Origin of the sequence: Dyadobacter sp. CY323 (assembly GCF_021390245.1) — a bacterium.
Classification (GTDB): Bacteria; Bacteroidota; Bacteroidia; order Cytophagales; family Spirosomataceae; genus Dyadobacter.
The window spans coordinates 1-55,924 of sequence record NZ_JAJUXH010000025.1 but is presented as its reverse complement, the minus strand read 5'-3'; the positions used below and the strand labels follow the sequence as shown (position 1 = coordinate 55,924).

52 protein-coding genes are annotated in these 55,924 nt (G+C 45.2%); 19 read left to right on the top strand and 33 right to left on the bottom strand.

Annotated elements, in window-relative coordinates; translation table 11 throughout:
• Nucleotides 1–74: 74 nt before the first annotated feature.
• Both LZG72_RS25920 and LZG72_RS25915 read right to left on the bottom strand, forming a co-directional pair.
• Nucleotides 75–2,237, bottom strand: a complete 2,163-nt coding sequence (locus LZG72_RS25920; RefSeq protein ID WP_233878056.1) for a molybdopterin cofactor-binding domain-containing protein — start codon at nucleotides 2,235–2,237, stop codon at nucleotides 75–77.
• A 26-nt stretch (nucleotides 2,238–2,263) separates the two neighbouring features.
• A complete protein-coding gene (locus LZG72_RS25915) occupies nucleotides 2,264–2,755 on the bottom strand; it encodes a (2Fe-2S)-binding protein (protein WP_233878055.1) in 492 nt (163 codons plus the stop codon).
• 134 nt (nucleotides 2,756–2,889) lie between these two features.
• Here LZG72_RS25915 and LZG72_RS25910 point away from each other — a divergent pair, with 134 nt between their 5' ends.
• On the top strand, nucleotides 2,890–4,128 hold the full coding sequence (locus tag LZG72_RS25910; RefSeq protein WP_233878054.1) for a DUF819 domain-containing protein: 1,239 nt from the start codon (nucleotides 2,890–2,892) through the stop codon (nucleotides 4,126–4,128).
• 50 nt (nucleotides 4,129–4,178) lie between these two features.
• Here the strand turns inward: LZG72_RS25910 and LZG72_RS25905 are convergent, their stop codons facing one another.
• Nucleotides 4,179–4,940 (bottom strand): MBL fold metallo-hydrolase, encoded by a 762-nt coding sequence (locus LZG72_RS25905; protein ID WP_233878053.1) that lies wholly within the window; start codon nucleotides 4,938–4,940, stop codon nucleotides 4,179–4,181.
• A 6-nt stretch (nucleotides 4,941–4,946) separates the two neighbouring features.
• Nucleotides 4,947–5,324, bottom strand: coding sequence for a response regulator (locus tag LZG72_RS25900; protein WP_149638454.1), 378 nt, complete (start codon nucleotides 5,322–5,324; stop codon nucleotides 4,947–4,949).
• Between the two features lie 182 nt (nucleotides 5,325–5,506).
• Between LZG72_RS25900 and LZG72_RS25895 the strand changes: the two genes are divergently transcribed.
• From LZG72_RS25895 to LZG72_RS25870, 6 genes are all read left to right on the top strand, one after another.
• On the top strand, nucleotides 5,507–6,163 hold the full coding sequence (locus LZG72_RS25895; protein WP_233878052.1) for a DUF1684 domain-containing protein: 657 nt from the start codon (nucleotides 5,507–5,509) through the stop codon (nucleotides 6,161–6,163).
• 133 nt (nucleotides 6,164–6,296) lie between these two features.
• Nucleotides 6,297–8,726, top strand: a complete 2,430-nt coding sequence (pheT, locus tag LZG72_RS25890; protein WP_233878051.1) for a phenylalanine--tRNA ligase subunit beta — start codon at nucleotides 6,297–6,299, stop codon at nucleotides 8,724–8,726.
• Nucleotides 8,727–8,768: 42 nt separating this feature from the next.
• A complete protein-coding gene (locus tag LZG72_RS25885; RefSeq protein WP_233878050.1) occupies nucleotides 8,769–9,113 on the top strand; it encodes a hypothetical protein in 345 nt (114 codons plus the stop codon).
• Nucleotides 9,110–9,421, top strand: a complete 312-nt coding sequence (zapA, locus tag LZG72_RS25880) for a cell division protein ZapA (protein ID WP_233878049.1) — start codon at nucleotides 9,110–9,112, stop codon at nucleotides 9,419–9,421. Before LZG72_RS25885 ends, zapA begins: the two co-directional genes overlap by 4 nt.
• Nucleotides 9,422–9,542: 121 nt before the next feature.
• Nucleotides 9,543–11,114: a ribonuclease Y gene (gene rny, locus LZG72_RS25875; RefSeq protein ID WP_233878048.1), complete on the top strand. Its 1,572-nt coding sequence runs from the start codon at nucleotides 9,543–9,545 to the stop codon at nucleotides 11,112–11,114.
• A gap of 15 nt (nucleotides 11,115–11,129) precedes the next feature.
• The gene (locus tag LZG72_RS25870; protein WP_233878047.1) at nucleotides 11,130–12,665 is read left to right on the top strand and encodes a sigma 54-interacting transcriptional regulator; all 1,536 of its coding nucleotides are present in this window, start codon (nucleotides 11,130–11,132) and stop codon (nucleotides 12,663–12,665) included.
• 73 nt (nucleotides 12,666–12,738) lie between these two features.
• Here LZG72_RS25870 and recA read toward each other — a convergent pair whose 3' ends face one another.
• Nucleotides 12,739–13,806, bottom strand: coding sequence for a recombinase RecA (gene recA, locus LZG72_RS25865; RefSeq protein ID WP_233878046.1), 1,068 nt, complete (start codon nucleotides 13,804–13,806; stop codon nucleotides 12,739–12,741).
• Between the two features lie 214 nt (nucleotides 13,807–14,020).
• Entirely contained in the window at nucleotides 14,021–15,514 is a 1,494-nt protein-coding gene (locus tag LZG72_RS25860; protein WP_233878045.1) for a hypothetical protein, read from the bottom strand.
• A 194-nt stretch (nucleotides 15,515–15,708) separates the two neighbouring features.
• Between LZG72_RS25860 and LZG72_RS25855 the strand changes: the two genes are divergently transcribed.
• Nucleotides 15,709–16,746, top strand: a complete 1,038-nt coding sequence (locus LZG72_RS25855; protein WP_233878044.1) for an aminopeptidase — start codon at nucleotides 15,709–15,711, stop codon at nucleotides 16,744–16,746.
• A gap of 11 nt (nucleotides 16,747–16,757) precedes the next feature.
• A complete protein-coding gene (locus LZG72_RS25850; protein WP_233878043.1) occupies nucleotides 16,758–17,561 on the top strand; it encodes a DUF3108 domain-containing protein in 804 nt (267 codons plus the stop codon).
• On the opposite strand, the gene LZG72_RS25845 is transcribed toward LZG72_RS25850, so the two are convergent.
• Both LZG72_RS25845 and dnaA read right to left on the bottom strand, forming a co-directional pair.
• The gene (locus LZG72_RS25845) at nucleotides 17,548–18,528 is read right to left on the bottom strand and encodes a GNAT family N-acetyltransferase (RefSeq protein ID WP_233878042.1); all 981 of its coding nucleotides are present in this window, start codon (nucleotides 18,526–18,528) and stop codon (nucleotides 17,548–17,550) included. The genes LZG72_RS25850 and LZG72_RS25845 overlap by 14 nt on opposite strands.
• A 50-nt stretch (nucleotides 18,529–18,578) precedes the next feature.
• Nucleotides 18,579–20,006, bottom strand: coding sequence for a chromosomal replication initiator protein DnaA (gene dnaA, locus LZG72_RS25840; protein ID WP_233878041.1), 1,428 nt, complete (start codon nucleotides 20,004–20,006; stop codon nucleotides 18,579–18,581).
• A 256-nt stretch (nucleotides 20,007–20,262) separates the two neighbouring features.
• Here dnaA and LZG72_RS25835 point away from each other — a divergent pair, with 256 nt between their 5' ends.
• Both LZG72_RS25835 and scpA read left to right on the top strand, forming a co-directional pair.
• Nucleotides 20,263–21,459, top strand: a complete 1,197-nt coding sequence (locus tag LZG72_RS25835; RefSeq protein WP_233878040.1) for a methylmalonyl-CoA mutase family protein — start codon at nucleotides 20,263–20,265, stop codon at nucleotides 21,457–21,459.
• On the top strand, nucleotides 21,456–23,591 hold the full coding sequence (scpA, locus tag LZG72_RS25830) for a methylmalonyl-CoA mutase (protein WP_233878039.1): 2,136 nt from the start codon (nucleotides 21,456–21,458) through the stop codon (nucleotides 23,589–23,591). The genes LZG72_RS25835 and scpA overlap by 4 nt, the downstream gene beginning before the upstream one ends.
• Here scpA and LZG72_RS25825 read toward each other — a convergent pair.
• The 15 genes from LZG72_RS25825 to LZG72_RS25755 form a co-directional block, all read right to left on the bottom strand.
• Nucleotides 23,588–24,775: a beta-ketoacyl-[acyl-carrier-protein] synthase family protein gene (locus LZG72_RS25825; RefSeq protein WP_233878038.1), complete on the bottom strand. Its 1,188-nt coding sequence runs from the start codon at nucleotides 24,773–24,775 to the stop codon at nucleotides 23,588–23,590. The genes scpA and LZG72_RS25825 overlap by 4 nt on opposite strands.
• Entirely contained in the window at nucleotides 24,772–25,044 is a 273-nt protein-coding gene (locus tag LZG72_RS25820) for a phosphopantetheine-binding protein (RefSeq protein WP_233878037.1), read from the bottom strand. Before LZG72_RS25820 ends, LZG72_RS25825 begins: the two co-directional genes overlap by 4 nt.
• A 33-nt stretch (nucleotides 25,045–25,077) precedes the next feature.
• The gene (locus LZG72_RS25815) at nucleotides 25,078–26,355 is read right to left on the bottom strand and encodes an ABC transporter permease (RefSeq protein ID WP_233878036.1); all 1,278 of its coding nucleotides are present in this window, start codon (nucleotides 26,353–26,355) and stop codon (nucleotides 25,078–25,080) included.
• 2 nt (nucleotides 26,356–26,357) lie between these two features.
• Nucleotides 26,358–27,107 carry an ABC transporter ATP-binding protein gene (locus tag LZG72_RS25810; protein WP_233878035.1) on the bottom strand — a complete coding sequence of 250 codons (750 nt, stop codon included), beginning with the start codon at nucleotides 27,105–27,107 and terminating at the stop codon, nucleotides 26,358–26,360.
• 15 nt (nucleotides 27,108–27,122) lie between these two features.
• Nucleotides 27,123–28,154, bottom strand: coding sequence for a BtrH N-terminal domain-containing protein (locus LZG72_RS29370; RefSeq protein WP_233878034.1), 1,032 nt, complete (start codon nucleotides 28,152–28,154; stop codon nucleotides 27,123–27,125).
• A 4-nt stretch (nucleotides 28,155–28,158) separates the two neighbouring features.
• Nucleotides 28,159–28,557, bottom strand: a complete 399-nt coding sequence (locus LZG72_RS25800) for a hypothetical protein (RefSeq protein WP_233878033.1) — start codon at nucleotides 28,555–28,557, stop codon at nucleotides 28,159–28,161.
• A 21-nt stretch (nucleotides 28,558–28,578) separates the two neighbouring features.
• A complete protein-coding gene (locus tag LZG72_RS25795) occupies nucleotides 28,579–29,721 on the bottom strand; it encodes a beta-ketoacyl-ACP synthase III (RefSeq protein WP_233878032.1) in 1,143 nt (380 codons plus the stop codon).
• A 2-nt stretch (nucleotides 29,722–29,723) separates the two neighbouring features.
• Nucleotides 29,724–30,632, bottom strand: a complete 909-nt coding sequence (locus tag LZG72_RS25790; protein ID WP_233878031.1) for a hypothetical protein — start codon at nucleotides 30,630–30,632, stop codon at nucleotides 29,724–29,726.
• A 23-nt stretch (nucleotides 30,633–30,655) separates the two neighbouring features.
• Complete coding sequence (locus tag LZG72_RS25785; protein WP_233878030.1) at nucleotides 30,656–31,138, bottom strand: hypothetical protein; 483 nt, start codon at nucleotides 31,136–31,138, stop codon at nucleotides 30,656–30,658.
• A 35-nt stretch (nucleotides 31,139–31,173) separates the two neighbouring features.
• Entirely contained in the window at nucleotides 31,174–32,235 is a 1,062-nt protein-coding gene (locus LZG72_RS25780) for a methyltransferase (protein ID WP_233878029.1), read from the bottom strand.
• A gap of 9 nt (nucleotides 32,236–32,244) precedes the next feature.
• On the bottom strand, nucleotides 32,245–32,970 hold the full coding sequence (locus tag LZG72_RS25775; RefSeq protein ID WP_233878028.1) for a YdcF family protein: 726 nt from the start codon (nucleotides 32,968–32,970) through the stop codon (nucleotides 32,245–32,247).
• 135 nt (nucleotides 32,971–33,105) lie between these two features.
• On the bottom strand, nucleotides 33,106–33,738 hold the full coding sequence (locus tag LZG72_RS25770; protein WP_233878027.1) for a hypothetical protein: 633 nt from the start codon (nucleotides 33,736–33,738) through the stop codon (nucleotides 33,106–33,108).
• Between the two features lie 26 nt (nucleotides 33,739–33,764).
• Nucleotides 33,765–34,379, bottom strand: coding sequence for a hypothetical protein (locus LZG72_RS25765; protein ID WP_233878026.1), 615 nt, complete (start codon nucleotides 34,377–34,379; stop codon nucleotides 33,765–33,767).
• A 34-nt stretch (nucleotides 34,380–34,413) separates the two neighbouring features.
• Nucleotides 34,414–35,679: a phenylacetate--CoA ligase family protein gene (locus LZG72_RS25760; RefSeq protein WP_233878025.1), complete on the bottom strand. Its 1,266-nt coding sequence runs from the start codon at nucleotides 35,677–35,679 to the stop codon at nucleotides 34,414–34,416.
• The gene (locus LZG72_RS25755) at nucleotides 35,676–37,391 is read right to left on the bottom strand and encodes a C45 family peptidase (RefSeq protein WP_233878024.1); all 1,716 of its coding nucleotides are present in this window, start codon (nucleotides 37,389–37,391) and stop codon (nucleotides 35,676–35,678) included. Before LZG72_RS25755 ends, LZG72_RS25760 begins: the two co-directional genes overlap by 4 nt.
• A 55-nt stretch (nucleotides 37,392–37,446) precedes the next feature.
• Here LZG72_RS25755 and LZG72_RS25750 point away from each other — a divergent pair, with 55 nt between their 5' ends.
• Both LZG72_RS25750 and LZG72_RS25745 read left to right on the top strand, forming a co-directional pair.
• The gene (locus tag LZG72_RS25750; protein WP_233878023.1) at nucleotides 37,447–38,073 is read left to right on the top strand and encodes a 4'-phosphopantetheinyl transferase superfamily protein; all 627 of its coding nucleotides are present in this window, start codon (nucleotides 37,447–37,449) and stop codon (nucleotides 38,071–38,073) included.
• 27 nt (nucleotides 38,074–38,100) lie between these two features.
• The gene (locus LZG72_RS25745; RefSeq protein ID WP_233878022.1) at nucleotides 38,101–40,575 is read left to right on the top strand and encodes a PIG-L family deacetylase; all 2,475 of its coding nucleotides are present in this window, start codon (nucleotides 38,101–38,103) and stop codon (nucleotides 40,573–40,575) included.
• 4 nt (nucleotides 40,576–40,579) lie between these two features.
• Here the strand turns inward: LZG72_RS25745 and LZG72_RS25740 are convergent, their stop codons facing one another.
• The 8 genes from LZG72_RS25740 to sufC form a co-directional block, all read right to left on the bottom strand.
• Nucleotides 40,580–41,689 (bottom strand): VWA domain-containing protein, encoded by a 1,110-nt coding sequence (locus LZG72_RS25740; RefSeq protein WP_233878021.1) that lies wholly within the window; start codon nucleotides 41,687–41,689, stop codon nucleotides 40,580–40,582.
• An 85-nt stretch (nucleotides 41,690–41,774) separates the two neighbouring features.
• Complete coding sequence (locus tag LZG72_RS25735) at nucleotides 41,775–42,203, bottom strand: BrxA/BrxB family bacilliredoxin (protein ID WP_233878020.1); 429 nt, start codon at nucleotides 42,201–42,203, stop codon at nucleotides 41,775–41,777.
• A 96-nt stretch (nucleotides 42,204–42,299) separates the two neighbouring features.
• A complete protein-coding gene (locus LZG72_RS25730) occupies nucleotides 42,300–42,611 on the bottom strand; it encodes an SUF system Fe-S cluster assembly protein (protein WP_204660150.1) in 312 nt (103 codons plus the stop codon).
• Between the two features lie 20 nt (nucleotides 42,612–42,631).
• Nucleotides 42,632–43,060: a SufE family protein gene (locus LZG72_RS25725; RefSeq protein ID WP_233878019.1), complete on the bottom strand. Its 429-nt coding sequence runs from the start codon at nucleotides 43,058–43,060 to the stop codon at nucleotides 42,632–42,634.
• Between the two features lie 30 nt (nucleotides 43,061–43,090).
• Nucleotides 43,091–43,471 (bottom strand): DUF5618 family protein, encoded by a 381-nt coding sequence (locus LZG72_RS25720; protein ID WP_233878018.1) that lies wholly within the window; start codon nucleotides 43,469–43,471, stop codon nucleotides 43,091–43,093.
• Between the two features lie 55 nt (nucleotides 43,472–43,526).
• Nucleotides 43,527–44,753: a cysteine desulfurase gene (locus LZG72_RS25715; protein ID WP_233878017.1), complete on the bottom strand. Its 1,227-nt coding sequence runs from the start codon at nucleotides 44,751–44,753 to the stop codon at nucleotides 43,527–43,529.
• 98 nt (nucleotides 44,754–44,851) lie between these two features.
• A complete protein-coding gene (gene sufD, locus LZG72_RS25710) occupies nucleotides 44,852–46,168 on the bottom strand; it encodes a Fe-S cluster assembly protein SufD (protein WP_233878016.1) in 1,317 nt (438 codons plus the stop codon).
• Between the two features lie 17 nt (nucleotides 46,169–46,185).
• Nucleotides 46,186–46,944: a Fe-S cluster assembly ATPase SufC gene (gene sufC, locus LZG72_RS25705; RefSeq protein ID WP_233878015.1), complete on the bottom strand. Its 759-nt coding sequence runs from the start codon at nucleotides 46,942–46,944 to the stop codon at nucleotides 46,186–46,188.
• Nucleotides 46,945–47,201: 257 nt separating this feature from the next.
• Between sufC and LZG72_RS25700 the strand changes: the two genes are divergently transcribed.
• On the top strand, nucleotides 47,202–48,656 hold the full coding sequence (locus tag LZG72_RS25700; RefSeq protein ID WP_233878014.1) for an arginine deiminase family protein: 1,455 nt from the start codon (nucleotides 47,202–47,204) through the stop codon (nucleotides 48,654–48,656).
• A gap of 66 nt (nucleotides 48,657–48,722) precedes the next feature.
• Complete coding sequence (ctlX, locus tag LZG72_RS25695) at nucleotides 48,723–49,676, top strand: citrulline utilization hydrolase CtlX (RefSeq protein WP_233878013.1); 954 nt, start codon at nucleotides 48,723–48,725, stop codon at nucleotides 49,674–49,676.
• Nucleotides 49,677–49,731: 55 nt separating this feature from the next.
• Here the strand turns inward: ctlX and LZG72_RS25690 are convergent, their stop codons facing one another.
• A complete protein-coding gene (locus LZG72_RS25690; RefSeq protein ID WP_233878012.1) occupies nucleotides 49,732–50,190 on the bottom strand; it encodes a hypothetical protein in 459 nt (152 codons plus the stop codon).
• Between the two features lie 231 nt (nucleotides 50,191–50,421).
• Between LZG72_RS25690 and LZG72_RS25685 the strand changes: the two genes are divergently transcribed.
• Nucleotides 50,422–52,509 carry a TonB-dependent receptor gene (locus LZG72_RS25685; RefSeq protein WP_233878011.1) on the top strand — a complete coding sequence of 696 codons (2,088 nt, stop codon included), beginning with the start codon at nucleotides 50,422–50,424 and terminating at the stop codon, nucleotides 52,507–52,509.
• Entirely contained in the window at nucleotides 52,509–53,630 is a 1,122-nt protein-coding gene (hemW, locus tag LZG72_RS25680; RefSeq protein WP_233878010.1) for a radical SAM family heme chaperone HemW, read from the top strand. The genes LZG72_RS25685 and hemW overlap by 1 nt, the downstream gene beginning before the upstream one ends.
• A gap of 173 nt (nucleotides 53,631–53,803) precedes the next feature.
• On the opposite strand, the gene LZG72_RS25675 is transcribed toward hemW, so the two are convergent.
• Nucleotides 53,804–54,223: an OsmC family protein gene (locus LZG72_RS25675; protein WP_233878009.1), complete on the bottom strand. Its 420-nt coding sequence runs from the start codon at nucleotides 54,221–54,223 to the stop codon at nucleotides 53,804–53,806.
• A gap of 257 nt (nucleotides 54,224–54,480) precedes the next feature.
• Here LZG72_RS25675 and LZG72_RS25670 point away from each other — a divergent pair, with 257 nt between their 5' ends.
• Together LZG72_RS25670 and LZG72_RS25665 are read left to right on the top strand one after the other, a co-directional pair.
• A complete protein-coding gene (locus tag LZG72_RS25670; RefSeq protein ID WP_233878008.1) occupies nucleotides 54,481–55,029 on the top strand; it encodes a hypothetical protein in 549 nt (182 codons plus the stop codon).
• 47 nt (nucleotides 55,030–55,076) lie between these two features.
• Complete coding sequence (locus LZG72_RS25665) at nucleotides 55,077–55,697, top strand: DUF1684 domain-containing protein (protein WP_233878007.1); 621 nt, start codon at nucleotides 55,077–55,079, stop codon at nucleotides 55,695–55,697.
• Nucleotides 55,698–55,924: the final 227 nt, after the last annotated feature.

The window sequence follows — 55,924 nt, the reverse complement described above, 5'->3', positions numbered from 1 at the left end:
AACGCCCGGCAATTGATTAGCCGGGCGTTTTTTGTTGGATTGATATTCGCCTACTTGCCTGCTCTCGGGTAATTTTAAGCGATATTAGTGATGTCAAAAGGTAATTTGCGAAGCCTTTTTCCGGTGGCGGCAAAAACCGCATTGCCCAATGCCGGTGCAATGGGCGGGAGTCCGGGCTCTCCTACCCCGCCAGGATTTGCCCCACTATCAATAATGTGAATTTCAATGGCAGGCATCTCGTTGAGCCTTAACACATTATATTGATGAAAATTGCTTTGGTCACAAACGCCGCTAGTAAATGTGATCCCATCCTTGATAGCCGCCGTAATACCCATCACAATATTTCCTTCGGTCTGCGCTTTCACATTATCGGGATTTACATAATACCCACAATCGATGACTGAAACGACTTTATCAATTTTGACACCATTGTCCTTTTTTGAAACGGTCATGCAACACGCTGATATACTGCCAAATGAGCTAAATACAGCGATACCCTTGCCTGTTCCCGCCGGAAGTTTTTCCTCCCACATTGCTTTTTGGGATAATGTTTGCAAAACCTTTCTGAAACGCTCATCAGAAAGCATTTCCATTCGGGCTTTCATCGGGTCTTTTTTGGCAAGATGAGCCAGCTCGTCAACGAAGCATTCCTGGCCCCAACCGAAGTTGGAAGCATAAACCGACCGCCACCAGACAACGGGAATATCGGTCTTAACATGCGTCCAGCTCACTTTTGATGCCCCGCTGAATTGATATTTATTGTTCTCGGTCGCGATCTCCGCGCTCAACCAGGGATCGGACTCGGTTTCCTTCAATCCGCCAAAAACCTGGGCTACAATGGATTCGCCGATCGCATGGTGATGAAATCCGGCAATCTTACCATCTTCCACAAAACCCTGCATATGACTAAGCATTCCAGGCCGGTAAGGTCCCTGTGAAATATCATCCTCGCGCGTCCAGATTACCTTGACAGGTTTGCCAAGTTCTTTACTGATGTGACAAGCTTCGAGAAGAAAATCGTGGTAGGCTTTGCGTCCGAATGCACCTCCAAGTAAGGTAACATTGATTTTTACCTGTTCGGGTTTGATTTTCAAATAGCCGCACACATCTCGCAGTGCCCAGTCCGGCCCCTGGACCGGCGCCCATATTTCCACAGAACCATCCGGTTTTACATGCGCAATGGCATTCTCGGGCTCAATGGGCGCATGGGCCAGAAAAGGGGTTTCATAATTTGCTTCAAGCTTTTCTTTTGCAACGGCGTATTTGGCTGAAAAATCACCTTTTTCTTCGTAGTTAATGCCGTCCTTTTTGGCCGCTTCGTATGTTTTTTCAAAATAGTTAGCCGTACTCACCGATTGATCCAGACCCGCATTGTCCCAGGTCACATTCAGCGCTTTTTTGCCTTTTAATGCGGCCCACCAGTTCGTAGCAATCACCGCCACGGCTTCCGAGGTGCGGTGCGGCATTGGTCTTTGGGTTTTCATCACACTTAAAACACCCTTTACCTTTTTGGCAGCGGCATCATCGATCGATACTACCTTACCATGAAGGGCCGGCGAATGCAGGATGCTTGCATATACCATTCCGGGAATATCAACGTCGATTCCATAAATGGCTTTCCCGTTGACCCGCTCGGGCACGTCTAACCGCTTGTTGTATTTTCCAATGATCTTAAAATCTTTGGCTTCTTTCAACTTTGGCTCTTTTGGGATTTCCAGTTTCGACGCATCGTCGGCAAGTTCACCGTAAGTCAAACTTTTGCCGCTGGCTTTATGGAGAATCCTCCCATCTTCTGCAATGCACTCATCAACAGGCACATTCCACCTTTTCGCAGCAGCGGTCGTAAGCATCTCCCGCGCGGCTGCGCCCGCTCTCCGGATCGGCATCCAAAGTCCTCTCACCGAGCTGCTGCCGCCCGAAGTTTGACTGCCGTATTTCCCCTGACCGTCACTTTGCACGATCAAAACTTTGTCCAGACTTACCTCTAATTCCTCCGCTAATAGTGAGGGAACAGCCTGCGTGGAGCCCTGGCCCATATCCGGTCGCGGGTTTACAAGGGTAATGTTGCCCAGCGTATCGATGATGATGAAAGGATTGATTTCCAGCTTTAAAAACGCCGGTGCTATTTTTTTAAGGGAGGAGTCCTTGGTAAAACCTGAAATGCCGACTGCCAGCCCCAGCGAGGTCAGCGTGGTTGCTTTCAGAAAATCGCGTCGCGAGGATTGTATATTTTCCAATGTCTTTTTTGGCTAGGGTGAGTGAATTACATTTTACCAATTCCGCTTTCAGAGACCTTGATCTCTTCGGCTGCCCGGTGGATCGCTTTGCGGATACGGTCATACGTCCCGCAGCGGCAAAGGTTGCCGCTCATAGCAGCGTCGATATCGGCATCCGTTGGTTTCGGGTTTGTTTTCAGTAAAGAAACCGCAGACATAATCTGTCCCGACTGGCAGTAACCGCATTGTGGAACCTGCTCTTCGATCCAGGCTTTTTGAATGATGTGCATTTTACCATCTCCAATACCCTCGATGGTTGTGATTCTGTCATTTTTCCCAATGGCTGAAACCGGCGTTTGACACGAACGGGTAGGTTCTCCATTCAAATGCACGGTGCAAGCGCCGCACAAAGCCATTCCGCAGCCAAATTTTGTACCTTTTAAGCCGACAAAATCCCGGACAACCCAGAGTAAAGGCATGTCCGGCTCGACATCCACCTTCACCCTTTTTCCATTAACCAATAAATTAAAGTTCGCCATAGTTTATAATGATAGTAGGCCGGCAACCAGTACCGCCCCTGTTTTAAATTCAAAAAGAAACGTTTTTGCCGCTAAATTGAAATTCAAGTTACCTATTTTTACCAGTCTTGACAATACCACTCCAAAATCGACGAATGATAACAAATGATGCTGTTGTCTTAGGGTTATTAATGCTGATCCTGGCGGCTGTTTTTTACACCAGCTCACTTCCCTCAGCTACCTGGAAAAAGTTCTATGCGGTGATCCCTCCTTTGCTGTTATGCTATTTTATTCCTGGTCTGCTTAATTCCTTTGGCATTATCAATGGCATTGATTCCCAGCTTTATCCGGTCGTCTCCAAATACTTCCTTCCTGCCTGCCTTGTGTTTTTCACCATTGGAATGGACTGGAAATCACTGGCTAAACTTGGGCCCAAAGCGCTCATTGCCATGCTGGTAGGTACAGCCGGGATCATGATCGGCGGGCCCGTTGCTTTGTGGATTGTGGGGACCATTAGCCCTCAAACCGTGGCGGGCGAAGGCCCGGACGCAGTCTGGCGCGGGCTGGCAACCATTGCCGGAAGCTGGATTGGCGGCGGGGCAAATCAAACGGCATTAAAGGAGGTTTTTCAGCCCAGCCCGCAGCTGTTTTCTCAAATGGTCGCCGTCGATGTGCTGATCGCCGAGCTCTGGATGGCCGTTTTGATCTACGGGGCCGGCATTGCTTCCCGGATCGATGCGCTTCTCGGTGCAGACAGCCGGCTGGTCGACGAAGTGCAGCAGCATCTGGATTCAGAGCAGCAGGCTCATGCAAAACTGCCTGCCATGCGCGACTACATTTACCTGGCAGCAGCCGGCTTCGGCGCAACCGGCCTGGCCCACGGACTCTCCGATATCATCACACCATATCTGTCAGAAAACTACCCCGGACTCCAGAAATACAGTTTGACTTCCTCCTTCTTTTGGGTGATCAGCATTGCAACCTTAATCGGGATCGGGCTATCTGTTACTCCCGCCCGGAAACTCGAATATCTGGGCGCGTCAAAATTAGGTACCGTATTTCTTTACGTTCTGGTTGCTACCATCGGAATGCAAATGGACCTGGGCGCGGTCGCAGAAAATCCGGGGCTTTTTGCGATCGGATTGATCTGGATCAGCATTCACGGCATTATCCTGGTACTGGTTTGTAAATGGCTGAAAATACCCTTCTTTTTTCTGGCTGTGGGAAGCCAGGCTAATGTGGGCGGGTCGGCATCGGCATCCGTCGTTGCGGCAGCATTTCATCCGTCTCTGGCGCCCGTCGGGGTTTTGTTGGCGATACTTGGTTATGCGATCGGGACTTATGGAGGGTATCTTACCGCGCTTCTGATGCAATGGATTAGCGAAGGCTTGTAAGTCGAATAAGACCTTGTAAATCTGAAAGACTTGCCAGGTCTACCGTCAACCTACAAATCCAAAACCAGCCCGTCATACGCAAGCCTTACGTTCGGCGGCAGTTCCGCTTCCACATCAGCATGCCGGCCAAGCTTGTGACTGATATGGGTCAGGTACGCCTGAGGGACATTGAGTTTGTCGATCAGGTCCAGGGCCTGGGAAAGTGTAAAATGAGAGAGATGCGGCTCTTTTTGAAGCGTGTCCAAAACCAGTACCCTCGACCCTTTTATCTTTTCCTGCTCCTTTTCGGAAATGTAGTTTGCATCGGTGATATAGGTAAAGTCACCAAACCGGAAACCGTAAACGGGAAGTTTGTGGTGCATTACCTCAATGGGGATTACTTTAATTCCTTCAATCTCAAAAGGCTTGTTCTCAATGGGATGGAGCTCGAAGTGCGGAACTCCGGGGTAGCGCTGTTCGGAAAATGCGTAGGAAAATTCGCTTTGGATCTGCTTCAACACTTCCGGACGACCGTAAAGCGGCATATCCTTCTGCTGCCTGTGGTTAAATGCACGAATGTCGTCCAGGCCAGCGGTGTGATCTTTGTGTTGGTGTGTAAAAATAGCCGCGTCAAGTGTCTTCACATTTGCCCTAAGCATTTGCTGCCTGAAATCCGGACCGGTGTCAATCACCAGGGATTTTCCCTGCACCTGAATCCAGATTGAGGCTCTCAATCGTTTGTCACGGAAATCACTGGAACGACAAACGGCACATTCACAGGCAATTACCGGAATTCCCTGTGACGTGCCGGTTCCTAAAAACGTTATCCTCATGGACTATTATTCTGTCAAATGCGCCACCACCTCAACCAGGCGGTCAAAATTCAAGGGCTTCATCAGCGCATCATCGAATCCGGCTTCTTTAAAATCTTCCTCTGAATAATTCTTGGCATTACCCGTAATGGCGACAATCGGCGTTTTAGCTTTTTTCTCGTTGGGCAACTTGCGAATGCTTCTTGCGCACTCCATTCCATCCATCACAGGCATATTGATATCCAGCAAAATGATATCGAAATCTTCTTTTTCAAGGAGTTGCAGTACTTGTTCCCCGTTTTTTACGGAAGTGATTTCATAATGTTGAAATTCCAGAATCTTCCTTGCCAGATTTTGAATTACTGAACTGTCTTCGGCAATGAGTACTCGCTTTGTGTACGACATATGATGGGTCAGGTATTTGTTAAAAATTTGTCAGGTCAATTTAGGATATTTTCACTCAACATCGCTAACCAGCCCGATGCGAAGTTTCAAAATTATCATAAAAAAGCAAATAAACACCCCATACTTTTTCAAAGCTGTCTTTCCGTGTAAGTTTGCAAACTCTTACATTATTGCTCATCTATATGTTTAAAAATAAAGTCATCCGGTATAGTACAATCGCCATGTTCATTGCGATCCTGGCTTATTTTGTCGTTGAAAATTCCTCGCTTATCAGCGGCGATCAGGCTGGCGCCGAGACGATCACAAACCCCGCTAAATACAAAGCAGACATTAAACAGGAACGGGAAGCAAAGGACGAGCAGTTCAAAACCTCCAAAGAGTCCCCCATTGCCGATAAAGAAAGTTTTCACGGCCTGCATTACTTTGAGCCGGACCTTTCATTTCGCGTTAAAGCCAACATCTCGCCTTACACGAATGACGACAAAGAGGTGATTATTAAGTATACAGATGGTACGGACGAGAAATATGAAAAATATGGGTATGCTAATTTTTCAATCGGCGGACAAACACAGAAACTTTTGTTGCTGAAAAATGAAAGTGTGATTTCGGTCTTGTTTAAAGATGCGACCAGCGGAAAGCAAACCTATGGGGGTGGCCGTTACCTGGATTATCCGGTCTCCGAACTTAAAAACAACACGATCGTCCTGGATTTTAACAAGGCTTATAACCCTTATTGTGTGTATCAGGAAAGCTACGCCTGCCCGGTCCCGCCTGCCGAAAACACGCTGACGGTGGCCATTGAGGCTGGCGAGCTACTCGAATCGGCGGTGCACGAGTGATAAAGAATCATTTGGACCAAACAAAAAAGTCCGGCGTATTCACTTTTCAAAAGCGCCGTTCACACTTAAATCATTATTTTTGTAGAAAGTCAGGTTTCCATTTCTGACTTTGAAATTACTTTAAAGCATTCGCATGAAGATCTCCTATAAGTGGCTTAAAGACCTGATCGAACTAAACGAAACGCCGGAAGAAATCGGCAAATTACTCACTGCAACCGGACTTGAAGTCGAAGGAATTGAAGAGATCGAATCCATAAAAGGAGGATTAAAAGGGGTGGTAATCGGCCAGGTGTTAACCTGTGAAAAGCATCCGGAAGCTGATCGCTTGAAAACGACCACAGTCGATGTCGGCGGAGAAAATCCATTATCGATCGTTTGCGGCGCGCCCAATGTGGCTGCCGGCCAAAAAGTCATTGTGGCTACCGTGGGCGCAGTACTTTATCCATTGGGAAGTGAAGAAGCTATCACCATTAAAAAATCGAAAATACGCGGCGCCGTTTCAGAAGGGATGATCTGCGCCGAGGATGAATTAGGCCTGGGAACTTCCCATGCGGGGATTCTGGTACTTAATACAGATCTGGCAAATGGTACGCCAGCGAACGAATACTTTGGAATTGCCTCTGATTACCTCATTGAAATAGGCCTGACACCCAACCGGGCCGACGCCGCATCTCATTTCGGAGTAGCGCGTGACTTAAAGGCGGTTTTAAACCGGGCGATCACCCTGCCATCGGTCGATTCATTTTCAGTAACGGATCAAAGTCTGCCCATTGAAGTGGTGGTGCAAAATCAGGAAGCATGCCCCAGATATACCGGCTTGACGATCTCAGGATTACAGGTGGCCGAATCTCCCGCCTGGCTCAAACAACGTTTGCAGACCATCGGGATCCGCTCCATCAATAACATCGTCGACATTACTAATTATGTATGTCACGAACTCGGCCAGCCGCTGCACGCTTTTGATGCGGAGAAGATTCAAGGCAAAAAAGTCCTTGTTAATACTGTGGCTGCGGGAACTCCGTTTGTAACATTAGACGGCATCGAGCGCAAGATCTCCGGCAGCGATCTGATGATTTGCTGCGAAGGCGAAAATGGCGCGCCCGAGCCTATGTGCATTGCCGGTGTGTTTGGCGGACTTACTTCCGGCGTGAGCAGCGAAACCACTTCCATCTTTCTGGAATCCGCATACTTCTCACCAGTCTGGGTGCGTAAAACGGCCCAACGTTTTAGTTTAAAAACTGATTCGTCATTCCGTTTCGAGCGGGGTACTGATCCTAATATGCCGCTTTTTGCATTGAAACGGGCTGCATTACTCATCACTGAACTTGCCGGAGGAAAAGTCGCATCCGAGATCACCGACATATATCCTGCGCCCGTTGAAGATTTCGAGGTTCAAATGAAGTACCGGAATATCGACCGGCTGATTGGCAAGTCACTCGACAAAGGGTTGATCAAAACGATTTTGGGAAGTCTGGATATCCGAATCGAAAACGAAACAGAAACCACATTTACGGCAATCGTGCCACCTTATCGGGTTGACGTACAACGGGAAGCGGATGTGATCGAGGAAATTCTCCGCATTTACGGTTTCGGGCAGGTAGAATTGTCGGAGGCGATGAGCTCGGATTTCCTTTCGGATTTTCCGGTCAATGATCCGGAAAAGTTAAAACTGCGCATTTCCGAGCTGCTGGTAGCAAACGGGTTCAATGAAATGATCAATAATTCATTGACAAAACCGGAATATCAGGCGTTTCTGGCGGATAGCTTTGCAGGCGCCCCGGTCAAGATACTTAACTATCTGAGCGAAGATCTGTCGGTGATGCGCCAGACATTATTGTTTTCAGGACTTGAAGTGGTCGCTTATAATAGCAACCGCCGCCAACGGGACCTCAAACTTTTTGAATTTGGTAAAACATATTCCCAGCTCAATGAGAAGTATGTTGAAAATGAGCGGCTTTCGCTTTTCTTAACGGGAAATATCCAGCAGGAAAGTTGGTTTGAAAAGTCGCGCGATGTGGTTTTTCATGACCTGGCTGCGTTTGTGAATCAGGTGCTAACGGCATTGAGAGTAAAAGAAGTGGAAAAGCAGGATGCCGACAAAGCGATTTTCAAACAGGGCATTACTTTACTTTTAAACAAAAAACCGGTTGTTTCTTTTGGTCTGCTTAATACGACAGTAGCCAAGAAAATGGACATTAAGGCTCAGGTCTTTTTTGCGGATTTCGACTGGGATTATTTGCTTCGTCAATACAGCTCCATCATTGACTATAATGAAGTACCTAAATTCCCGGAGGTGCGTCGTGACCTGTCGGTGGTTGTGAACAAAAAGATCACTTTTGATGAGCTGCGGCAGATCGCCTACCGGACGGAGCGCCAACTGCTTCGCTCTGTGAATGTTTTCGATGTATATGAAGGTGCAAACCTGGAAGGGAAAAAATCTTATTCGATCAGCTTCATTCTGCAGGACGACCAGCAGACGCTGACTGACAAAGTCATTGACAAGTCGATGCAGAGACTCATCACGGCTTTTGAGAAGGAGTTTGAGGCAGTGATCAGAAAATGAGGTAAATCGCTTTTGCTTTGACGGTAATTTTAAAGTTCAAAAATGGAAAGGAGCATTGAACGTGTTATCGCACATAAGTTAACCGATCTTGAGAAAAAACTCGAGATTCTGGTTAATACCAAAGAGAAATTGAGATGGGAAAATACGGAGCTGCAGCGCGAAAATGCGGAGCTTCGCCTGTCAAATATTAAACTCAAGGAGGAAGCAAAAGAATTGAAGAAAAAAAACACTAGTTTGGAAAAAGACTTTAATAAGTCCAAAAGTTTCGCTAAAATTGTCACTAGTAAACTGACACCAACAAGCGGAATTGCCGAGCTGAAAGAATCAGTTGAAAGATATATCCAAGAGATTGATAAGTGCATTGAGTTGCTTGAAGATACCTTATGACAAAAAATAACATACCTAATCCAGATGTTTCTGTCTTTATAAAACTGCTGGACAGAGGTTTCAAACTGAGCGTTCCGGCGGATCAGGAGAAATTCTACAGAGATGGGTATGAGGTATTCATGCAACGCGTGCAACAGCATAAATTAAGAGGAAAAGTATACGGTGACATCGAAGCGATTGCTCTCACGTCCATTGAATGCCTGGTAGCATTGCAAAGGAATAATGAGCAAACGAACAACCTGGCTACAGCTTTTAAACACAGAATTGAAAAACTGGATGAAACCATAACCGGTGCCATTGAAAGCTGAACAGATACACACCTAACCCTTTTTATTTAACGAATCTCTTCCTATTTCTCTCAATTCCTTCATTTCGGCATTTTGACGCTGGTGTAGTCGGTTAAACCAACTATATATAACCATTAGTAAAATGTCAAATTCTCAGTTTTTCATCATCGTTCTGTCGGATATCATTGCCATAGGCATCGGTATTTTCGCAGGTAAATACATCTTTAAAAGGTCATTTGACCAAAAAGAGAAAGATGCCCAGGAACGGGCCGCCGAGATTTTAAGAAATGCTGAAAGTGCCGCCGAAAACATCAAGAAAGACCGAATCCTCGAAGCCAAAGAAAAGTACCTCCGCCTGAAATCAGAATTCGAAGAAGATGCGAACAAAAAACGCAGCATTCTTCAAACGAATGAACAAAAGCTCAAACAGCGCGAGCAAAGCATGAACCAGACCATTGAGCAAAACAAACGCCGCGAAAATGAACTGGAAACTCTCAAAAATAACTTAAACCAGCAACTTGAAACGGCAACAAAACGCCGGGAGGAAGCTGAAAAATCACTTCAGCAGCAAGTTACCCAGCTGGAAAAAATAGCCAATCTGACTGCCGGGCAAGCCCGCGAACAACTGGTCGACGCATTGAAGGCGGAGGCTGATACCAGGGCCGGATCGTATGTGAAAAGTGCAATGGAAGAAGCGCGGTTGACGGCGACGAAAGAAGCAAAAAAGATCGTGATCGAGACCATTCAGCGTACCGCCGCCGAACATGCCATCGAGAACTGCGTTTCAGTTTTCAACATTGAAAACGACGATATTAAAGGAAAGATAATCGGCCGCGAGGGCCGGAATATCCGTGCGCTGGAAGCTGCAACGGGCGTAGAGATTATTGTGGATGACACTCCTGAGGCGATTGTCATTTCAGGATTTGATCCGGTTCGCAGGGAGATCGCCAGACTTTCGTTACACCGCCTGGTGCAGGATGGAAGGATCCACCCGGCACGCATTGAAGAAGTGGTGGCCAAAACCCGCAAGAATATTGATGATGAAATCGTCGAAATTGGCGAGCGTACCGTCATTGATATGGGAATCCACGGATTACATCCCGAGCTTGTGAAGATGATCGGCCGTATGCGTTTCCGTTCGTCTTACGGCCAAAACCTGTTGCAGCATTCACGTGAAGTAGCGAAGCTTTGCGCGACGATGGCATCGGAACTTGGACTTAATACGAAACTGGCGAAACGTGCCGGGTTACTTCATGATATCGGCAAAGTGTGGCCGGAAGAATCAGACCTTCCGCACGCGATCCTGGGAATGGAGCTTGCCAAGAAATACAAGGAAAATCCGGAAGTATGTAATGCGATCGGTGCCCACCACGATGAAATCGAAATGACGAGCATTCTATCGCCGATCATACAGGTTTGTGATGCGATTTCAGGATCACGTCCGGGAGCACGCCGCGAAATGATGGAATCGTACATTCAGCGTCTGCGCGATCTGGAAAACATGGCGTTGTCATTTGAAGGAGTTGAAAAATGCTACGCGATCCAGGCGGGCCGGGAGCTGCGTGTGATCATCGATGCCGACAATGTTTCGGATGAAAAAGCAGGTATGTTGTCATTTGATATATCCCAAAAAATTGAAAAAGAAATGCAGTACCCGGGCCAGATCAAAATAACGGTGATCCGGGAAATGCGTTCAGTTGCGTACGCGCGTTAATCCAGCACATATTACATGAATTACTCACAGCTTTCCAGTTCAGAATTATTAAGTATTCATACACTCGGCGAACTAAAAAAAGCAGGTTATCAGTCGCGTTCCATTAAACAGGAACTGCGGGACAATCTGATCGCAAAAATCAAGGGTAAACAGAACATTTTTCCGGGAATTTGGGGATATGAGGAAACGGTTATCCCCGATGTCGAGCGTGCGATTTTATCCATGCACAACATCAACTTCCTGGGTCTGCGCGGCCAGGCCAAAACCCGGATTGCACGCATGATGGTGGGATTGCTCGACGAATACATTCCTTACATTAAAAATTCGGAGTTGCATGATGATCCTTTGGAGCCATTGTCCAGATTCTCAAAGGATATTTTGGCGGAACATGGCGACCATACCCAAATCGCCTGGCTCCACCGCGATGAACGTTATACGGAAAAGCTGGCGACACCCGATGTGTCGGTAGCTGACCTGATCGGCGACGTAGACCCCATTAAAGCTGCGACTTTGAAGCTGCCCTATTCGGATGAGCGCGTGATCCACTTTGGGTTAATCCCGCGCTCGCACAGAGGGATTTTTGTCATTAATGAGCTTCCCGACTTACAGGCCCGCATTCAGGTAGCGCTTTTTAATATTTTACAGGAAGGCGATATCCAGATCCGAGGCTTCAAACTGCGTTTGCCGCTTGATATTCAATTTGTATTTACAGCAAATCCGGAGGATTATACCAATCGGGGAAGCATTGTAACGCCACTTAAAGACCGGATCGAAAGTCAGATTGTGACCCATTATCCAAAAACGATCGAGACAGGCAAGAAAATCACAGAACAGGAAGCGGTAGTAAAACCGGAACAAAAAGGTTTGGTGAAACTCAATGAACTTGTTAAAACACTCATCGAGCAGATAGCATTTGAAGCCCGTGAAAGCGAGTATGTGGATAGTAAAAGTGGCGTTTCGGCGCGTTTGACGATTTCTGCCTACGAAAGCCTGTTGAGTACTGCCGAGAGACGTGCGCTCATTAATGGCGAAGAAAATACGTACACGCGCATTTCAGATCTCTACGGCGTTGTTTCTGCGATTTGCGGAAAGGTGGAGCTTGTTTATGAAGGTGAGGTGGAAGGCCCGGTGATCGTTGCCCAGAATCTGATCGGAAAAGCGATACGCACCCAATTTCTGCAGTTCTTCCCGGATCCTGAAAAAAGCAAAAAAAGCAAGATCAATCCATACGCCAAAGTAATTGAATGGTTTGGCGCTGGTAACGAAATGGAAATGCCCGGCGACATGACGGACCGGGAATACATGGCCAGACTTAAGACCATCGATGGTCTGGACGATTTCGTAGATATGCTCAGCGCCTACGCAGATGGTGATGAGAAGTTGTTCATGATGGAATTTGCATTACACGGGATGGCTGAATTTTCGCTGATCGGAAAGCAATCGCTGGATCAGGGAATGAAGTTCCAGGACTTGGTAAGCAGTATGTTTTCCGGCCCGGGCGATGAAGATTATGACTTTGATGAAGACGACGATGATCGCAAACCGTTTTAAGATAAAATTAGATACTAACGAAAAATGCCCTGTTTTTAGCAGGGCATTTTTCGTTAGTATCACTTCAAAAATATCAGAGTGGAGAACCTTCGTCCACCACATTCGGCTCACTGGTATCAATCAATGCGTCTGGCTCGTTGTTGACCTTTCCGCGAACTTTGGCTTCCAGTTCATCCATCAATTCCGGATTATCCTTAATAAGCGCTTTCACCGCGTCCCGGCCTTGTCCGAGCCGGTTGCCATCATAGCTGAACCATGATCCGGATTTTTTAACGATATCCAGTTCCACTGCAAGGTCGATGATCTCCCCGACTTTGGAAATTCCTTCGCCGTACATGATGTCAAACTCGACCACTTTAAATGGCGGCGCGACTTTATTTTTCACTACCTTAACCCGTGTACGGTTACCCAGGATCTGATCTGCACTTTCTTTAATCTGTCCCACACGACGAATATCCAGCCGCACAGAAGCATAATATTTCAATGCATTACCACCGGTCGTCGTTTCCGGATTTCCAAACATCACCCCGATCTTCTCGCGAAGCTGGTTGATGAAAATACAGCAACAGCCCGTTTTATTAATTACACCCGTAAGCTTGCGAAGCGCCTGAGACATCAAACGTGCCTGTAAGCCCATTTTGCTATCTCCCATTTCGCCTTCAAGTTCTGCGCGCGGAACCAATGCAGCCACTGAGTCAATCACAATAATGTCTACTGCGCCACTGCTGATCAGGTGTTCGGCAATTTCAAGTGCCTGCTCACCATTATCAGGTTGCGAAATCAAAAGATTGCTGGTATCGATCCCGAGTTTTTCGGCGTAGGAACGGTCAAATGCGTGTTCTGCGTCGATGAATGCAGCCAGTCCGCCTTTCTTCTGAGCTTCGGCGATGCAATGCATGGATAAAGTCGTTTTACCCGAAGATTCAGGGCCGTAGATCTCAACTACCCTGCCCCGCGGAACTCCACCTACACCCAGGGCGAGATCAAGCCCGAGTGAACCTGTTGAAATGACTGGAATGTCTAAAACCTTACTGTCGCTAAGACGCATCACCGTACCCTTTCCGTAGGCTTTGTCCAGCTTTTCCAGCGTGGTTTGTAATGCTTTTAGTTTGTTGTCTTTATCCGAAGTTGTTTGTGCCATAAAATGGTAGCAGAATTTAGTTTATTTACAAAAAAAGCAGCTTTTGATGCCCAAAAACCGCTCAAAAAAGGGTCTTCACTAATATGTAAAAATACCGATTTATAGTATTAATTGCAACCCGTTTTTTGCTTATAGTTATAATAAAAACGCCATTCCCTTCGGTTTGAAGCTGTTGTAAAAAATCGGGAAAATTTGAATGTCCGAACGGACGCTATCAATTATCAGAAGGTTTTTTTGGTGCCATTTTCAGCTCATAAAAAGAATCTTTTTTCCCCAGGTACTGATCCGCCTCACGCTGCGACCATTTGTCTTTCAACACTTCATAAATATTCGGGTAAGCATCGTAGGGAATCGGATCGAATGCCACTTTATCGGGAAAAATCGCCTTCGTAGCCACATTTACCCTGAAAGCCCTGACAACCCGGCCAATCGCGATGAGCGAGCTGGAAAGCAGGAGCGCGAAAAACGCCAGATGCAGGAACGACTTGCGGATCATTTTCCAGGAACTCTGCCACGAGGCTGTCGCAAATGGATAGAACAAATACATGCCAATGATGAGCAGATACGGCATTAACCCGCGAAACAGAAAATCATTGACTTTTCCCATCCGGTAAATCGGGAAAACCATGAAGAAAAACAGGATCACATACAACGGAAACGGGTCCATGGTAGCGGAAAGCCGGTTACTGAACAAACGATAGCAAACGATAAACAAAACCAGGTTGATCCCGATGTTGATTGCGTATTCGATTCCGCGGTTGGTCATCGTGTCGCCAAACTGCCAGAGAAAACCGGAAATCGGAGCTTCTTCGTGGGACATATAAAAGACCAGGATCGGTACGCAGGCCAGAAATGGAAGTATAACGAGTTTCCCCACCAGGATCCAATCCAGTTGAAAGCGCGCAAAAACCCATTTACGAATAATTACGATCGCCGCCAAAAGCCCGCCTGTAAAGGCAGGAAAAACCGCCCACCAAAAAATAAGTGCTATTGGAAAAACAATGTGTTCGACATTCAGCTTGTTTTTTAAAAGGTAAACAAACATACCGCCCACGATCAACGTCGGGATAACCTGATTAGGTACCCAAAGGAGGTTTTCAAAATTAGACCAGGACTCCACCCCAAAATCGCCCATGACATATATCGTATGGGTAAACTTGTAAAATACCGTTTTGATCACGTGCGGCGCATCCCCGATGGTCGTGGCGAGCAATGCGTAGACGATCTTTTTATTCAAAACAATATATACCCACGCCAAACCCAGAAAAAAACCGATCATCGTCCACAGAAATAGGACGGTCTCATTAATGCTGCCCAGCAGTTTAAAAATCAGCGCAGGCACTACGTAATACCCATAATAATAAGAGATAACCGGACCTGTTTCCGGGATCCGGATGGGCCAGCTGTATTTGAAAAGTTCATAGAACTTGGTGTTATGGCACCAGTAATCAAAAGTTTGATAAGAAAGTCCCGCCACCCCGGACACGAATGTGAGCAGTAATGCCGAACCTGCCAGGATCCATAGATCCTTTCCTGTAAGCACATTTGGCGATTCAAAGTCGCGCGAGCTAATGGCGCTTGCGAATGCCAGAATAAGTACGAGAATTCCGGCGAGTGCGATATACCACTGTGTCCAATAAAAGAAAAACAGAAGATTGGGTAAAAGCAGATAACCAAGCGTGTATAACCGGAGTGATTTAACTTTCATGATAAAGGAAAAGCGTAGCAAACAAATATATCAGGTCGGGGCATATTATTTCAACTTTTAATTGATCCTTTAGTCAGTGGCACTCGCATTCCGACTCTCCATTTAGTCATTAATAAACTAATAACCGGGTACAATAGCGTGTTTTACATACATTTGTCGTGCTTGTATTTTTAAGTTTTCTGATCTGATTTTCTGTGTTTAAAAAAATATTTCTGGCATTTCTGGCGGCGCTGTTGATCCTGGGGTTCTATTATCGCAACGTACTAAGTTATGGTTTTATGCAGGCCAAAGGTCAGATTGGCATCCTGATGAACGTGGAGGAAGTAGAAGATGTATTAAAAAATCCCGCATTCCCCGACTCACTTAAAGCACAAATCAGGCTCATTCAGGAAATCAAGAAGTTCGGAGTGGATTCACTGGGATTGAGTCCGTCGAAAAATTACACTACATTTTACAACCAGCACGGCAAACCGCTGATATGGCTCATTACAGCCTCGGAACGCTACAAAATTGAACCCTACAAATGGCATTTCCCGATCGTCGGCACATTTCCCTACAAAGGCTTTTTTGACTCGACCCGGGCTTACGCGGAGGAAAAAGAATTAATCAAAAGTGGTTTGGATACGGACATCGGGGAAGTTTCTGCGTGGTCGACGCTGGGCTATTTGAAAGACCCGATCCTTTCGAGCATGTTGAAAAGACGCGTAGGAAGCCTGGCCAACCTGATCCTTCACGAACTGACACATGGAACGCTTTTTGTAAAAAATGACCTGGAACTAAATGAGAACCTGGCAAGCTTTGTCGGAGATCAGGGAGCTATCCGGTTTTTGAAGTACAAGTATGGTCTGGACTCCAAGGAATTGCGTACATATGAGTATTCCAAACGATTTAACGACGCTTATTCCGGGCATATGCTGAGGGGAACAGTTAAGCTGGACAGTCTTTATAGAACTTTTGGAAACGATATGTCACCGGATAAACGGAAAGACTCACTAAAAAAAGAGATGATTGCGAAGATACTTGCTGACGCAGATACACTGCTGGCGACGCAACGAACGTTTACAACCAAAAACACCGGGAAAGAAAACGATTTGCCCAACAATGCATACTTCATCAGTTATCTGACCTATAAGTCCAAGCAAAACCAGTTTTTGATCGAATTTGAAAAACGTTTTGGGAAAGATTTCAAAAAATATCTGACTTACTTAAAAGAAAAATACCCCTCTCTGTAATTACTTTAAGCATGAAGAGAACTTACATCATATTAGCCATTTCAGTTTTTGTTTTATTTTTTTCATTCCGGCAGTTCGAGGAGAAATATGAGCAGACCCGGGTTGTTCCAAACAAGAGTTTTGGTACCGGCGAGCGGGTTGAATATCGCGTGCATTATGGTTTTATCAACGCAGCCGAGGCGAAAGTGGAAGTGTCCAAAAATGTCTCTACAATTAACAACCGCCCGTGTTTCAGAGTGAATGTAACCGGGAAAACGGTCGGCGCTTTCGACCTCGTCTCCCGTGTTCGGGACACCTGGCGATCGTATATTGACACCACGGCGATTCTCCCGCATTTATTTGAGCGCCAGATCCAGGAAAACAAATACAGGAAGGAAGAAAAGGTATTTTTTAATCACAATAAAGACCAGGCCATTTCCAGCATAAAAGACGAAACCAAGACTTTCAATGTGCCCAATAATATCCATGACATTATCAGCGGATATTTCTTCCTCCGAACAATCGATTTCGATCGCATCTCGGAAGGTGAGGTGATCGAAGTCCCGACTTTTTTTGACGGTGAGATCTATAAATTGCGGGTACGGTATGTGGGGAAAGATGTGATTAAAACGAAATTTGGAAAGACACGGGTACTCCGGCTGAATCCACTGATACCATCCAATAAGTTTTTTAAAGACGAAGGCGCAATGCGTCTCTGGGTTTCCGACGATTCAAATAAAATTCCATTGAAAGCCGAAGTTGAATTAAAAATCGGCTCGCTGGAAATGGACCTGAAATCGTACCGCGGGTTGCGCAAAGACCTTACCTGGTTTTGAGGTAAAGTCTTCTCCTCAGGTTTTGCACCATTCTAAGTGGAAACCAAAGACGGTTTTGGCGGACCTTTAGGTAGGGTACCGCCGTACTTCCGAAGCTTTCATAGAATGCGGTAACTGAACTGACTTCGGGCGTTTCGAAATCAAAAACCAGCGGTTCCCGCGCATGTAGCCGGAAATAACTGGCCAGCAGAAAAGTCCGTGCATTTCCTTTCCGCCCCATCTCATCCGCTGCATTGAACAAATAGATCACTCGGTCCGCATTGCGTATCAGAAGAATCCCAGCCCGGATTATGCCTTCGTAATGCGCGTACCATACTTCCGCCTTGCCGATCGCCTCCAACCTTTCAAAAACAGCTTCAAGCCGGTTATAAACGCACGGGTTAACACCACCGGGAATCTTACCTGCATGGTTTTGAACGAAAAGGAAGATCAACGGGTGAATATTCCTGCTTTTCATAACTTCCCAGCCATACCGATTGCCTTTCTCGAGATTCTTTTTTCTGTCTGTTGAAAAACCGTTTACAACACATTCGTAACTGGGAAGAAGGTTAAGCCAATGCGTATGGCAGGTAGCGATTTCGATATGCGGGATCAACTCCATGCATTTACTCAGAATCAAATAATTCTCCGGATTGAAATGATACCCGGATATGTATTTAAACTGCGCGGCAAATGCCTGCAAGAAAGGCGACATATCGGATATATGCAGATCAGACTTTGAAAATATGCCCAGATACTGGCAAAAGAGTGGTTGATACGCAACGCGCATCCCCATTTTCAAACGCACCGGAATGGGCATAACAATCTTATAATCGCCCATTTCAGGCCACACGAATGCATTCCAGTCCTCACATACCAGATCCAGGTAGTTGGTGAATGCGTACAAAACAGATTGTTGGGATTCTTCGATGAGGTGGTTCCAGAGACCGTCGTTGATCTGGGAACGGGTGAGAAGCTGCGGCGTCAAATGTGTGAGAGTCAGATAAAAAAATGGTACCTGCTCTATAGACTCGCGATTTACTTAAAGTAACTGCGCAGCTTCTGTAAAGTTTCTTCCACGTCGGGAGTTTCGTCCATTAAAAGGTTGATGCTTTGAATGGAATGGATAACCGTGCTATGGTCGCGGCCACCGAAATGGTAGCCAATGGATTTTAGAGGGAGGTCGGTGTATTCTTTTGCCAAAAACATAGCCAGCTGCCTTGGATACACCACTTCTTTCTTTCGGCTTTTGCTTTTAAGATCAGCGATAGTCACCTGAAAATAATCGGCAATCACTTCCTGGATCGTATCGATGGTAACTTCCTTGCTTTCATTCATCACGATGTTTCGCAATGTATTTTTCGCAAGCTCCACATCAATTTCCCGTCTTGTGAGCGACGCCTGCGCCATCAGGGAAACGATCACGCCTTCCAGTTCACGTACGTTGGAATTCACACTGTGCGCAATGTATTCAATCACATCGTAATCGATAAAAATCCCTTCCGACTGGATTTTCTTTTGGATAATGGCGATACGTGTCTCGAAATCAGGCGCCTGCAGATCGGCGGTAAGCCCCCATTTAAAACGCGATAACAACCGGTCCTGCAAACCCTGCAGTTCGCGCGGAGGACGGTCGCTCGTCATGATGATCTGCTTGCCGAGCTGGTGCAAATGGTTGAATATATGGAAGAACGTATCCTGCGTTTTTTCCTTTCCTGAAAGAAACTGCACGTCGTCAATCGCCAGCACATCCACCTTCATATAAAAATCGGTGAAATCCTGCAGGGTATTGTTTTTAATGGAATTGATAAACTGGTTGGTAAACTTTTCGGACGACACGTAAAGTACCAGCTTGTTATCAAAGTGGTTCATGATGTAGTTTCCGATGGCCTGCACCAAATGCGTTTTGCCAAGCCCTACCCCACCGTACATCATCAACGGATTGAATGAGGTGAGTCCGGGACGCTGGGCCACCGCAAAACCCGCTGAGCGCGCCAGACGGTTACAATCTCCCTCGATGAAATTATCAAATGAATAGTTGGGATTCAGATAGGTATCCAGGTTCATTGAATCCTGGTCTTTGTCGCGATGGTTGGAGCCCAGTCTCGGATCGTTTACAAAATTATCCGGCTTCGAATAATTCGGCGATTTAGGTGTCGAAACATTCATGGTCAGCGGCTGGTGCTTTTCATTGCCCTTATCCACAATAATGGAATATTCCAACATACCATCCCTGCCAATGGCGTAATCGAGTGCTTTCCTTAAAAGATTAACATAATTATCTTCCAGCCATTCGTAGAAAAACTGGCTGGGTACCTGGATAGTGAGAACTTTTCCATAGAGTTTCAAAGGTCTTATTGGCTCAAACCACGTCCTAAAACTCTGATCAGGAATGTGCTGCTGGATCACTCTCAGGCATGCATTCCAGATCTGGTCTACCTCAGTATTTGCGTTTGTTCTATCCAATGTATGACTTACCAAAACTCGCTTCTTATTTTAAGGGACGGCAAAGATATAAAAATACCTGATCTCCCAAGATTGATCCAATGTTCAATTTACCATCAAAGCAATGTTTCTACAAGCCATAAAATAAAATCGGCCGAATTAAACGCAAGATGACCGGGGACAACTGCTCAATGCTTTTTTCACCTATAATTATAACTGCAAATTAGTAGCTTTGCTTTTGTCGGAACGTCTTTCAAACCTCGAAAACAATCCAAAAATGGCCGCCAATTTATTTGCCGAATTTCCTCCAACAACTAAAAATGACTGGGAAAAACAGGCCAGGAAAGAACTGAAAGAAAAGTTTGAAACGGCGCTTCAATGGGATGCGGGACCTGGATTACATTTTGATTCTTATGTAACCGGAAAGGATATTGACCCACAGAAAGTTTTAGCCATTCAGCATTCCCAGAAGAAAGTACCCGGCTGGCTGAACACCCCTCTGATTGCATTTCATGGGCCGGCACAAACCAATTTGGCCATTAAAAATAATCTCGAAAATGGCGCTGATGCTGTTTTAGTTGATCTGGGTGAATTGCCATTTGCAAAATGTGAATTCCCCAAATTGCTTCACGGGGTCCGGCTTAGCGATACGGCTGTTTTTTTTAGAACAAAAGAAAATGCCGCAGAACTGTTCAATCATATTTCCAAACACGCGGGGTATTATATAAAAGGCGGAGTTGTCTTTGATCCCATTGCAAACTGGGCCGAAACCGGTGAGAGATTTGAAAAACCAATCGGGCAAATCGTCACACTTTTGAACCTGACTAAGAATATGCGTGAATTCAGGGTCTGCTCGGTTGAATCGCATTTATATCACGCTAATGGAGCTGATCCTGCGCGCGAGCTTGCCTGTATCCTGGCGGAAACGGTTACTTACATGGATCTTTTGACTGAGGCAGGAATTGCCCCATTATTGGCATTAAACAGGATCTTTTTTTCAGTTGCTATCGGGCCAAAGTACCTTACCGAAATCGCAAAATTGAGAGCGTTGCGATTTCTGCTTCGCAGGATATCGCGTGCCTACCAGCTTCCCGACGAAGTATGTAATCCTTTTTTACAAGCAAAAACGTCCCCCAGCAACACTCCTGACTCTTCTTACGATGAATTAATCCGCGCCTCCTCTTCTGCAATGAGTGCGGTATTGGGCGGATGCAATGCATTGACGGTCTCTTCCATTCATGCAGGTTCCGCTGAATTCGCAGAACGCATTACCCGGAATATATCATCCATTATGCGTTATGAAAGCGGTTTGGAACACGTTGCGGACCCGGCGGCAGGTTCCTATTCACTGGAAAGTATGACATTGAATCTTGTGGAAAAAGCCTGGGAACTGTTTCTTGATATCGAAGAAAAAGGCGGATTCATTTCTTGTGTTGAAAATGGTATCATTCAAGTAAAACCGGAGACACGATGAAACCGGATTTTAAACAGATCAGTATATCGAAAGATAATCCAGGCACCGGGGAGACCCACCTGAAAAGCATTCTAACTGCGGAAGGGATTAAGTTAAAACCGTTTTTTACAAAAAACGATCTGCCCGACGTCCCGGATTCAAACGCAGGCTTGCCACCTTACCTGCGCGGACCGTACGCCAGTATGTACCTCGAACGTCCGTGGACCATCCGCCAATATGCCGGTTTTTCCACTGCCACTGAATCCAATGCATTTTACAAAAGAAATCTTGCAGCCGGGCAAAAGGGACTTTCCGTGGCTTTCGACCTGGCTACACACCGTGGCTACGATTCCGACCATCCGAGGGTAACCGGCGATGTGGGAAAAGCGGGTGTGGCAATCGATTCCGTTGAAGATATGAAGATTCTTTTTGATCAGATCCCGCTTGACCAAATGTCGGTTTCGATGACGATGAATGGCGCAGTGATTCCGATTATGGCCTTTTTTATTGTTGCTGCGGAAGAACAAGGCATTCAGCCGGAGCTTTTGTCGGGTACGATCCAGAATGACATTCTGAAAGAATTCATGGTGCGCAATACTTATATTTATCCGCCTGCGCCATCCATGCGGATTGTAGGCGATATTTTTGCTTACGCATCACGATTTCTACCACGCTTCAATTCGATCAGCATCAGCGGCTACCACATGCATGAAGCCGGTGCGCCGGCCCATATCGAGCTGGCATATACCCTCGCCGACGGTCTCGAATACATCCGGACCGGAATACGCGCCGGTATCGACATTGATGACTTCGCGCCGCGGCTTTCGTTTTTCTGGGGGATTGGGATGAACCATTTTATGGAAATCGCCAAAATGAGGGCCGGGCGGCTGCTTTGGTCAAAAATCGTAAAGCGGTTTGATCCAAAAAATGAGAAGTCGCTCATGCTCCGGACGCATTGCCAAACCAGCGGATACAGCCTCACCGAGCAGGACCCATTTAATAATGTCGCCCGCACGACGATCGAGGCAATGGCGGCGGTAATGGGCCATACTCAATCGCTGCATACGAATTCATTGGACGAAGCCATGGCCTTGCCTACGGACTTTTCTGCACGCATTGCGCGAAATACTCAGCTTTTTATCCAGGGCGAAACTGACTTGTGCAAGGCTGTGGATCCCTGGGGCGGTTCCTACTACGTCGAATTTTTGACAAACGAGTTGGCCCAAAAAGCGTGGCAGCTCATTGAGGAAGTCGAAAACCTGGGAGGTATGACCATGGCGATTGAAACTGGACTGCCGAAAATGCGCATTGAGGAAGCTGCCGCCAGAAAACAGGCGCGCATTGATTCCGGGCGGGAAGTGATTGTAGGAATGAACCGTTTTAAAACGAGCGACACGCATGTTCTGGATCTTTTGCATATCGATAATGAATCTGTGCGCCAGTCTCAGATCCGTGCATTGGATCAGATCAGAGCTAATCGTGACTCAGACGCGGTTATTCAATCTCTGAATGCATTAACAGAAGCTTGCAGGCAATCCGGCGGCAAAGATATGACAACTAATTTGCTGGCATTAGCTGTGGATGCAGCACGCAAAAGAGCTACATTGGGGGAAATTTCGGATGCGATGGAGAGAGAATTCGGACGTTATAAATCAACAATTCGATCAGTATCGGGCGTTTATCGCGCGGAGGCATCCGACGATGAGAACTTTCGTCTCGCGCTCGAAATGTCTGACCAATTTGCGGAATCGGAAGGTCGACGTCCCCGCATTCTCGTAGCAAAAATGGGACAGGATGGTCACGACCGGGGTGCGAAGGTAATTGCAACCAGCTTTGCAGACCTGGGATTTGACGTGGACATTGGCCCGCTTTTTCAGACACCAAAAGAAGTAGCCTGGCAAGCAGCCGAAAATGACGTTCACGTAATCGGGGCTTCCAGTCTCGCGGCAGGGCACAAAACGCTTATCCCGGAGTTGATCAGTGAATTGAAAAAGCTGGGACGGGAAGATATTATGGTGATTGCGGGAGGTGTAATCCCCGCACAGGATTATCAGTTTTTGTATGATGAAGGTGTAAAAGGCATTTTCGGACCTGGAACCATCATTTCTGTGGCCGCACAAAAAATCCTGACTGCGTTAATGCAGCAGGATTAACGAACCGCCCCAAAAACGAGCGAGGTGCAATTTCCGCCGAAACCAAAAGAATTGGAAAGCGCATATGTAATCTCACGGTTGCGTTCAAATGCAGCAATCGGACGTGCGCTCATCGGGTTTTGCACATTCAGGCTTGGGTATAGTTCTGAACTTACAATACTTAAAACGCTGTAAATCGCCTCAACAGCCCCTGCCGCTCCCAATGTATGTCCGGTGAAGGATTTTGTTGAGCTATACGGTGGAATGTCCTTGAACAGCTTACTCAGCCCGTAAAGTTCGACCTCGTCATTGTTCCGGGTGCCGGTTCCATGGGCATTCACATATCCGATTTCTCCGAAACTTATGCGGGAAGATTCAACAGCTTCCCGCATGGATCGAATAGCTCCGATTGCGTCGTCCGACATTGCGGAGGGATGGTGAGCATCGTTCCCATTTCCATAGCCCGCCACTCCCGCATATACTTTTTTATCCCCCACAGTTTCTTCCGATTCCAAAACCAGATAGGCGGCGCCTTCACCCAGATTTAATCCGTCGCGTTCTTCATCGAAAGGCTTACATGCAGACTCAGAAAGGATTTTCAGCGCATTGAAACCATTAACAGTATATTTTGCAAGACTATCGACCCCACCGACAATCGCTCGTTTAGCACGTCCCGACCTGATCAGTCGCGCACCAAGCATAATCGCATTGGCGGATGACGAACATGCCGTATTCACAGTATCGCTAAACCCTCTGATTCTAAACCTGTTAATGATTTTCAGTGCGTGAGATGCGCAGCCATAAGCATCGAGATATTCCGAACCATCTGACCGTAAATTGGCATCTTTATAAAGCTGATCTGTGAGGCACATTCCTCCGACTGTACTGGCAGAAATGAAGACCGTATCAAATGAAGACAGTTGATCCGGAGAGAGTTGCGCATCTTCAATAGCTTCGGTAAACGCTTTAATGGCGAGAAGACAAGTCCGGGTATACCCCGGGCTACTTTCTAAGCCAAGTGTTTCTTTGAGTTTATCGTTACTGATTTTGCATTCTCCGAAAGGTAATAAAGTTGCATAATGCGACTCGAAATGGGTAGCTTTTGAAATACCCGTGCGGGCATTCCTCAGGCTTTCGTGATTTTCAGCCAGGTTTTCACCAATCGCCGAAATAATGCCCATTCCCGTGATCAGCACTTTACTCATGCACCTGCAGGTTTGGTATTTGATAAAATGTATTCGGCCATACGGTTCACATCGACCAGTATTTTCCTGCCTTCCGCGGGATTGTTGATCTTAATTCCATATTCCCGTTCTAAAAGCACAACCAGTTCGAGCGAATCAATGGAGTCGAGTCCCAGCTCGCCGCCAAACAACGGTTCATCGTCCCTGATGTCTTCCGGATTAATGTCTAATAAATTCAAGTACTGTACGATCTGACCTTTGAGGATGGGTTTTAAGCTTTCTATATTCATGATGAGTTGAAATTACTTGGTGCGAGTTTAAACTTAAATAATTCTTTCCAGCCTGAGCTTAAAATAGGTGCCGACCTGACAAATCAGAATAAAAACACCTAAAAAAGCAAATACATGCCGGAGTTCATGCCAGCTTCCTCCTTTGAGGAACAAAACGTAAAAACCTTCCAGGCACCAATGCAGCGGGGAAAAGTTGCTGGCAAACTGCATAAACCCGGGCATTACGAATGTCGGTACTAAAATTCCGCCGATCGCCCCAAAAATGATGATCGAAATCGCCCCGAAGCCATTCGCCTGTTGCTCGGTCTTAGAAAGAGCGCCGATCATTAAAGCATAGCTTACGGCCGCCATACTGCTCATAAAAACGACCGCAGCCATTGCGATAAAATTCTGCGGAAACGCCAGCATCGGAAGTCCTAAACGGGGTAAAATCCAGATTCCCATTGAAAACGTGAGCGCCACCTGTAATACGGCAACGATGACATAAATGGTCATTTTACTGAACATCACGAGCATGAATGTGGTTGGCATGGTTTTGAGCCTCAAAAAGCTGCCGCTGATCCGTTCCTTTACAATGTTGCTGCCTAATGAGACAACCATGAAAAACATCGCGAAAATGGTCCACGCCGGCACATTATGTTGCGTTGAATTGGGTATAGCAGTCGAGTTATTGTTGGTGGCGATGATCTGATCAATCTTTACCCGGTTTGAGATCATCTTATCTTTCAAAACCTCCGATTTATCTCCGAGATCCATGGAAGTATACATGCGGTCAATCATCAGCGAGTTCTCAATAACGCTCATGTAAGATTGAATGATGCCCATGACGGATGTGCTGTAATTTTCCTGCAAAACCGGATCATTATAGAATGAAAGGCTCGGCATATCCACTTTCGGTTTGTCAGTTGTGTCATGCTCCAGCCCCAGATCGTCCATTAATATGGTACTCACGTCACCGGCATTGCTTTCCAGACCAGCCGAGAACGTTTTTGGAATGTATAATGCCAGCATTTTACCACGCGCCAGCAACTCCGACCTTAATGCTTTTTGCTGGATCCTATTTTGGCTATCTACTTTAAACAGGCCGGATTTAGTCAATAATGCGACAAGTTTATCTCCCTCCTTTCCATCATCGTGGTTCACGACCAGCAGCGGGATCTGGTTCTCGTTCACCATTTTGTAGGCGCTGTCCTGAATGATGGTGATGATGAAAACCAGTAACAATGGCATCAGGAACATTAATGCAAGTCCGGTTTTGTCATTAATGAGCAGCAGAAATTCCTTGCGTAAGGATGAAAATAGTTTGAACATAATTAATCCCGGTACGCTTCGCCCGTTAGTTTAATGAACAAAGACTGCAAACTGGAAACGGCATTTTGCACTTTTAACATTTTCAACTCACCGTTAGCAATAACCTTTCCATGATCGATCAGAGCAATATGTTTGCAAAATTCTTCTGCCTCGGACATGTGATGGGACGTGTAAATAATGGTGGTACCTGCCTGATTGACTTGCTGCAGATACCGTATAATGGCATTCCTGCTCTGTACATCGACGCCGACGGTGGGTTCGTCCAAAAATAGTATCGCAGGTTCATGAATGATCCCGATCGCCAGGTTAATGCGCCGTTTCATCCCACCGGAGAATGTGCCAACTTTTTTATCGGCCGATTTTTCCAACCCTAAAACTTCGAGCAAATGTTCTCTTCTTGTTTTCAGGTCCTTTTTAGGAATGTTATACATCGCCCCAAAGTAATCCAGGTTCTGACGAGCACTCAGCTCCTGGTAAAAAGCATATTCCTGCGGAACAAAGCCTATTCTGCTCTTTCGTTCATTGTCGGAGATCCTGGAACCGTCGATATAGTAATTTACTTCACCGGTCGATGCCGGGATGATTCCACAAAGAATGGATATGAGTGTGGTCTTGCCGGCGCCATTTGGCCCAAGTAATCCGAAAACGTCGCCGCAATGGATTTTTAGGTTAATACCCGACAGACTGTCTTCCTGAGAAGATTTATATCTTTTTGAAACGTGCTGAATCTCAATGCATACCGGTTCCGTCATAACGTATGTGGATTCTTACTTTCCAAGATTCAGTTTGGAAAGTTTTTGAAAAGCTTCCTTTTCTACCAAACGGATGTCCAGCAGCATATCAGCAATTTCTTCAAAATCCTTTTGTTCCGTTAATCTGCCTTTATAGACTCCGGCCATTTTTATCGCGCTGGCCCGCCACATATCTCCTGCTTTTGTAAAATCTTCGGAAATAGTAGCTACCCTGTCATCCTGCAGATACGCCGCACCTTCTTCGAGGAACGCACCGTAAAGGAAGCGGAAACCGCCGCCACCCGTTCCGATTTCTTCCTGCATCCGAACGATCTGTCCAAGGTAAAGGCTGGCTTTTTTCAATCCCAGTTTATCACGCCATTTACGAATGTGATTGGAAGTGTGTCTGATGCCATCTACTCCCGCAAAATTTCCGGGAATCCTGAGCATGTCCCGAACGTTCCTGCGTATTCCTTTGATAATGCCCTTGCGGATGATGTCGTCGGTGATGGGTGTTATTTTATTGGGAAAATAAATATGTCCTTTGGGGGCGAGCGGACCCTGTGCAAATCGCACGCGGGTCAGTTCCGGCTTTGATAATGAAGTCACATCCTCCATCACCGGATCACTGACCAAATACCGGTCATCTTCCTGCCCGTATACGATGAGGTTATGCGCATTAAAATGGAAACGATATTCCTTTGGAAAATAGGCCAGGTGAAACACGCCGACCTGGCAGCCTACCGGCACACCTTCTTGTACTTTCTTGTCCAGAAATGACTCTGCCGCAGCTGTACTCGAAAATTTCTTTCTTGTCACCTCTACTCCCAGCGACTTACATGTGCGGCTGAAAATCGCGCCGGGCATCGTCCTGAAAGAAATGGCCGGCCCGTTGTTGACAGTTAAAAATGGGATTTGTATGTAAAACAACCCAGACCCCATCCCAAAAGCCAAAGGCTCAGTCATAAAATCGAGGCCGTGGTACCGCAGCAATGCGGTCGTAACTCCGTTTTCACAATGGGCTGTCTGAACGTGGCGGAATGCATCCGTCTGACTATCAATATTCACTCGGTCAACCTTTAAAATTTTTCAACTCACTCACGGAAATATCGAAAGCCCTCGCATATTTTTCGAGCTTGCGCTCGCTCAAACCTTCAAAAACCGAAGGTTTCAAATGTCTTTTAATAAAGAATGGAAAAAACCCGGTGTAGCCAGCGAGTACCGGCAGGTCCATTAACCTGAGTTCCATGAAATAATGTACCGGACTCTTTTCTCCCCGAACCACCGCCTGCCGCGCCTCCTCGATACGCTCGTTCACTTCATCCCAGGCACTGTCCAGTGCCTGCTTTTTCACTTCCCAGCCGCGGCTTAACGCAGTTTCATATTTACCGTCGTCGTTTTTGACGTAGCAAACTTCCCGGGTAAACTTATCCAGCGCACCGGGATCCTGTGGAAGGTCTTCTTTTTTCATTTGATGAAATGAAATTTGTTATCAACACACGGTTAGTAAACAAAACATATACGAAAAGCGCGAACTTTCCGGCACCGCCAAAAGTATTTTTTCACCTTTTTTTAAAGCGCCACTGGTAAAGACTTCTTCCAGCATCATATAAATCGAGGCGGCCCCGACATTTCCCTTTGTGACCAGATTGGTGTACCATTTCTCTTTCGGTATCCCCATTCCCTGCTCTTTCAGATACTCGTCGATCTTTCCTTCAAAGAAATAGCTGGACAAATGCGGGAGAAAGTAGCTCACCTCGTCGATGTTCATCCCTTTTTTGTCAAGGATTGATTTCAATTTGGCAAAACCTAATTTAACGATTTTTTCCCCTAACAACTTCACATCCTGCTTGATACTAAAAATAGATTGTTCCTGAATATCTTCCGGTGGATAGTCTTTGTAGCTTTTAAGTGATCCGTCTTTGAGCTTTTCGGCACCCATATACATGCATGCTTCCTGCTCATTTGCGTACGAAACGCCTTCAATCCAGTCGATTTTAAGCGAAATACCTTCTTCATTCGGTTTTGGTTCTACCAGAAATGCCCCGGCTCCATCAGATAACATCCATCTCAGAAAGTCTTTTTCAAAGGCGATATAGGGATTTTGCTCTAACCTCTGAAGGTGTTGCACTTCATCTTCAAACTGGTTCGACCGCAACACAGATGATAACCTTTCCGATGCGCAGGCTACTGCTTTTTCCTTTTCGCCCAACTTCACAACCATGTAGGCATACTTAAATGCATGCATCCCCGCGCAGCAAACGCCGGAAGGAGAAACAACTTCCACCGACGAAGTGCTCGGAAGGTAACCGTGGACCATTGAGCCGTGCGATGGCATCAACTGATCCGGGCTGGATGTGGCACAACTCAACAGGTCAATTTCACTGAGCTCAGCCGGATTTTTTTTAAACAAACCATGAATTGCCAGGGCCGCCATTTCCGCATTGGTATGCGTTGGCGCTCCATCTTTGCGAAGTGCGTAGTATCTGCTTTTTATACCGTTGTTCCGTAAAACGATGGCTTTCGATTTCGATGGTTTTCCGTTGATGTATCCTAAATAATCTTCCATTTCCTCATTCGAAACGGACTCATTCGGCAAAAACTTGGCAATCCTGGTAATATATGCTTCTGACATTATTAATTGGTTTCTACACCACAAAAGTATTCTTTTTTCTTCTTAATCGTATTTCCGGTAAAAGGTGCCACCAGCAAATTATAAACAAATAAGATTACGGGAGCTACCATGAAAAGGGCAATCAAAAGGTAATATTTAAAGAATCCGACGAGCCTTTTTCGCTTCGCGGGAGTCGTCCCTTTTTTCTTGATCAAATTGGCCCAGATCCTGAAAAGTTTCTTGGCCCGTTGTTCTATAAATAAAATATCGGTCGGTATTTCAATTAATCCCGTAGCCAAAATCTGGCTTTGCAGCTGGCCATATTCGTTCTTCTCAAATGCTTTTCTCACAATGCTGCCGAACCTGGACCCACTTTTGATATCGTCCCTGCTAACACCCGGGAGGGGAAAAATATTCCATTTACTATCCTTCCGTCCGGTGAGCATCCAATGCAAGATTGTCACCGCACTCACCAGATTAGATATTCTGTCCATAAAAGGAATGTTGCCCACCAGCTTTCCACCCGCCTCTTTAATCAGTTTTTTAATGCTTTCCTGCGAATTGATCCACATATTCCGGCCGCCGATAATGGTAACAACCGGAGTATCTTTCATTCTGCTTTTGAATGACGGATCTTTTAAAATTGAGGTGATAGGCAGGGACGGAGAAAGAAACCACGGCTGGTATCCGAGAACGATCAAATCGTAATGCTCAGCAGAAAATTGAAATGGTTTCAGTTCAATGGGTTCTTCTAAAACACATTCCGGCATTTTGTCGAAAAACTCGTCAGTAGTCCAGGGAAATACAAACGGTTTGGCGGGATGGATTTCCAGCCGTTCTACTGTCTTAGCTTCAAACGGCAACAAAAATTGGTCGATGATCTCATTCAGCTGTCCGGTTTGCGAGTAGTTGACTACCAGTATTCGTCTCATTTAAAATCTATTCTTTTACAGACCTACTTCAAGTCAGTCTCTTTTAAAACCTTCGATTCCTTTGCATAGCCGGAAATAACCGCCTTCAATTCAGGATTAAGCTTCCTGTAACCTGAAACAACAGCTTGCTTATCTTCATCCAGGTGTTTGTTGTATTTCAAAATGCCCGGCGCATGTTCCTGGATAGTGAGTCGTAAAAATCGGAATTCGGTATTGTCCGGATTAGCTTTGATTTCATCTTCAAGAAGTGCCGCACCTCGTTTGAATGTCTTCAACTTGCCCCCCACTCCCTTTACGAAGCCGGCTTTTTTCATGATAAGCACACCTTTATAGGCATTGATCTTAGAAGAAGCTTTTTCGCTTTCCAGCCTGGAAAGCGCTTTATCCAGAACTGCTTCATCCCCGCTCGACAAGGCTTTGTAAAAGCCTGTCTTATCTGTTTGAACTGGCCCAAATGCACTTAAGACGCAAATTCCTAAAAGGTAAATAACAACAGCACGTTTCATTTCGACATTTACGAATTATGTTTTCAAAAAGATCATCACGCCTGCTTTTTTCGGCATTCCAGGATGGTGTGATAACTGTCGCCAATGAGCGGATATGTCTCAACTACCTCAAAACCAGCCTGAACCACCAGGTCTTTCATTACTTCCAGGCGATACATTTTGCTATTACCGTTCGCCATAATGGTAAAGTAAAGTGACGTAGCCACGAGACTGTAATGCGCCGCAGGGTAATTTTGGTTATCAAAAAATGGTTCCAGGATAAATAGTGTCGTGTTTTCAGAGGCTGCCTGACACGCATTTTTCAGGATTTGAATGATTTCTTCTTTTGAAAAGCAATCCAGGAACTGGCTCATCCAGATCACATCAGCGCCTTGCGGGATTTTTTGGGACGCATCCAGCAGGTCAATGGCATGGAATTCAATTCGGTCGAGTAAGCCTTTTGCAGTCGCATTGCCTTTTGCCACATTCAGCTGGACGGGAAGATCGAGAACCTTGATTTTTACATCCGGATCGTGATCGCAGCACGCAAACGACCATTTACCGGTATTCCCACCGACATCGAAAAGGAGTTTTGGTTTTTTCCTGAAAACGATTTTCAACGCATCCGGGAATGCATTGTCGGAATAATAATGGTCGAACTCAAACCAGGAAGTTTTCGCCGGCTCCGGTAATATCGATAAACCCTCATAGATCGTCGGCCAGTCGCCCAGTACTTTCAATCCCTCCGGTTTTCCTTTGACAATGCTTTCGGTCATGTTTTTGGCACCGAGGTAGCAAACGTCGTTCATGAAATTCATATTCACCCGGGTCATTTCATCCTTTAATAGAAAGAAACCAGTCTTACTGATCTTGACCACATCGTTTTCAATCTCCACCACTCCCAAAATTTCTGCCGCCTCCAAAAGCAGATTTACACCATACTCCGAAACTTCCACCTGCTCGATAATCGTTTCAATGCTTACTCCTTTTCGGTGATTACTGATAAACTGCAGGATTCCCAGATCTCTCAGCGCAATAACCGACTGGAAATACATGGGGCCGAACGCAATTTTCTGGGCTTCATACTTGGCTTCGATGGCCGATAAATCTTTTTTCATTGTAAGCGTTTAATGTTCCTGACTTTTTTCTGAAGAAGGTATAATCCGGTCTTTATATTTTCGCCTGTATTTTTTCTTTTTCAAGTCCTCCTCATGCCAGAGGATGTATTTCCCCATTGTCCCGCGAAATCGCTGAAAAAAGTTCTCGCGGGCCGAAAGTTTTTCAAAATTCGGCTTCATGGTGTTGCTCAATTCGATTTTCGGCTCGTAAACGTTGATGGTTTTGATTGTATCGATTACGGTAGGCATTAATCCGATCGGCAGCTCGTAGCGTTTGATAAACCGTTTCATGTAACTGTTTTGGATCGGATCAGTTGCCAGCGCAATTTTAGAAAAGCCCAAGTCTTTTGCAAGCCGGTACGAATAGTAAATGTTTTCCGTACTATGCTCCGCTTTTTCCTCCGTAAATAGATGCTCCCTGGGTACACCCAGCGCCTCGGCGTATTTTGCCATCACCCGGCTTTCAATATACGGTGTCGCAACGGCTGACCCGGAAAAGATGATATTCCTGGTATACCCTTTCGAGTACAGATAATACGCCCAGTGAATCCGCAACTGGTGCACCATATCCCATTTCTGACCATTATAAGGAAATCCGGGAACGATGATCGCGTCGTATGGCTGGTTCTTTACACCCTTGTTGAATGACTTCTCGGCCGAGCGATAAAGCATTTTGCCACATCCTGAAAGCAGCAATGTGACAAGCAGTGAAAAGAACAATGTTGTGAAACGCACGTTTGTTGATTATCTGTTAAACAGTAAGCTGTGAATCGTTTACCAAAACCGGCAAACAACTCACAGCTTACAAAGAAATGCTATGGTATCGGTAATGAAATCAGAATTTTAAAAATAAACAATTCTGTTCACTTTCTAAGCTTTATAAGACTTGCTCCACTTTTTATACAATTTGGAATCTATTTCCTGGTTGATTTTGTACACGCCGCCGGCCCAGTAGTTGCGAAAACCAAAGCCGCCAGCCTTACCTTCCACTTTTTCTGTATAAAGCACTTTCTTTGTTTTGAGGTCGATAAACGTTGCCCAAACGATCAGTTTTTCAGCCGTTTTGTTCAGTGATTCAACCACATAAACCAACCCAACCCCATCTGTTTCGGATAATGCATATTTCGAAACCGATTTTTTGACCTGATCTTCTGTAATCGAATACTCAGAGTCAATGATGTTGTCGGCTACGCTTGCTGCCTTGTTAAACTTGATCATATCCGCCACTTTTGAGGCATATTGATCATCTTTCAGGTTAAATGCTTTTTGGAGTGAAAACTTCTTCGGCTCCATTTCGATCAGGTTGTTCCAGCTCACAATGTGCTGGTTTTGAATCGCTGACGGATCGGTAAAACCTACGGTACCGATGTATTTGGCCTGTGTAAAATCCAGACCCAGGAAAACGAGCTTCGTTTTGCCCGCAAACAGATCCGCCATCGTGTTATCGGCGGACACGTTCCCCGCGGTTAAAAGAACAAATGCAATAAATAATAGCTTTTTCATAGAGTAATAGATTTAGTAGCGACTAATTATTTAAGCTTTTTATCAAGAAATGCAGAAAGGGTTTTCCCGGCTTTCGCATACGATTCGGCCAGGCGTGCACCGGTATCGAAGTCCATTCCCATCGCCATGCTGCCCGGTACATTACGCATTCCCAGCTCAGCAACTTTACTCGATTTATTCGCAGATTCAACCACATCGATTTCGTAATCCACATAGGCATTTTTACGCATAACACCGACGTTGAAACCCGGCTCTACAAACTTGGTACGAACGATCATCGTGTATGTCGCGTCCGGACGTGACTGGATTACCTGCAGACCTTTGTCTTCCAAACCTTTGTTAAAAAGTTCTTCGAATTTCGGCTCGTAACGGTTTTTGCGATCATCCACCCAGGCCTTTTTCCAATTGTCGCCGCGACCTGCTTCCTTGGCATTGTACTCGGCTGATTTTTTCTCGAGATACTCTTTTTCGGTAGCGAATTTGCCGACGCCGAATTCAGAATAATCGTACTCGATGTTGATTGTTTTTTGACCTGACAAAACAGCTAAATCGCCGGATTTAAGATCGACTCTTTGTGCTAACGTAGCGTGGGTGACCATAGCAATAATGGCCAAAAATGAGGCATTGACAAACTTTTTCATCTGAGTAATTTTATTTTATATGGTAATAGAGGGTTCAAATATAGATCAATTTTTCAGGTTTGCGTTTCTCCTGTTTGTACATTCGAAACGTAAGTTCTTCAGCGGTAATGAAGTCAAAACCGGGCGTCACACGCAGCCTCGATTTGAACAATGAATGCAGCATTTCCTTGAATACCGGCGTCTGCAAATGCATCGGCAGAAGTATCGTAATCTCATCATTTCCAAACTCATTCTTCGAAACCACGACCTGGTACAATTCAATTTCCTTCACCATATCAAGCACATCGAACAATGCCGGTGGAAATATCGTCGTGCCTTTGAACTTGATCATCTGCTGCTTCCTTCCCACCACCGGCCCCAGCCTCGGACTGGTGCGTCCGCACGCGCACGGACTGTAATATACATGACATAAATCGCCGGTTTTGTAACGTAGTAATGGCATTCCTTCCACACCCAGCGTCGTCACTACCACTTCCCCCAGCTCACCGTCTTTCACTGCATTCCCGTCTTCATCCACCACTTCCAGAATGAGCAGGTCCGGATTGAGATGTCCGCCTTTTCCTTCGCCGCATTCGGTAAATGCCGCGCCCATTTCGGTGGATGCGTAAGTGGAGTAAAGCTTTACATTCCATTGTGAAGTAATGCGTTTACCCAGTTCGTTCCATGTAAAATCGGAATTTCGGATCGGCTCCCCGATGCAGATAATGGACTGAATGCTGGATGACCGGAAGTCAATATTATTGGCAATTGCATAATCGATCAATCGTGGAATAAAGGATGGGATCGCAATAATCACCGTCGGCGAAAACCGCTGAATGGACTCCCATTGAAGAAATGGCGCGCCCGGCCCTACGCGGATCATTCCCGCACCAATTTTGCGCGCACCCATCCAGTACGCCAATCCAGCCATAAATCGACGGTCAATTGTCGTCATCAACTGGTAAATGTCGTGTTCACTTCCTCCAGCACATTTAAACGACTCCGACTCATTGGTAGCAAGCCTTTCAATATCCGCATCGGTCAGGTAAAATGCGACAGGGTCACTCAATGTACCCGATGTCGTCACAAAATCCGTGATCCGGCTTTTTGGTACACACAAAAAATCATCGTTTGCAGCAGCCAGGTCATCCTTGGTAGTAAATGGCAATTTGACAAGATCACCGGCAATCAGTATCGAGTCAATATCAATGCTTTTTTCCCGAAATACCTTTTGATAGTATGGAGAATGATCGCTTACATAAGAAAGCAGGTATTTCAACTTATGCTCGGGCGTCTCAGCATGATGCATACTGGTGGTCATTTTGGGTTGGTTTTGAAACTAAAAAACAGAAAAGTTATTTTCTTACACTCTGCAATCCGGTTCCGGATTAACTTTTCCTCCCCGAGAGATGAAACATCGCGTTTCAGCGCTTCTTCATAATAATGGACTGCCTTCTTAAAATTCTTTTTCTTTTTGAAATAATCGCCTAGAGAGGAGTATGTAAGATAACTTTGTGGATTATTGAAGACAAAAGCGATTTCTTCTTCCTGGCTTAGCTCGAATGGGGCGTCAAGCATGACGTATTTAGTAATTTTCTGCCTGGTTTCCTTAAATGCCTGAAACTTCTTATACCCTGCAGATTCCAGAAACGGATCTGCATCGATCTGCAATGAATCGACCGCCCCAAACTGTTTTTTACCGGAAAATACTTCCGCAAGATCGTAGCAAATGAATGCGCCAAGCTGGTACGGCGGAGTTGAAATCCACATTTCTTTTTTGGCCGGCTTGAATAAAATACCGTGATGTGCAATCAGTTGGTTCAACGATTTTGAGTTTCCATACCCGATGAATTTGTCATTTAAACTTTCTTTATCTCTCAGTATATGAGCCGCATCCGCAACATCCATCGGATGATATCTTTCCATTAGCTGCGTCATCCGATCAAACCGCGATTTGGAATCGCTGTTTTGTATGTTATTAATATTGACCGAATCTTTAATGAATGCATTACTCTGATAATGATTCGCACAAACCAGAAAATCCTTCCCCGACTGGTACACATCCATTTTTTGCGGCGATTTTTCAATGATAACCGCCTTATCATCAGCTGCAGAGCCGATCAGCAAAGATTCCGAAACAAAGGTTTCACTTTTACCCGCAATGCGGTTTGCTTCCTCGATCGTGCCCGCATATTGCAGTATTTCCCGGGCCAGGATCGAAATGGGCTCTTTGGCCGTAAACGGAATGTCCGATTTGGATGCATTTAACGTGACGGTAATCCCTTTTTCGTTCATTCCCGAAACTACTCCGGTCAAACCCGCCCAGGCGTAGGAGGCAAACCGGTAACCTTTGTCGGGTTTCATAAAAACGATGAGCTTATCCTCTGCAAACGCGTCGCCCATATAGAAGTCGAAATTCCGGGCTATGAGTAAAGTTGAATCTTTTGATAATGAGTGATTTACCGCAAATGAGGTGCAGCCTACCATATTCAGGTCCGTGAGCGCGTGGCCGATATCGTGTGCTGCGTGGTAGTTGAGTATCCGGTAATATTTCGGGCCGATGTAATTGAATTTTTCCGAAAAAGATTGCGAAACACCGTAAATTTCCTGCTGATTTTCCTCCGGAATATATTTATAAATATCCCGGTTGAACCAGCCTACAAAACCTTTTAACACTTGTAAAAAGAAATGACTGGGTATCAATTCATTGATCTGAGCTACGAAATGGACTTCCTGCTTCTCCATTAATTCCTTTGCAAGAATGCCGTAAATTAGCCCGCGCTCATATGGAGCACCTTCGAGGTACATTTCCCAAATCCCGTGTTTGTTTTTTTTCAACCAGCAATTCCCAACGGCATAATGGTTTTCGGCCACTTTCACCCGTTTGTAACTTTCGGTAGTTTTTGTACTTTCAAGTTTGGGTGCTGGTACCCGAATGCGCCAGATGAATAATCCGAACAGTACCCCGGCGACCAGCAGGAAAATGCTGAGTGATTTAAGGATTCTTCTTGCTAGTTTGTTTTTGGGCCACATATCCGGAGAAACAGACTGTCATTATTCTGTCTGTTTAGATCAAAATTAGTAATAAATGGGGATCAGTTACATAAAAAAGCTCTCGGAAGATGCACAGATAGGCCTTTGGCAAATGACGGAATCCTGGCAGGAACTGAGAGAGCTGGTCGAATTAACGGAGACAGATCAACGCGTATTAACCGAAAAAAAAACAGATAACCGGAGACAGGAATGGCTGGCGTGCAGGGCATTACTTAAAAATATGAGTGGCCGCGACGCTGAAATTGTCTATCACGAGAATGGAAAACCATTTTTAAAAGGTAACAACCATTTCATCTCCATGTCGCATTCCGGTGCGTTTGTGTGTGTTTATCTGGACAACAACAAATCCATTGGCATTGATATTCAGAAGATAAAGCCCGGCATTTCAAAAGGATCTGATTTTTTCCTGAATGAAGAAGAGCAAATGTGGGTGGACGCCGATGATAACCTGTTGCTTCACACGATCTGGTCGGCCAAGGAATCTGTTTTCAAATTTGCAGGAAACCCGGACTTTGATTTAAAAAAACATATCGTTACAAATCCTTTTTCCGGCAACCAAAAAGGTTCGATTGAGGTTAAACTGATACATCCGGATCACACTGAATCCGTTCAGGTTGGCTATGATAATTTTGAAGATTATGTCCTGACCTGGACTGTTTGAATGCTAAAACGTAACCTAAACCCTAATATGCAGCGTACTTTTACGATTTTCCTTCTGGTACTTTCTTTAAAGCTTTCAGCACAAGTTCCATCCCTTTCCTCCAGTGAAATTTTCCAGAATATTAAAAAACTGAATGTACTTGGCTCAGTCCTGTACATTGCGGCGCATCCTGACGACGAGAATACATTGATGCTTTCATATTTATCAAAGGATCAGCTCGTTCGGACGGGATACCTTTCATTGACACGTGGCGATGGCGGTCAAAACCTGATCGGCGCGGAACAGGGATATAACATCGGTGTGATCCGGACGCAGGAACTGCTCGGTGCGCGAAAAATCGATGGAGCTCAGCAGTTTTTTTCGAGAGCGTATGATTTTGGTTTTTCCAAAACCCGGGAAGAAACATTGACTTTTTGGGACAAGGATAAAATCCTGGGAGATGTCGTCTGGATGATCCGAAAGTTTCGGCCGGATGTGATCATTACCCGGTTTCCACCGGATCCGCGCGCTGGTCATGGTCACCATCAAACTTCGGCGTACCTCGCGGAAGAAGGATTTGCATTAGCCGCCGATCCGAAATCCTACCCGGACCAATTGAAATTTGTGAAACCGTGGCAGGCAAAAAGATTGGTCTGGAATAGCTACACGCCCAATTTCACCAACGATACACCTACCGAAGAAAAGAGCTCGTACATCTCCATTGAAATCGGCGGTTATAATTCCATTTTGGGTAAATCTTATACGGAGATCGCAGCGGAAAGTCGCAGCCAGCACAAAAGCCAGGGATTTGGAAGTTCGCCACAGAGAGGGAAACGGACGGATTATTTTTTACATAAAGTTGGCCAAAAAGCTGAAAAAGGGCTTTTTGACGGTGTTGATATTTCCTGGAAACGGATTAAGGGAAGTGAAAAAACGCAGGCGCTCATTTCGCAAACCATAAAAAGTTTTTCAGTAAGTAACCCGTCTGCCTCCATTCCGGACCTGCTGAAAGTACATGCAGAATTGCTTCGGCTGGATTCGGCCAACATGTACATGAAAGCGAAAAAGGAAGAGGTTCAGGATTTGATCCTGCAATGCGCAGGTCTTTGGTTTGAAACGAATCCGGACGATTATTCAGCAGTTGCAGGTGATAAAACGTCGATCCGCGTTTCCATTACTAAAAGGTCCAACTTTCCTGTGAAGTTACTTTCCATGCGTTACACCGGGATCGCGAGCGATACGACGTTAAATCTAAATCTCGACCCAAATAACCTATACACCTATCCGATCAATACAACGCTGCCGGCAGATTTGAAAATCAGTCAGCCGTATTGGCTCGAAAAACCATTAGACAAAGGCATTTTTCAAATTGATAATCAGCAGGATATCGGATTTCCCGAAAATAGGCCCGGGACAAAAACAATGTTCCGTTTTGAGATTGGTGGTCAGACATTTACGGTCAGCCGTCCCTGGATTTACAAATTTGCAGATCCCGCCGAAGGTGAAATTTACCGGCCATTTGAAATCAGGCCGGCAATTACCGCCACGATTACTGAGCCCGTTTACATTTTCCCAACCATGGAGCCTAAAAACGTGACGATGCTGGTTCAGGCGCAGCGCCAGAATGTGAAAGGTTCCATTCGCCCGCAACTTGCAGCTGGCTGGAAATCGGTCCCGGAATCGGCTGAGTTTCAATTTACAAATAAGTATCAGCAACAATATTTCACATTCGCGATTACGCCACCAACCGGAAATCAGGAAGTTACATTAAAAGCGATTGCGACCGTAGAGGGTAAAACATTTGATAAATCGATCAAAACCATTGCCTACCACCATATTCCCAGTCAAACCATTTTTCCGACAGCAGAGGCGAGACTGGCAAAAGTGGATGTAAAAGTCACTGCGAAGAACATCGGGTACATTGCCGGCGCCGGCGACGATGTTCCCACTGCATTACGCCAGATGGATTGCCAGGTGACTATGCTGAATGAGGCTGGTTTGTCCAAAGATCTCGCAGGATACGATGCCATTGTGGTGGGCGTTCGGGCATATAATACCGAAGGTTATCTGGCCAATTATCAGGAAAAGCTGATGGATTACGTTAAAAATGGGGGTACGATGATTGTCCAATATACCATTCCGGGTCAAAAAGTAAAGCAGATCGGCCCGTTTAACATTGAACTTGGCAGGGACAGGATTACTGAAGAAGATGCAGAAATGCGTCCATTAATCCCTGAAAGCCCGCTCCTAAACTATCCGAACAAAATTACTGAGAAGGATTTTCAGGGATGGATCCAGGAGCGCGGACTTTACTTCGCGTCAAATTGGGATAAAAAGAATTATCAGGCATTATTTTCAGGAAACGATAAAGGCGAATCACCGAAAGAAGGCAGTGTACTCTACGCCCAATATGGGAAAGGGCATTACATTTACACAGGTTTGTCGTTTTTCAGGGAATTACCGGCCGGCGTAACGGGTGCTTACCGACTTTTTGCCAACATGATTTCAGTTGGCAAAAAGTGAAAGCTTACTTGACGTTTTTTCTGCGGTTGCGTTGAAAGTCTTCTAAAACAAAACCTCCCAAACCCTGCAAATTGCTATAATACGCACGCCCATTGTTCACCTGAGTGAAGTTTTGAACAAATTGCTTCAAATAAGGATCGGTCGCAATCATAAAGGTTGTGACCGGAATATCCAGCTTGCGGCATTGCGCGGCAAGTGTCAGTGTTTTATTGATGATCTTCCGATCTAACCCGAAACTATTTTTGTAATACCGGATACCTTCTTTTAAACAAGTCGGTTTTCCGTCGGTAATCATGAAAATCTGTTTGTTACGGGTCTTTTTGCGCCGAAGAATATCCATCGCAAGTTCGAGGCCGGCCACTGTGTTGGTATGATAAGGCCCCACTTCCAGATACGGTAAATCCTTGATCTGAATCTGCCAGGCATCATTTCCAAACACAATGATGTCCAATGAATCTTTTGGATATTTGCTCCGGATCAGCTCGGCTAATGCCAGTGCTACCTTTTTAGCAGGCGTAATGCGGTCCTCTCCGTATAAGATCATGGAATGGCTGATGTCGATCATCACGACCGTCGCGGTAGTCGTTTTTTGCTCACGCTCAACCACTTCCAGGTCGTTTTCCATCAGCATAAAATCGCCGATCCCGTGATTTACCTGCGCATTCTTAATGGATTCCGTCATGGCAATCTGGTCGAGCGTATCGCCAAACTGAAAATCACGAATATCGCTGCTCAGTTCATCTCCCACTCCCATATAGGGCGTATGGTGATTGCCGCCGGTTTTTGATCGCTTCAACTTTCCGAAGATCTCATCCAAAGCACTTTTACGAATGCTTTTCTCTGCTTTCGGCGTCATCACGATCCGACTTTTTCCGTCTTCTTTTTCTTCGGTGATGTATCCTTTCTTTTTCAGATCATCAAAAAAATCGCCGATCCCATACGAATCATTGGTGAGTGTATATTGACGGTCCAATTCGCTGAGCCAGGACATGGCCTCACTCACATCTCCGGAAGTCATTAATAACAACTGCTGAAAAATGTCAAAAAGCTGGTCAAACTTGCTGTTCGCATTTTGCTCCGGCGGAATATATTTTGAAAAAAGATGTCCTCGCATGTGAACGTAGTTGAAAGTATCTAAAAGAGACGGCTACTTTCAAAGTTATCGAAAGTAGCCGTATTAGTAATGGAAGCCGAAAGGATTATGCTTCCTCAGCGCAAAATTCTTCGAATGCCATTTGCAAATGCTGTGCGATCATTTCCGCAGAACGTCCTTCAATGTGGTGACGCTCAACGAAATGGATCAACTCACCGTCTTTGAAAAGCGCAACCGCAGGTGACGAAGGTGGGTATGGCAAGGTATACTCACGCATTTTAGCAGTAGCTTCCAGATCTGCGCCAGCAAAAACAGTAGCAAGATGATCTGGCTTAATTTCGCTGCGTGACAATGCAGCTCTCACTCCCGGACGTGCAGCTCCTGCCGCACAACCACATACTGAATTGATCACTACCAACGCAGTACCTTTTGTATTTTGCATGAAGTTATCAACTTCCTCGGCCGATGTCAGATCCTGAAAACCTGCATTTACCAATTCGGCTTTCATCGGAGCCACTAATTGTGGTGGATACATATTCTTTATTGTTTAAAGTTATTGTTTGTCTTGGAGCTTTTAGCAGTTAGCTTTTAGCCTTTTATTTTCGCTTATACTATCGATAGCCAAAGTCATCTACATGAAACCCAGTTCCAGTTTTGCCTCTTCCGACATCATTTCGGTGGTATATGGCGGATCGAAAGTGAGTTCGACGCTTACGTCATTTACACCTTCCACTTCTCTGATTTTCTGTTCTACTTCTCCCGGTAATGTGCCGGCGGATGGGCAGGAAGGAGATGTCAGGGTCATTGATACAAATACATTATTTACCGGAAAAACCTTCAAGTCGTAAATCAGTCCCAGCTCGTACACATCGACCGGGATCTCCGGGTCATATACGGTTTTAATGGCTTTTACTACTTCTTCCTTTAATTCTGATTCTGACATTTTCGACTAAAAATTAATCCTTATACATTGATCGATTTGGCCTGAAAAGCAAAACCGTACGCTTTCATTTGTTTCAACATCGCCGCCAATCCATTCGATCTCGTCTGTGCAAGATGTTGGTGTAGTCCGATCCTCTCCATGAAATATAGATCGGCCATCGCTATTTCTTCAGGAGTATGGCCAGATAACACTTTGACAAGCATACTCACCAATCCCCGAACGATAATGGCATCACTATCCGCCTCAAATTTCAAAAGCTCCCCGTCCATATAAGCATTGAGCCAAACTCTGGACTGGCAACCTTTAATAATATTTTCTTCGGTTTTGTATTGTTCTTCAAGAGGGGGAAACTGCTTTCCGAGATCTATAATGTACTCGTACTTGCTCTCCCAATCATCAAACAATTCAAAATCCGAAATTAGTTCGTCCTGTATCTCGTTTATCGTCATTGATTCTAAATTATCCAACGGTGTTTATAATTACACAACGGTCGTTCTTGTCTCAACCCAATTAATAAGTGATTCAGCAAGTTTTATTCCGGCTGTCGAAACATCAGCGGCAGTATTGCCGTCGTAGCCCATTGCTAAGTGAAGCGTATCATAGGCGGCATTGAAAGAAGCCAAAGCCTTTCTATCCATCCTTCCTATTTTTTCTAAATACCATTCAACATTTTTGCGACCTTTGTTTTTATTCTCAAACAAAGCATCTAACGCAACCAGAACCCCTGTATACGCGGCATGTCCTGCTAACTTCACATACTTTTTGTCATGATAAAAACCATCTTCCTTCTTAGCCTTTTCTCTTAAAATCTCCTTCGCATTATCTAGATAACGCTTTGCTTCCTGTACTGTGTTGGGCATATGTGTATATAGTTTGGTTTATATGTAGAACCTGGCTGGGTCAATTTAAGAAAAATTATCCAAGCATTTTCTTCACCTTATGAAGGCCCACGACGAGCTTGTCAATTTCTTCGATCGTATTATAAACAGCAAAAGATGCACGTGAGGTTCCGGTGATATTGAATCGGTTCATTAAGGGTTGTGTACAATGGTGACCCGTACGGACGGCGATTCCCTGCTGATCCAAAAGCACGCCGATATCCTGATGATGAACGCCATCAATCACAAAAGAAAGAACGCTAACCTTGTTTTTGGCCTTACCAATGATCCTCAGACCGGCAATTTCACTAACTGCCTCCGTCGCATATTTCAAAAGCTCATTTTCATAAGCTGCGATATTGGTTTTGCCCAAATTATCGACATAATCCAATGCATATTTCGCAGCTACTACATCCGCAATATTAGGCGTACCGGCTTCGAATTTATATGGCAGCTCGTTGTAAGTGGTTTTTTCAAACGTCACTTCTTTAATCATCTCCCCGCCCCCGCGGTAAGGCGGCATCGCGTTCAGTAAATCTCTCTTGCCATACAAAATGCCCATTCCGGTTGGCCCGTAGATCTTATGTAATGACAAAGTGTAAAAGTCACAATTCAAATCCTGCACGTCAATTTCCAGGTGAGAACTGGCTTGTGCGCCGTCAATTAAGACCTTTGCGCCAACAGCATGTGCTTTTTCGATAATCTCTTTAATAGGATTAATCGTACCCAATGAATTTGAAACATGTACCACAGAAACAAATTTGGTCCGTTCTGTTAGCAGCTTTTCATACTCGTCCATCAGGATCTCGCCGTCATCGTTAATGGGGATAACTTTTAAAATGCACCCTTTTTCCTCACAAAGCATTTGCCACGGAACAATGTTGGAATGATGCTCCATGGTCGAGATAATCACTTCGTCCCCTGCCTTCAAAAATGCCCTCCCGTAACTGGATGCGACCAGGTTAATACCATCGGTTGTGCCATAAGTAAAAATGATTTCCTCAGAAAACTCCGCGTTCAGAAACGCTTGTAAACGCTTCCTCGATTGCTCAAAAGCAGAAGTCGCCTTTTCAGCTAGATGATGTATTCCCCTGTGAATGTTGGCATTATAATGCTCGTAATAGCCCGACAATGCATCGAGTACCAGTCTGGGTTTCTGAGTAGTTGCCGCATTATCGAAATACACCAGCGGCCTTCCATTCACCACTTCGTTTAAGATCGGAAAATCATTCCGTATTGAATTTATATCAAGAGTATTGCTCATCGGAAATCATATTTTAGAAAAAAACCCAACCCAAAGAATTGAAGGTTGGGCCGCATAGGTTGGGTTGCAATAAATAGTTGCCGGACAAGCCGGGTATTTCAGGATGCCAATTTTTTCGCGATCACACCTTCGAGATATTCTCTTATGGAATCGATCTTAATCTGAGAAACCACGTCCGCACAAAATGCATACATTAACAGCGCCATTGCCTCGGGCCGGGAAATCCCCCGGGAACGCATATAAAACAATGCTTCCTCATCAATCTGGCCGGTTGTCGTTCCATGAGAACATTTCACATCATCCGCAAATATCTCAAGTTGCGGCTTGGTGTTCATCGTTGCATCCGGTGAGAGAACGATGTTTTTGCAGGATTGAAATGCATTCGTTTTCTGGGCATCGGGACGAACAAAGATCTTTCCGTTGAAAACACCTTTCGCCCTATCCCTCAAAATTCCTTTATATAACTCGTTACTTTCCGAGTTGGGCTTGCAATGATCGGCTACTGTATGATTATCAACATGCTGCGTGCCATCAGGGAAATAAAGTCCATACATATGTGCATCACAACGTTCACCGTCAAGCACAATGTTCAGGTTATTTCTGGTAAAACGCCCATTCAATGTGACAGTTCCCGCATAAAAATGGGAACGATCTGACATGCGCACCTGTGTGGTACCGATGTGATAGGCATTGTCGCTCTCATTTTGTACTTTATAGTACTCTACATTTGCATCTTCGCCCACATAAATCTCAGTAACCGCATTTGTAAATGATCTTTCTGTACCCAATGTCCTGAAAGCCTCCGCCAGTTTCAACGATGAATTCCGGCCCACTGCAATAATGTTACGAGGCTGGCTCCCCACATTCTGAACTCTTGCGTCACTTACAAAACGAAGAATAACAGGATGGGTTACCGACTGATTATCAGGAACATGAATAAAAATACCATCCTGGGCAAATGCCGTATTCAAAGCAGTAAATGCATCCTGCCCGCCTTTTGTCAGCTCATCGAAATAAGAAGTGACCAGTGCCGGAGTTTTTTTGTAGGCTTCTGAAAGAGAGCTTATTGTAATTTCGGTTTGAGAAGAAACAAATCTGGAAAGCTCGGCGGAATAATGTCCGTTCACAAAATAAACAATGTTCGCATCCTGCTCAGGAATTTTCAGGTCTTCCAGTTCCGCAAAACCTACTGAACCTTCCGCTCCAAAGTTATACGAAGCACTTATCAGATCTTTTACATTGCTGTACTTCCATTCTTCATGACGAATAGTCGGGAAGCCCAACCGGTCAAACTCGGCTAATGCAGCACGCTTTTTCTGGTGAAATTCCGAAGAAGCCTCGCCATTCATTACCGATTCACGAGCGTGAAAATCGGTGATCAGCCTGGTTTTTAAATCTATTGTTTCGGTACTCATTGATACGTAATTGATACTTAACTTACTGCTTCAACTTCTGCCTTGATCCAATCATAACCCTTTTCTTCCAGCTCCAAAGCCAGCTCTTTCGGGCCGGACTTCACGATCCTGCCTTTGTAAAGAACATGAACAAAATCGGGTACGATGTAGTCGAGCAAACGCTGATAATGGGTCACAACAATCGCTGCACGATCGGGCGAACGAAGTGAGTTAACTCCTTCTGCTACAATCCGTAAAGCATCTATATCCAGACCTGAATCGGTCTCATCCAAGATAGCCAGCTTAGGTTCAAGAACGGCCATCTGGAAAATTTCATTCCTTTTCTTCTCACCACCCGAAAATCCTTCATTTAAAGCTCTTTTCAGAAGAGAGTCGTTCATACTCACCAACTTGGCTTTTTCGCGAACCATTTTCAGGAACTGCGCAGCGTCCAGCGGGCTTTCACCTCTATACTTGCGGATTTCATTAACCGCTGTCTTAAGAAAGTTGATGGTTGTTACACCTGGAATTTCTACCGGATATTGAAACGCAAGGAAGATACCCTGCGCAGCCCTTTCTTCGGGTGCCATTTCCAATATCTCTTTACCGTCAAAGATTACATTTCCTCCAGTAACTTCATATTCCTCTCTGCCTGCCAAAACCGACGCCAAGGTACTTTTTCCCGAACCGTTTGGCCCCATTATCGCGTGCACTTCACCCGGCTTCACTTCCAGGTTGATGCCTTTTAATATTTCCTTACCTTCAACTGAGGCACGTAAGTCATTAATAGAGAGCATAATTGATTTTATACTTAGAATATAGTTCGTGGAAATTTACCGCAAAAGTAACACGCTTTGCCCGTAAAAGAAAATGAAGCAAAACGCCCAAATGCGTGAACCACATATATTCTACAACCTTTTTAAAAGACGCCTTGTTCCCGTTCATTCCATATTTATAAATGAAATAGTCACAGCACCAGGCAGTTGTACTGAACCCTGTTTTATTAAAAAAGAAACATTTACTTTGCGGGCTACGGTTTTTCAACACTTCATTCATGACAACAAACCCATCATCCGATTTTCCTATTCAAGTATCGTCCGAAACGGGCACGCTGAAAAGGCTCCTTATTCACAGTCCCGATCGTGGATTAGGTAAAGTCGTACCGAGTAAAGCCCAGGATTGGCTGTTTGAAGACATTGTACACCTCGATACGATGCGACGAGATGAATACGATTTCTACGTCAAAATACTCCTGTATTTTCTTGATCCTGAGAAAATTAAGGGAAGGCTGAGCGAAATTGACAAAGACCGCGGAAGATCTTTCTACATCCCGGGATCCGAAAATTATTTCTCCTCTGACCGCGTAGTCGAAATTCAGCGGTTATTAAGTGAAATCCTTCAAGACGACCAGACGCGGGTGAAGCTGACTTCGGCCATTTGTGGGATCGAGCGATGCCCCTACCACATTCAGGAAGAATTAAATACCTACGATCCGAATGAGCTGGCCAAGATATTCATCTCCGGTTCCTACTCGGATGAACGGATGCTTTTCGCGCCGGTGCCAAACCTGATTTTCACAAGAGATATCGGGATCGTAATCAATGACCATATTCTGCTCAACAAACCTGCCAAAACAGCCCGGACCCGCGAATCCATTCTGGCCCAATTTGTATTTTTTTACCATCCCCTTTTTGCACATATCCGCAAAAACCTCATTGAAATACCTGAAAATGAACGGCATTTTTTATTGCCCGATGACGAAAAAGCCAGTGATTTTCAGCGTTGTACGTTAGAAGGTGGAGACGTGATGATGGTAGCACCGAACCATTTGCTGATCGGGTGCAGCGAAAGAACATCTTTATATGCGGCGCAGCAGGTTATGAAAATCCTGTTTGAAAAGAATGTGGTTGAAAAGATCTCAATCATCAAAATCCCTAAAAAAAGGGACTATATGCACATTGACACCATATTTACACAGGTAAAAAAGAATATTTGGGTTTTGCTCGGATCCCTGGCGAGAGTGGGTGACGAGGCTAGGAAAAAGGATGTGCTGCATTTTTTCGCATCCACAGATAGTAATAAGGAATTCCGCATTCTCCAGTTCAGGAAAGGAAGCGAACAGCAACCCCGGGAAATAGAAAACCTGGAAGATTTATTGGCAGAAGTGAGCACCGAAGATTTGGGAAGTACAGAACCCGTTCGTTTTATTTATTCGGGCGGAAATGAATTTCCATATGGCGAGCGCGAACAATGGACCGACTCCTGCAATTTACTGGCATTAAGAGATGGTGTCGTCATCGGATACGATCGAAATGACAAGACATTAGAGGCTTTTCGCCGGGAAGGTTTCAATGCCATTAGTGCACGGGATCTGCTGGAAAAGTTTGAAACAGGGGAGCTTTCGCCAGACAATTTGACGGATACGTTCATTATGCTTCCTTCCGCAGAACTATCCCGCGCGCGTGGCGGGTCACATTGTATGAGCATGCCGTTGCTGCGCGAATTTTAAAATCGTAAATTAGACCAGGACTTGACTAGTCTTAAGACTTACCAAGTCAATCTAAAACCAACTCCTATGCGAATTATTACCTCATCTGCACAGATTCAGCCGCAATCCACGTCCCGGATCATGATGATCAGGCCGGTTAAATTTGGCTTTAATGCACAAACTGCCGAGAGCAACGAATTTCAGAAGGAGGATCTTGAAAATAGTCTCAAACAAACGCATCAACTGGCAAAGGAGGAATTTGATCTGATGGTTGATCAGCTCGAACGCGTAGGGCTGGATCTTTCCATTTTTGAAGATACCGAAGAAGTATTGAGCCCGGACGCTGTTTTTTCCAACAACTGGGTATCGTTCCATCAAAGCGGCAAAGTTGTATTATATCCGATGATGGCAGAAAACCGGCGCACTGAACGGCGCCCGGAAATCATCGAGGCGCTCGGAAAAGATTTCAAAGTCGAAGAAATCATCGACCTGACCTATTTTGAGGAACAAGACAAATTTCTGGAAGGCACCGGAAGCATGGTTTTCGACCGGAGATATAAAATCGCTTATGCGTGCCTTTCGCCGCGCACCCATCTGGAACCGCTTCATGCATTTGCCGATGCGCTGGGATATGAAATCATCGCATTTTCTGCCTCGGATGAAAACGGCAAACCGATTTATCATACCAATGTCCTCATGTGCATCGGGGATATTTTCGCGGTGGTGTGCCTGGATGCCATTAAAGATCCTGATGAAAGACAGCTGGTGCGGGCTGCGCTGGAAGAAACAAACAAATACATTGTAGAAATCACTTTTGACCAGGTACTTCGTTTCGCGGGTAACATGCTGATGGTGAGAAATAAACTCGGTGACAAGTTCCTGGTGATGTCTACACAAGCTAACGAATCTCTCACGAAACAACAGAAACAGGTCCTGAGCGATTATGCGCGAATCGTGCACACGGAACTATCGGTGATTGAAAGCAATGGCGGCGGCTCTGCCAGATGTATGATGACGGAAATCCATCTACCCAGAAGATAAAAAAATGCTCCCAGAAGGAGCATTTTTCCAAATTTCTAACCCTATTTTATAATCCTTAGTCTTTTATTTCAGCCTTGGCTTTTGCTATTTTTTCCTGAGTTTTGGCTTTGAATGAATCCCATTTATCTGCAGTTTCATTCTCTACTTCTTTCCATGAAGCTTTAAGTTCATCCTTTTCTTTGTTCAATTCTGCTTTGCGATCTCTCCATTTCTCTTTTTCATTGGCAGCAGCTTTGTCCATTTTGGCGTCAGCCTCTTCAATCTTCCGGTCCAATTTTGCCACTGCATCATCGATATCCTCTTTCAATGAGGCCTTATCTTCTTTAACCTTAGCTTCGAAGTCGTTTCCGGCTTCTTTTATGTCCGCTTTCGCGTCAGCTACATTATCCTCCATGTCATCTTTGGCCTCTTCAACGGTCTCGTTGGCAGAGTCTTTTGTTTTTTCTGAACAGCTTGTGAAAGTAAGTGCGCCCATTAACATGATGGTTGACACCATCCAAGTGATCTTTTTCATAGTCTTGGTTCTTGTTTGGTATAATCTTTAGTTCAAATTCATTTACAAACGTATACATACAAAAATCTTACCAGGTCACTATACGCGGCAAACAAGCCTGTTTGTAGAATTTAATACTCAAGGATCACAATTTGAACTTCGACTTGGTATGTAGGGTTAAATTGCAAGTAGCCTGACCGAATCGGTTGCTTATAAGTGAAGTTGTACTTTATTGACATTTGTTTAATCTCTATGTTGAAATTTTCCATTCCTGGCCTTTTATCGTCGTTTCTAGTTCTTACTAATCCGGGATTCGCGCAAACAGGATTAACGCAAACAGAAACAGATACCCTTCAAGCGCGCGATTTGAATGAGATCACTGTAAATGCATTTGAATCAAAAGCGGATCCTCTCACCACCACTGCAACCATTGGCCTGCTCACTTCCAGAACATTAGAGCGGTTTTCCACCAATACCTGGGCCAATGCGGTGAGCACCATCCCGGGCGTAAAAATGGAGGAGCGCTCGCCGGGCAGTTACCGTTTTTCCGTGCGCGGCAGTCTTATCCGTTCCCCATTTGGTGTGAGAAATGTAAAGTTCTACTGGAACGGCATTCCATTTACCGATGCGAGCGGCAATACCCCTCTCAATTCATTGGATTACAGCGCAGTGCAGGGTATGGAGATCATCAAAGGCCCGGGAAGCAGCATATATGGAGCAGGTACGGGTGGCGTAGTACTTTTGCAGAGTCATTCAGACAATGCAGCTCAAAATAGGATCGAGCAAAGTGTGAGTTTTGGGAAATACGGATTTCAAAGCCGGAATTCCACCATTCAGCTAGGAGATATTTCCGTGCAATATGGACATAGTGAGCAGGATGGTTACCGCAACCACAGTTCCATGGCGCGTGATGCGATACGTTTTACTTCATCCTCTAAAATCGGCGAAAAAGCGACATTATCCTTACTGGGAATGTATTCCGACCTTTATTACAAAACTCCCGGAGGTATCAACCTGGCCCAATATCAGACAAATCCAAAACTTGCCCGTCAGCCGACGCCAACCGTTCCCGGAAGCGAAATTCAGCATGCGGCTATTTATTCAAAACTGGCATTGCTAGGGGGAAATCTGACACTTCCCCTTTCAGACAGCTGGACACAATCGACCGCACTTTACCTGACATACACCGATTTTGCGAACCCCTTCATTACCAATTATGAAAAGCGTGATGAAAATGGCATTGGCGGAAGAAATATCTGGCAAAACCGTTCACAAATCGGTGGTATTAAAACAAACTGGACCAGCGGTTTTGAATGGCAGTATGGAAAATCGGCCCAGAGAAACTATGAGAATGAAGGTGGCTTGCCAGGCGAACAGCAAACTGTAGAAGATCTGCGAACCACCAACTTATCCATTTTCAGCCAGATTGAAGCTGTTTTCTTTACCGATTTAACATTAAGTGCAGGAGTAAGCTACAATACGTCCAAATATAAATACGAGCGCTTTTTCGAACTTCCATATAATAAAGACCAAAAAACCTTTGATGGAATATTTACCCCCCGATTCGCCGCAAACAAGGTTATTGCAAAAAACTGGGCGGTTGTAGCGTCTTACAGCGGAGGTTTCTCTCCCCCAACTTTGCAGGAAGTCAGACCATCCGCAGGTGGTTTCAGAAAGGACCTGGAAGCTGAAAAAGGTGCAAATACCGAAGTAGGTATCCGCAGAACCGGCAAACGCATCACCGGTGAACTCAGCCTTTATCACTTCGGACTACGGGAAACAATCGTACGACGGACCAACGAGGGAGGCGCGGAATTCTTTATTAATGCAGGAAAAACGAAGCAAAAAGGAATGGAGTGGAGTGTCGCTTACGACATCATTTCAGATCCGCGTTCCATTGTTATGCTGAAACTGTGGAATACCGGAACGTATACCAAATACACATTTGAAAACTTCCAGTCTGCGGAAGTAGACCTGAGTGGAAAACTGATCCCCGGAATCCCGCGGTTTTCTCAAACTTCGGGGCTTGATGCATTATTCAGATATGGATTTTCTGCATTCGTTACCTATCAGCATGGTGGTTCGTTTTATTTAAATGATGCGAACACCGTGAAAAACACACCTTATAACCAGTGGATTGCAAGGGTGAGCTGGAAGAAAAGCTGGGGACAACATTTTTACAGCGAACTTTCTGCCTCCGCCGAAAAAGTGAATGCGGGCATTTACAGCCTGGGTTATGACCTGAATGCATTCGGAAACCGTTACTATAACGGCGCTCCAAAAGATAACCTCTGGGCTGGTGTGAAAATCGGCTGGGAGTGGCAGAAAAATTCCAGGTAATGCATCTATACATTCATATTCCCTTTTGCAGACAAGCTTGCCATTATTGTGATTTCCATTTCAGTACCAATATTGCGAATAAGCGTGCTATTGTTGAAGCGATAGCACGCGAAATCGTTTTGCAGAAAACGTACCTTTCCGCTGCACCTATTGAAACGGTCTATTTCGGAGGCGGGACCCCATCCATGCTGGACCGGTCCGAACTGGAATTGATATTGCAAACGATCCGGCAGCATTTTGAAGTCATTTCCGATCCCGAATTCACCTTGGAAGCGAATCCGGACGATCTCAGCGAGACGAAATTACAACAACTCTTCGACGCCGGAATAAACCGGCTAAGTATCGGGATCCAGAGTTTTAACGACGCCCACCTGACTTTCTTAAACCGTATCCATTCTGCTTTTGAAGCTGAAAATTGTGTAAACACAGCTCGCAACATAGGGATTAAAAATATTTCCATTGACTTGATTTACGCCATTCCGGCACCGGACCATAGTATCCTTCATGGTGATCTGCAAAAAGCATTTTCGCTGAATGTGTCGCACATTTCGGCCTATTGTCTTACCATCGAGCCGCAAACCGCATTTGGGAGCTGGTTAAAGAAAAAGAAAATTAAACCAATCGACGAAGAATTTGCTGCGCAGCAATTTGAGATACTCGTGAAAACCCTGGCCGAGAATGGTTTCGAACAATATGAGATCTCCAATTTTGCAAGGAACGAGCAATATAGCCGGCATAACAGCTCATACTGGAAACAGCGCCCCTACCTCGGTGTCGGCCCCAGCGCGCATTCATATAATGGCATTAGCCGAGCATTTAACGTCGCAAACAATGCGAAATACCTTCAAGCAATTCATGAAAATGTGATTCCGGCGACTTTGGAAATTTTGTCTGCTGCCGACCAAACGAATGAATATGTGCTGACTGGCCTGAGAACCAAATGGGGCGTTAATAAAGACAAACTGGAACTGCTATCCGAAGGAAAGTTTTTTTCTACCCAGCGGACCGAGCTCGAAAAGATAAAGGATTTCGGCTGGATTCGGGAGGATTCAGAGACGTTGATACTGACAGAATCCGGGAAGCTTTTCGCAGATCGCATCGCGAGCGACCTGTTTATTTAGGCCTAACGGCCGTTGTTGGTGTTGTCACCAACAACAATGATGTCGCAACGGCGGTAGTTGGTGGTCCGCGGCGGTCGACGGCGGTCCGCGGCGGTCGTTGGTGACAACACCAACGACGGCGGCGAACGGCGACGGCAGCGACCGCGACCGCGGCAACCACGACAGTCAGGAAACTAGGCCAAAGTAGCGTTTAGCGTGATCTCTGCATTCAGCAACTGTGAAATCGGACATTCCTTTTTAGCCTTATCCGCAATCTGTGCAAATTGATCCGCAGAGATATCCGGGATTGTTGCCGTAAGTTCAATGGCGCTTTTTACCACCTGGCCTTTTGCCGGATCCAGTGAAACAGTAGCGGTTGCATTCAATTCATCGGCAGTAAAACCGGCTGCATTCAATTCAAAGCTCAGCTTCATGGCAAAACATCCCGCGTGGGCTGCTGCAATGAGCTCCTCAGGATTTGTTCCTTTACCTTCTGCAAAACGGGTATTGAATGAATATTGCGTATTTTCCAAAACAGTACTTTGAGTGCTGATCGTACCAGATCCTTCTTTTCCTGTACCCTTCCAGACGGCTGTTGCTTTACGGTTAATCATGACGGTTTATTTAAATATGTTAAAAAATGCTTGTTTACGCTGAAATGTAACATCTATCTTTTAGCAACGCAAATTATTATACTGTGAATGAAAGCAATAAAATACAGGAAGTCTGAGTTCCAGACTATGTTATTCAGAAGAATCGTGGCGGGACATTTAGTTAATGAAAGTTAACGGCCGACTGGGATTAAACTTTATAATTGCATTTCAATCTAAAAACAAATCTCAATTCAATTCTCATTTAATTTTAGCAAATCATGAACAAAAAACTCATCCCCCTGCTGCTCGTTCTCGTAGCGCTTTTTCAAGGTTGCCAGGGTCCCGAAGGACCTCCGGGACCTGAGGGAGGTAGCATAGACGTTACAGGCACGACTTTTGATTTAATAAATGTAAATTTCACCGCAGCCAATAAATTTGAATACGGCCTGAATTACGCAGACGCGAAAGTGACTGTTCTGGAATCGGATGCGGTATTGGTGTACGTTCACTGGAATGACGTGCCAACCGGTGGAACAACTATGAAAGCGTACCGTTTGCTGCCACAAACTGCCTATTTTACGTCCGGTGGGTTGCTGACTTACAACTTCGACCAGACCAAAAACGACTTTTCGGTCTTTCTGGATGGTAATGTAGATCTGACGACACTGGCAGATGAATGGACAAAGAACCAGACTTTCAGAGTAGTCATTGTTCCATCTGATTTTGCGGCACGTACAGGTGGCTCAGTAGATTTCAATGATTACAATGCGGTAGTAAAACATTTTAACATCGACGAATCAAAAATTCGTAAAATACCGGCGCATTAATTAAAAAAATCCGGTAATTACGTTACCGGATTTTACTTTTATCAAATATGAAGTACATTATCAACACACTGCTGTCACTACTTTTCCCAATCGCATTTACCTGTGCCCAGGATTTTTCCAGGGAAACGCTGGCGTTTCGGGACAATTACAAAAAGGAATTTTTGCATTCCGAAAACTCCCCGCTGAAAAAAGCGGATCTCCCTTTTCTTCAATTCTACGAGCCGGACTCTGCCTATCGGGTGGTGGCAAAGTTTGAAAAAAGTCGTGGCCAATCTTTTGAAATGCCCACGTATAGCGGCGTTAATAAAACCTACGTAAAATATGGCACGTTGAAATTCCGGGTGAATGGCAAAAAGCAAAAGCTGAATGTATACCGAAGCCTCAGTCTGCAGCAACTGGCAAAATACAAGGATTACCTTTTTGTCCCTTTCAAAGATAAAACCAACGGAGTCGATTCATATGGCGGTGGCCGTTATATCGATATGAAAACGACTGACATCAAGAACAATACCTACGTTCTGGACTTCAACAAAGCATACAACCCATATTGTGCATACAGCGACGGATACAATTGCCCCATTCCGCCAGCGGAAAATCACCTACTCATCCCCATCGCGGCCGGTGAGAAAAAGTTTGTTAAAGAACATCAGGAAGCGAGTTTGAAATAGGGGTTAGGTGTGAGATGTGGAAAGTGAGATGTGAGATGTGGAAAGTGAGATGTGAGATGTGGAAAGTGAGATGTGAGATGTGAAAAGTGAGATGTGATGTGAAAAAAGTGGACACTATCTCAAAATCTGTGTAAAGTTTAAATCGGGGTTTGTAACTCCGATTTTTTACTTTTAACAAAACACAGTTTATGAGACCAGAAGATTTGTTGACTGATGAGTTTTTAAAG

Bases quoted from the DNA above. Each gene is read 5' to 3' on its own strand.
- LZG72_RS25915 (WP_233878055.1), bottom strand. From the start codon at position 2,755: ATGGCGAACTTTAATTTATTGGTTAATGGAAAAAGGGTGAAGGTGGAT.
- LZG72_RS25910 (WP_233878054.1), top strand. From the start codon at position 2,890: ATGATAACAAATGATGCTGTTGTCTTAGGGTTATTAATGCTGATCCTG.
- LZG72_RS25905 (WP_233878053.1), bottom strand. From the start codon at position 4,940: ATGAGGATAACGTTTTTAGGAACCGGCACGTCACAGGGAATTCCGGTA.
- LZG72_RS25900 (WP_149638454.1), bottom strand. From the start codon at position 5,324: ATGTCGTACACAAAGCGAGTACTCATTGCCGAAGACAGTTCAGTAATT.
- LZG72_RS25895 (WP_233878052.1), top strand. From the start codon at position 5,507: ATGTTTAAAAATAAAGTCATCCGGTATAGTACAATCGCCATGTTCATT.
- pheT (WP_233878051.1), top strand. From the start codon at position 6,297: ATGAAGATCTCCTATAAGTGGCTTAAAGACCTGATCGAACTAAACGAA.
- LZG72_RS25885 (WP_233878050.1), top strand. From the start codon at position 8,769: ATGGAAAGGAGCATTGAACGTGTTATCGCACATAAGTTAACCGATCTT.
- zapA (WP_233878049.1), top strand. From the start codon at position 9,110: ATGACAAAAAATAACATACCTAATCCAGATGTTTCTGTCTTTATAAAA.
- rny (WP_233878048.1), top strand. From the start codon at position 9,543: ATGTCAAATTCTCAGTTTTTCATCATCGTTCTGTCGGATATCATTGCC.
- LZG72_RS25870 (WP_233878047.1), top strand. From the start codon at position 11,130: ATGAATTACTCACAGCTTTCCAGTTCAGAATTATTAAGTATTCATACA.
- recA (WP_233878046.1), bottom strand. From the start codon at position 13,806: ATGGCACAAACAACTTCGGATAAAGACAACAAACTAAAAGCATTACAA.
- LZG72_RS25860 (WP_233878045.1), bottom strand. From the start codon at position 15,514: ATGAAAGTTAAATCACTCCGGTTATACACGCTTGGTTATCTGCTTTTA.
- LZG72_RS25850 (WP_233878043.1), top strand. From the start codon at position 16,758: ATGAAGAGAACTTACATCATATTAGCCATTTCAGTTTTTGTTTTATTT.
- LZG72_RS25835 (WP_233878040.1), top strand. From the start codon at position 20,263: ATGGCCGCCAATTTATTTGCCGAATTTCCTCCAACAACTAAAAATGAC.
- scpA (WP_233878039.1), top strand. From the start codon at position 21,456: ATGAAACCGGATTTTAAACAGATCAGTATATCGAAAGATAATCCAGGC.
- LZG72_RS25825 (WP_233878038.1), bottom strand. From the start codon at position 24,775: ATGAGTAAAGTGCTGATCACGGGAATGGGCATTATTTCGGCGATTGGT.
- LZG72_RS25820 (WP_233878037.1), bottom strand. From the start codon at position 25,044: ATGAATATAGAAAGCTTAAAACCCATCCTCAAAGGTCAGATCGTACAG.
- LZG72_RS25815 (WP_233878036.1), bottom strand. From the start codon at position 26,355: ATGTTCAAACTATTTTCATCCTTACGCAAGGAATTTCTGCTGCTCATT.
- LZG72_RS25810 (WP_233878035.1), bottom strand. From the start codon at position 27,107: ATGACGGAACCGGTATGCATTGAGATTCAGCACGTTTCAAAAAGATAT.
- LZG72_RS25800 (WP_233878033.1), bottom strand. From the start codon at position 28,557: ATGAAAAAAGAAGACCTTCCACAGGATCCCGGTGCGCTGGATAAGTTT.
- LZG72_RS25795 (WP_233878032.1), bottom strand. From the start codon at position 29,721: ATGTCAGAAGCATATATTACCAGGATTGCCAAGTTTTTGCCGAATGAG.
- LZG72_RS25790 (WP_233878031.1), bottom strand. From the start codon at position 30,632: ATGAGACGAATACTGGTAGTCAACTACTCGCAAACCGGACAGCTGAAT.
- LZG72_RS25785 (WP_233878030.1), bottom strand. From the start codon at position 31,138: ATGAAACGTGCTGTTGTTATTTACCTTTTAGGAATTTGCGTCTTAAGT.
- LZG72_RS25780 (WP_233878029.1), bottom strand. From the start codon at position 32,235: ATGAAAAAAGATTTATCGGCCATCGAAGCCAAGTATGAAGCCCAGAAA.
- LZG72_RS25770 (WP_233878027.1), bottom strand. From the start codon at position 33,738: ATGAAAAAGCTATTATTTATTGCATTTGTTCTTTTAACCGCGGGGAAC.
- LZG72_RS25765 (WP_233878026.1), bottom strand. From the start codon at position 34,379: ATGAAAAAGTTTGTCAATGCCTCATTTTTGGCCATTATTGCTATGGTC.
- LZG72_RS25760 (WP_233878025.1), bottom strand. From the start codon at position 35,679: ATGACCACCAGTATGCATCATGCTGAGACGCCCGAGCATAAGTTGAAA.
- LZG72_RS25755 (WP_233878024.1), bottom strand. From the start codon at position 37,391: ATGTGGCCCAAAAACAAACTAGCAAGAAGAATCCTTAAATCACTCAGC.
- LZG72_RS25750 (WP_233878023.1), top strand. From the start codon at position 37,447: ATGGGGATCAGTTACATAAAAAAGCTCTCGGAAGATGCACAGATAGGC.
- LZG72_RS25745 (WP_233878022.1), top strand. From the start codon at position 38,101: ATGCAGCGTACTTTTACGATTTTCCTTCTGGTACTTTCTTTAAAGCTT.
- LZG72_RS25740 (WP_233878021.1), bottom strand. From the start codon at position 41,689: ATGCGAGGACATCTTTTTTCAAAATATATTCCGCCGGAGCAAAATGCG.
- LZG72_RS25735 (WP_233878020.1), bottom strand. From the start codon at position 42,203: ATGTATCCACCACAATTAGTGGCTCCGATGAAAGCCGAATTGGTAAAT.
- LZG72_RS25730 (WP_204660150.1), bottom strand. From the start codon at position 42,611: ATGTCAGAATCAGAATTAAAGGAAGAAGTAGTAAAAGCCATTAAAACC.
- LZG72_RS25725 (WP_233878019.1), bottom strand. From the start codon at position 43,060: ATGACGATAAACGAGATACAGGACGAACTAATTTCGGATTTTGAATTG.
- LZG72_RS25720 (WP_233878018.1), bottom strand. From the start codon at position 43,471: ATGCCCAACACAGTACAGGAAGCAAAGCGTTATCTAGATAATGCGAAG.
- LZG72_RS25715 (WP_233878017.1), bottom strand. From the start codon at position 44,753: ATGAGCAATACTCTTGATATAAATTCAATACGGAATGATTTTCCGATC.
- sufD (WP_233878016.1), bottom strand. From the start codon at position 46,168: ATGAGTACCGAAACAATAGATTTAAAAACCAGGCTGATCACCGATTTT.
- sufC (WP_233878015.1), bottom strand. From the start codon at position 46,944: ATGCTCTCTATTAATGACTTACGTGCCTCAGTTGAAGGTAAGGAAATA.
- LZG72_RS25700 (WP_233878014.1), top strand. From the start codon at position 47,202: ATGACAACAAACCCATCATCCGATTTTCCTATTCAAGTATCGTCCGAA.
- ctlX (WP_233878013.1), top strand. From the start codon at position 48,723: ATGCGAATTATTACCTCATCTGCACAGATTCAGCCGCAATCCACGTCC.
- LZG72_RS25690 (WP_233878012.1), bottom strand. From the start codon at position 50,190: ATGAAAAAGATCACTTGGATGGTGTCAACCATCATGTTAATGGGCGCA.
- LZG72_RS25685 (WP_233878011.1), top strand. From the start codon at position 50,422: ATGTTGAAATTTTCCATTCCTGGCCTTTTATCGTCGTTTCTAGTTCTT.
- hemW (WP_233878010.1), top strand. From the start codon at position 52,509: ATGCATCTATACATTCATATTCCCTTTTGCAGACAAGCTTGCCATTAT.
- LZG72_RS25675 (WP_233878009.1), bottom strand. From the start codon at position 54,223: ATGATTAACCGTAAAGCAACAGCCGTCTGGAAGGGTACAGGAAAAGAA.
- LZG72_RS25670 (WP_233878008.1), top strand. From the start codon at position 54,481: ATGAACAAAAAACTCATCCCCCTGCTGCTCGTTCTCGTAGCGCTTTTT.
- LZG72_RS25665 (WP_233878007.1), top strand. From the start codon at position 55,077: ATGAAGTACATTATCAACACACTGCTGTCACTACTTTTCCCAATCGCA.